Genomic DNA, 40,761 nt, shown 5'->3' with positions numbered 1-40,761 from the left:
CCCCGCGCCGGGGGGGGGCGGCCGGCCCCCCCCGGCCGGCCCCCCGGGGGGGGGGGGCCCCCCCCCCCCCCCCCGCCGCGCTGTTCCTAATGGATTCAGAACCCGGGAGCGTCCCCACGGAGGGCCCGGTCGCTGCGGACCGGCGTGGTCACCCCGGCGGAGTCCCAGGGCTCGGCTTTCGGGGGCTCGTCCGCACTCGTGGTGAAGTTCTCGACGATGTCGCCGAACTTGGTGCCCTTGATCTTGTCCTGCGCCGCGTTCGCGGCCTTGTTCGCCTGCGTGCGCACCGTCGAGGCGACCTGCTGGACCCTGTCGTTCCCGGTCACTTGCCTGGTGTAGTCGACGATCTGGTCGTAGCGTTCCCGCCCGGCCTTCGCCCCCAGGATGTAGCCGACCGCGAACCCTGCCACGAAATACCACTTCCGCATATTTGCCTCCCCGGCCCGCGGGCCGAACGCCGTTCCGGTTTCACTGTGTTCTGGAGTTCACTGTGCGTTGCCGCATATAGCGGCCATTCTGCCCCATGTTGGGGTGCCCAGGCGGCCCATGACGGAAACGCGCCGCGCGCGTCGAGCCCCGATTGGACCCACACCACACCGACCCCGCTGGCATCCGCTCGCGTCGATCCTGTACTGTCATATCCGGTTCGCACGGCGAAAGCCGAGCTTGAACCCCTTCCCCAATAGCTCAATTGGCAGAGCAGCCGACTGTTAATCGGCAGGTTCTTGGTTCGAGTCCAAGTTGGGGAGCAGACACACAGAAAGGCCGGTCGTTTCCGACCGGCCTTTCCTCTTGCTTCAGACTTCCGGGCGTTGAGCGGCGTCGGCGATCTGTCGGCAGATTGCGGCGGCCGCCCAGCCGAGGGCCAGCAGTAGCAGACCGGCCAGGCCGATCGAGGTGCCGAGGAACTGGCCGGCAGGGCTGGAGCCGTCGAAGCCGCCGCCGTAGGAGTTGGGTTCATAGTCGAAGTCGGTATTGGCGAGCCAGATGACCGCGCCCAAGACGAACGCGGCCGTCCCGCAGACGATCATGGCGGTGAGCGGGCCGTTGTCGAGGGGTCGTTTCTTGTCCATCCTCCGACGGTAGGTGCCGCCTATCGCTCGAGGAATCGGCCGAACTGCCAACACCGCCATCGGGCAGGGCGACTGCCTGCGGGGATAGACTCGTTTGCGCCCTTTCGTGTCCCCGCTCCCTGGACGGATCTGCCATGCCCCCAGACACTCCGAAACGACCGCGCAATCCCGCCGCAGAGCTGATCGCCGAGGCGGAGCTGAGCTCGCAGCTCGAGGCGTACCAGGGCTACAGCGACCGAGTGTGGTCGATGGGCAGGGTGGCCGACCTTCTGTGGCGCCACTCCGATGCCGCACGGCCGCTCATCCGCAAAGCGCTGATCGTCGAACTCGATGACGCCATGGAGCGAGCAAGCATGCCGCTCCCCCTGAGCGACGGGGTTCTGCTCCTTGAATACTGCGGCTCCGTACTCCGACCGCTGCTCGACAACTACCCGGAATCAGCTGAAGCACTGCGGCAAGAACTGCAGATCATCCGGTACGTCGCTCCCTACCGCGGCCCCGATAGTGCGGACTACGTCACCGACCTCTTCGACTACTACATCCTCTACTGGCTCAGAACGGACCAGTACCGGCCCATCGTCGAGGACTGCGACCCCGAGGTCGGGATCCTCATCCTCGAGAACACCGACTGAACCAAGTCTCAAGGTGTGCGCGCGATGGAGTCAGGTTCTCGTGTTCGCTGGGCTGCTGGCTGGCTGCGACGCTCCTGATCGGCCTTTCGTCTTCTTGTCGTGTGGCAGTGCTAGTTTCCGAGCGGTTCATGCCCTCCGACCGTTGGATTCCCGATGCCCTTCACCACGCCTGACCGCCCGTTCGATCTCGTCGCCATGTTCCCCGAGCTCACCACGCTGGCCCGCACTGCTGTGCGGCTGCATCCTCGGCATGGCAATCCGACCGCAGAGCACTCCTCGATCGGTGGGCCCTTGCTGTGGCCCGACGACGAGCCCTGGCCGACATGTTCAGGCCCTCACGAGTGGGACTCGCTGGAGACGTTGGACGAAGTCTTCGAAGATCGGCGAATCAAGGACCTGGCATGGAGCACACCTGGCGGAGGAACACCGGACTCGTTCACGACAGAGGAACAAGCTTTCCTGGACAGCCTTGGCGAACCCGGGCGCGGTGATTCCCGGGGAGACGAGTTCCAAACTGCAGAGGCGCCGCTCCTCCCTGTGGCCCAGCTATTCACACGCGATGTACCAGGCTTGCCGTTCCGCGAACGCTTCGACCTTCTTCAGGTCCTGTGGTGCCCGTATGACCATCCCGAGACTGGGCCCTATGGGGCTTACGAGCCCGCAGTACATCTGCGGTTGCGAGACACCTCCCGATCCGTGCTGAGGCCCGTGTACCCGGCGCGGAACACGCTGGTCGGCTTCAAGGACTACGTGCCGAGTCCATGCGTGCTCGCCCCCGAAGAGGTCACTGAGTTTCCCCATACTGATCTGCTCTCCCCGGAGCTTAGGGAGGAAATCAAGGCGACCACTGAACGGCCGGAAGCCTTCGATTACCACGACAACGCACTGGCACCAGGATGGAAAGTGAACGGCCACGGAGCCAGATGGTGGATTATCGATGCCTTCGATGTCCGCTGCGAATGCGGAGCAGAGGCGAAGCCGCTGCTGACCGCCGCCACCGGAGGACTGGACTCTCCGACATCGCACTGGCGGCCCTTGGAGGAACGCGACGGCGCGGCAGAGGCACCGAAAAGATACGGCTCCGTCGACGTCTACCTCGGTCGCGGCTACGACCTCCAGATCTTCCATTGCGGCCTCGACCCAGAGCACCCACCGGTCATGGAGATGGTCTGACCTGATTCAAGCCTCAAGCTTCGGCTATCGCGGAGTCGGGTTGGCCGGATAGACAGGCCGCTAGGCGGGTTCTCAGGGTTGCTACCTGCGGGGATAGGTGCACATTCGCCTTGAGGAGGGGAGCGGTACAAGAAGGCCGGTCGAGAGACCGGCCTTCTTGCTTTGTCATCGCGAGCCAGGTCGAAGCTCGGCGGCTTGGCGCGGCACGAACCAAATGCAAGCGAAGATCCCCGAAATGTAAGCCTGCTCAACTTGCATTTGGCGGATGATCGGAGACCTCATTCCCCGCTGAAGTCAGCCCCATGCGGCCAAGACGTCTTCCGGCCCCCACACGAGGTCGGCGACCACGCCGTCTGCTACACCGGATCGACTGACCACCACCATGCCGCTCTCATCATCCGAAGCCCCGGGAACCGCCCCCGCGGATTTCCTGAGGCTGTTCAGATCATGGCGGTCGAAGGGCGTGCCGAGCCATTTGATCGAGCCCGTATAGAAGACCGTCCTCGCCACGGGTCCGCGGTCTGCCCCGACGAGGTCCACCTCTGGGTCGAAGCTTCGCGGCCACCAGCCACCGACCTCGACCGCCTCCGGCCACGGAAACTCGTCCGAGGCGGACGCGCGAGCGAGCGCTTCGCGAACCACCGGCTCGATCGCCCGGCCGCGCCAGCTTTCCCATCGCCGCTTGATCATCCGCAGCGCCTGCTCATGACGATCGCGCTTCACTTCCTCATAGGCGCCGGCGAGCATCGCCAAGTACAACCGCAGATACGAATCGGCGACGCGGTACAGCTTGCCGCCATTGCCGGGTCGGGTGGCGAGAGGCTGATCGAAGGCGATCGCGTACTTGTCGTGGAGCCGGTTGAGGATAGGGCCGAGCGAGCCTGACTTGATCGGTTCGTCCGGGCCCCGCCCCGCATGGGCTGCGATATTGCCGAAGGTCCGCTCACCGCTCCCGATCGCCGAGAACACCTTGCGGGTCTGATCCGGTTGCGGGAACTCCGAGTCCAACATCTGCTCACCGATGGTGAACAGGGGACTCGTCGCTCTGCGGCACTGCTCGGCGAAGAAGTCCAGGGCATTCGAACCGTCGCCCCACGTTCTGCAGAGCGCAGGGAATCCGCCGGTGATCAGGTAGGCGTCGAGCGCGTCGACTCCGTTCAGGCCGGTGAGCTCCGCAGTATCCGCGGGGTTCAACGGCTTGACCACCATCGGATCCGCTCGCCCGTAGAACGGACGGTCATAGCCGATGAACGCCTCCATCATGTGGATATCGCTGCCCACCAACAGCAGTAGCACTGGCTTCCTCTTGAGCAGCCGGTCCCATGCCGTCTGCAGATAGCCTTCAAGGCGCGAATCCTGCTGGAACAACCATGGGATCTCGTCTATGACCACGACCGAAACGCGGTCCTCGGGCAGAGCGAGCGCGAGCAGTTCGAACGCCTCCAGCCATGTTCGAGGCGCCGCACTCGGCAGAGCAGAGGCCCCCGGGAGGTCCGAGGTCCGAAGCGCGGCCATGAACAGCTCGAGCGATTCGGCGGTTCCGACCCCCCTGCTTGCTTGGAAGTACAGCCTCGGCAGCGCCGCCTCGACGCAATACTGCTCGACCAGCCTCGACTTGCCCGCCTGCCGACGGCCCCGGATGGCGACGGCGACACCCTCGCCATCACGCTCGACCAGTTCCTGTCGCCACCGCAGATCTGCCATCTCCCGTTTGCGCCCTACGAACGGAGCCTTGCGCATGCCACCCCCGACCAGTTCCGCTAACTTAGATTCCTTCTAAGTTAGCACACCTCTAAGTCAGCAGATTAGGGTTGTCAGGGCCTCTAGGCGGGTTCTCAGGGTTGCTACCTGCGGGGATAGATGCGCATAGGCCTTGAGGAGGGGAGCCGCCTTGAGACAGTGGGAACAGCCCGGACGGCGCAAGCCGGTCCGGGCTCTTTCGCTTTTCCTCCGGAAATGCTGTGGCTCAGGGAGACAGCACCTTGTATGTTGAGTGCCGCACCTCCCGGTGCGCAGTCCGCGGATACTTCATTCCAACGAAACCCCGCTGACGCCTTGATCTCGGGAGGGCTTGTAATCGGAAAGCGGCGCTGCCGGTGCGCAGACGGCGGGTTCCTTCGGATCCAGAGGTCGCGGGTTCGAATCCCGTCATCGCGGTTGCCGCGGTGTGGCTCAGTCGGATAGAGCACTGGCAGTGTCCTGCCGTCGACTCATTCCTCGGCTGCGCCGCCCTCCGCTCACAGGTCCCGCCCGATCGTCGGGAGGCCGGACGTGCAAAGCGGGTGCCCGGTGCGATGGCGCGGGCTACTTCTGGTGTGCGAGCAGGGTTCGAATCCCAAGCGGTCTTCGGACTGCCGGCTCGGTCCCGCGCCGGCCTGAACTCGGGCATCCGCGGACCGTCCGGCCTTCCGGTTCGGAAGGAACCCCTTATGGCGAAGTTCAACAAGGCCACCGCGCGACCCGCGCTCGAATCACCCGTTCGTTCCGGCGCCGACGCCAAAGGGCGCACCTATGAAGGCGCTCCCGGATACTCCCGCGACACCCGCTCGGAGCTCTTCCTGCTCGCGGTCACCAACATGGTCGGCGAGCAGACCTTCTATGAGGCCGCGGACGCCCGCGACGACCGATACCGCGCCCTCGTCCGGACCGCGGCGGTCGACGACCCGGCCTGGACCGCGCGGTTCCTGGCCTGGCTCCGCAACGGCGCGAACCTGCGCTCCGCAGCGCTGGTCGGCGCGCTCGAGGCCGCGAAGGCCTTGGCGGAGAAGGGCATCCCCGGCGGCCGTCAGATCGTGGACTCGGTGCTGCAGCGCCCCGACGAGCCGGGGGAAGCCCTTGCCTACTGGGCCTCCGCGTACGGCCGGGCCGTCCCGAAACCGGTCAAGCGGGGCATCGCCGACGCCGCTGCGCGGCTGTACACCGAGCGGGCGGCGCTCAAATACGACACCGCCGCGAAGGGCTACCGTTTCGGCGACGTGCTCAACCTCGTGCATGCCGCACCCCGCGACGAGCGCCAGGGCGACCTGTTCGGGCACCTCCTCGACCGCCGCTACGGACGGGTCGAGACCGTGCCCGAGCGCCTGACGACGATCCGCGCGAACCAGGCGCTCCGGGCCCGTGCGACCGAGGACCCGAGGGTGGTGCTCGATCCCGATCGACTCCGCGAAGCGGGCATGAGCTGGGAGGACGCGCTGTCGCTGGTCGGGTCGAAGGTGCCCAAGGCCCGGCTGTGGGAAGCGCTCATTCCGTCCATGGGATACATGGCGCAGCTGCGGAACCTGCGCAATTTCGACGAGGCCGAGGTCGCGGACTGGGCCGCCGAACTCGTGGCCGCGCGACTCGCCGACCCCGGCGAGGTCGCGAAGTCCCGGCAGCTCCCGATGCGGTTCCTCTCGGCCTACCGGGCCGCGCCCTCGCTGCGGTGGAGCTACGCCCTGGAACAGGCCTTGGACGCTTCACTGGCGAACGTGCCCGGGCTGCCCGGCCGGACGCTGATCCTGGTGGACACCTCGGGCTCGATGCGTTCCGGTTTCTCCCGCGACGGCTCGCTGATGCGATGGGACGCGGCCACCGTGTTCGGTCTCGCCCTCGCACGCCGGTGCGCCGCCGCGGATGTGGTCTCGTTCTCCGACCGCACCAAGACCTTCCGGCAGCGGCCCGGCGAGTCGCTCCTGCGGGCCGTCGAGCGGTGGAAGTCCGACGGATACTTCATCGGGTCGGGCACCAGTACCGAGAGCGCAGTCCGCAAGCACTATCAGGACCACGACCGGGTGGTGATCCTGACCGACGAGCAGGCTCATTTCGGCGGCGGCCGCGACGTGACCGCAGCGGTGCCCGGGGACCGGATGGTCTACACCTGGAATCTGGCCGGATACCGGCACGGACACGCCCCGTCGGGGGCGGGCACCCGCCATACCTTTGGCGGGCTGACCGACGCCGCGTTCGCGATGATCGGACTCCTGGAGTCCGGCCGAAACGCGGACTGGCCCTTCTGAGAAGCGGACCTCGACAGTGGATCGAGCCCGGACGGCGCAAGCCGGTCCGGGCTCTTTCGTTTTCACTTCGCTTCGCGGGTCTGCTCCCAGGCCAGGGGTTCGGCTTCCAGGAGTTCTCGGGCGAGGGAGCGGGCGGTTTCGGTTTGGAGGGCGGCTAGGCTGCTGTCGATCCAGGGCTGCACGGTCGTGACGCCTTGGTGGCGGTATTCGACGGCTTGGATCAGGCATTCGAGCTTGTCGGCGTCCTTGGCGCAGATCGCTTCGGGGGTCTCGCCCGCTTCGAATTCGGCGATGGCGTCATGGACTGTGGCCTTGACCCGGTCGGGGCATGCGGCGGTCTGGTCGGCGACGACCGAGGCGGCGTCGGTGGCGGTGAGGTAGTCGCGGCCGATCTTCGGGATGTCGCCGATGCGGGTCTCGGGCGTGTCGTGGAGGACGAGCAGCATCGCGGTACGGGAGGGGTCGGCGCCTTCGAGGCTGGCGATGACCATGCCGGTCATCGCCGCCCGCCAGCTGTGCTCGGCGATGCTCTCGGGGTCGCGGACCCCGGCGATCCACCAGCCGGAGCGGCGGGCGCGCTTGAGCATGCCGGCTTCGAGGAGGTATCCGGCGGCGCCGGAGAGATCGTTCATTGTCGGTCCTTCAGGAGGCGGCGAGTCGGGTGCGGGCTTCCATGAGGGCGAAGCCGAGGAGGTTGAGGCCCTTCCAGGTCTCCGGGGAGGCCGCGAGGGGGTCGGTCTCGCCGAGGCCGATGCCCCAGATGCGGTCGCGGGGGCTGGCCTCGACGAGGACGCGGTGCTTCGTGCCGAGGAGGTAGGCGAGGAGGTCGCCGTGGCGGCCGAACTTGGCGAGGCTGCCGCGCACGACGATGCCGAAACGCTCTGCCTCCCAGACCTTCTGGTCGAAGCCGCGGACCTTTCGGCCGAGCGCCTGGGCCTCGCCCGGGTGGCCCGCGGCGAGGATCTTCCTGGCGGAGGCGTCGTCGCCGAAGAGCCAGGCCTTGTGCGCCATCATGTAGTGCTCGGCGGAGGCGAAGCGGTGCCCGTCCTCGGTGAAAGCCGCAGGCCACCACTGGCTGAGGCAGCCGCGCCCGGCGCTGCCGTCCGCCTCGGGCGAGTGGCCCCAGAAGTGCACGTACTTGAACGAGTGGCCGGCCGACGTCAGCGATACCGCCTCGTCGACGCTGCTCGGCAGAACGAGAGCTGCAGACATGCCGCTCACCATGCCACACCCATGCTCACTCCGTCCGGCGGTAACACGGCATCTCGATCGACCAGGCGTCCACTCCCGCATTCGGCACGCCTTCGAGGTGGAAGCCGAACCATCCGCCCAGGGTCGCTTCTCCGAGTTCGAGCGGGTGGAACGGGAACGGGTAGTCGGGGGCGAAGTCGTGGATCGAATGGTCGCCGTTCCAGAACGCGGTCTCGAACGGGTAGCGCTCGCCCAGGTCCTCCAAGATGCCCTCGTCGGGCGTGAGGCTGAGCGAGCGGCGGACGTCCCCGTGCTCCCACACCGCCATCGAGAGGTAGTCGTAGACGCTGTACATGAAGACGCCGCAGGCGTTCCCCGCCGGGGACATGGCGCGGATCCACTCGGTCAGGTCGCTCGGGCGGTCCTGCGCGAGCGGTTTGAAGCAGACCAGGTCGAAATCCGGGAAGCTCACGGCGCTGATCTCCGGCGCCTCCGGCCAGGTCGATGCGGCGAGGGGAGCCCGGCCGACCTCGCTCACGGGCGCGCCGAGCACGGCTTCGGCGAGTTCGGCGGAGGCGACCGGGTCGAACGGCGGCGCGTTCCGCAGCGCGTCCCGCGGCAGTCCTTCTCCTATATAGACAATGGCGGCCTTGGCGCCCATCGGCGTGCTCCTCGTGTCGGCTACGGCTCCCATCTATAGCCCACTCGGTCGAAGTAGGGTCGTGTTCATGGGCGATCCTCAGCTCGCTGCGCTGGCGCAGCGGTACTTCGACTTTCATCTGGCCGACAACCCCACATCGGCCAGCGTCTACGGGATTCCGGGATACGACGACAAGCTGCCGGATCCGAGCCGGGAGGGGGACCGCGTCCGGCTCGCGCACCATGCCGAGATCGGCGAGGGCCTCGCCGCGATCGACGCGGGTGCGCTCGAGGGGCAGGACCGGATCACGCGCTCGATGCTCGCGCGGCTCATCGCCGACCAGACGGCGAGCATCGAAGCGGCCCTCGGGGAGGTCGGGCTCTCGAACACCATCACCGGACCCGTGTCCACGATGCTGTCCTCGCTGCCGCGCCTGAGCCTGAACTCCGAGCAGCGGAGCCGGGACTACCTGGTCCGGCTCGGCTCGCTCGGGGACTACTTCGACGCGGTCCTGGAGCGGTACCGGCTCGCCGCTTCCGAAGGGCGGTACCAGACCCGGCGCGGCGTGCTGGGGGTCATCGAGCAGATCGACGACTACCTCGGGACGGCGGTGGCGGACGATCCGCTCGTCTCGCCGACCCCCACAGGGGTCGAAGGATGGAAGGACGAGGCCGCCGCGCTTGTGGCCGAGCGGGTGCGGCCGTCGCTGCTGCGGTGGCGGGAGGCGCTCCAGGAGGAGTTCCTGCCGAACTCGCGTCTCGACGATTACGTCGGGGTCTGCTTCGTCCCCGGCGGGTCGGACGGGTACGCGGCAGCATCGCGGCAGTTCACCACCACCGACCTGAGTCCCGAAGCGGTGCACCGGATCGGGCTCGAGGAGGTCGCCCGACTGCGGGAGGAGTTCGCGGAGATCGGGGCCCGGGCGCTCGGCACGTCCGATGCCGCCGAGCTCATCCACAGGCTCCGGAGCGACCTGACGCTGCGGTACGAGACCCCGGACCAGATCCTCGCCGATGTCACGCTCGCGCTGCGGCGGGCCGAGGAGGCGCTCCCGAAGGCGTTCCTCGACTACGACATCGCCCCGTGCTCAGTGGAGGTGATCCCGGAAGCGGCCGCGAAGGGCGCGACCCTCGCCTACTACACGGTGCCCGCCGCCGACGGGTCCCGGCCGGGCACGCACTGGGTGAACACGTACGAGCCCTCGAGTCGGGCCCGGTTCGAGTACGAGGCGCTCGCCTTCCACGAGTCCGTTCCCGGGCACCACCTCCAGTTCGCGCTCGGGCAGACCTTGGAGGGGCTGCCGCAGTTCCGGCGGTTCGCCTACGTCACCGCGTTCGGCGAGGGCTGGGGCCTGTACACCGAGCGGCTCTGCGACGAGATCGGGCTCTACAGCGGGGACCTGCAGCGGCTCGGGATGGTCTCGTTCGACGCCTGGCGGGCGTGCCGGCTGGTGGTGGACACCGGGATGCACGTGTTCGGGTGGTCTCGCGAGCGCGCGGTCGCGTTCATGCGGGACAACACGGCGCTGTCAGAGGTGAACATCGACAACGAGATCGACCGCTACATCGCCTGGCCGGGCCAGGCGCTGGCGTACATGATCGGGCGTAGGCACATCGGCGCGCTGCGGGACCGGGCCCGGGAGGCGCTCGGGGACGCGTTCGACCTGCGGCACTTCCACGACCGGATCCTCGCCAACGGGTCGATCCCGCTGGCGACCATGACCGGTGTCGTGGAGGACTGGATCGCCGAGGCGGCCTAGGAGTTCGGGGCCTGACGGGCTGTTGTCGGATCGGTGACAGACAGTTCTGTCCTCGTAATGCACGATATGAGTTGCGGCGGTGGCTCCCCCGGGCGCCGCCGCGACTCATGCTTCATTCGCTGGACTTGCTGCTTCTGATTGCGGCGCAGTGGATTCTTACAGTCCACAAGGGACTTCTGGGCGTTGCCGCGCCTCTCGCAAATGCCTTACGCAGGTTGTTCTCGCAGGAATTCGTGGAGAGCGTCACCATTCGGGATCGGCCCTTCTGCGCGGCCGCCATTTAGGTTAGCCTAACCTACACGTTCCCCGGCATTCCGAGAGACCGTCTCTCAGCGCTGTACCGCTTCGAAAGGTGACCCTCCGTGCTGACAAGCGCCGACCTCCGTCCGGCTCCCGCGCCGCTCGCCAGTTCCGACCCGCCGGCCCTCCTGGGCCGCGAGTCGGCCGCAGCCTACCGCGGCATGATCGCCGATGTCGCCGGCCGCCTTGCCGATCGGTTCGCGTCCGTCGACCGGCCGTGGACCGGCGCCGCCCCCGCCGACCTCGGCCCGGCGATCGCGGCGGTCGACCTCGACCGGCCCCTGGAGTCCTTTGAGGACGCGTTCGACGAGATCGGCGAGCTCTACCTCAAGGACGCGGTCTGGTTCCACCACCCGCGCTACCTCGCCCACCTGAACTGCCCGGTCGCCCTCCCGGCCGTAGCAGCCGAGACCGTGCTCGCCGCCGTCAACACCTCGGTCGACACCTGGGACCAGAGCGCCGGCGGCACCTTCATCGAGCAGCGCCTCATCGACTGGACCGCCCGGCGCATCGGCCTCGGCCCGGACGCCGACGGCGTGTTCACCTCCGGTGGGACGCAGTCGAACCTGCAGGCGCTCCTGCTCGCCCGCGACGAGGCCGTCGAACACGCGCTCCTCAAGCACAAGCTCGAGGTCGGGACGCCCATGCGCGGGGTCGAGGTACTCCCCCGCCTGCGGCTCTTCGCCTCCCCGCACTCGCACTTCTCCGTCGTCAAGGCCGCCAGGCTCCTGGGCCTGGGCGAGGACGCCGTGATCACCGTGCCCGCCGACGACTGGTTCCGCATGAACCCCGCCGCCCTCGACGCGGCCATCGAGGCCTGCCGCGAGCAGGGCCTCATCCCCGCCGCGGTCGTCGCCACCGCCGGGACCACCGACTTCGGGTCCGTCGACCCGCTCGGCCCCATCGCCGAGATCACTGCGGCGCACCGGGTCTGGTTCCACGTGGACGCCGCCTACGGCTGCGGCATCCTCGTCTCGCGGAAGCACCGGGCGCTCCTCGGCGGCATCGAGCACGCCGATTCGGTCACTGTGGACTACCACAAGTCGTTCTTCCAGCCCGTGAGCTCCTCCGCGCTCATCGTCCGCGACCGGGCCTCGCTGCGGCACGTCACCCACCACGCCGACTACCTCAACCCGGCCGAGGCCGTCTTCCCCAACCAGGTCGACAAAAGCCTCCAGACGACCCGCCGCTTCGATGCGCTGAAGCTGTGGATGACCCTGCGCACCTTGGGACCCGACGCGCTGGGCGACATGTTCGACCGCGTCTGCGCGCTCGCCGACCAGACCTGGGACTGGATCGCCTCCGACCCGCGCTTCGAGGTCGCGGCACCGCCCTCGCAGCTCTCCACCGTGCTGTTCCGGCTCGCCGGAGCGGACGACGACACGCACCGGATCGCCCGCGAAGCGCTCGCGGCCTCCGGCGAGGGCATGGTCGCGGCCACCAAGGTGGAGGGGCGCACCGCCCTCAAGCTGACGCTGCTGAACCCGGAGACCGGTCTCGCCGACATCGTCCCGGTCCTCGAGGCGCTGGCGCGCCACGGCAAGAAGGCGCAGGAGACCACGTGAACGTCCGCGACTTCATCGGCATCGGCCTCGGGCCGTTCAACCTCGGGCTCGCGGCACTGGCGGCCCCGATCGAGGACCTCGACGGGATCTTCCTGGAGCGCAAGCCGAACGTGGACTGGCACCCGGGGATGCTCATCGACGGCACCACCATGCAGGTGCCGTTCATGGCCGACCTCGTGACCCTCGCGGACCCGACCTCGCCGTACTCGTTCCTCAACTACCTCAAGGAGAGCGGACGGATCTACCCGTTCTACATCCGCGAGTCGTTCTTCCAGCTGCGCACGGAATTCCAGGACTACCTTCGGTGGGCGGCCGAGAAGCTCGACAATCTGCGGTTCGAACGGAACGTCACGTCCGTGACCTGGGAGGACGGCGTCTACGCGGTCCACTCGGAGGGACCCGGCGGGGCGGCCACCGACTACGCCCGGCGGCTCGTGCTCGGGACCGGCACGCCCCCTTGGATCCCTCCCTCGTGCCGGGAGCTCGAGAGCCCGACCGTGTGCCATGCCTCGTCCTATATGGAACACCGGGAGCGGTTGCGCGAGTGCGGTTCGATCACCGTGGTCGGCAGCGGCCAGAGCGCCGCCGAGATCTACCGGGACCTCCTGGGCGACATCGAGGAGGGCGGATACGAGCTGAACTGGGTGACCCGTTCGCCGCGCTTCTTCCCGCTCGAGTACACCAAGCTCACGCTGGAGATGACCAGCCCGGAGTACGTGGACTACTTCCACGGTCTGCCCTCGGCCAAGCGCGACGAACTCAACGCCGCTCACAAGAACCTGTACAAGGGCATCAACGCCGAGCTCATCAACGAGATCTTCGACCTGCTCTATCAGAAGCGCTTCGAGCGCGGGTCCGTGCCGACCAGGCTGCTCACCAACTGCACGGTGGAGAAGGCGGCGGGTTGCGGGAGCGTCAGGCTGAGCGTGCGGCAGCACGAGCAGGACCGGTCCTTCGAGCTCCAGACCGAGGGGCTCGTCCTGGCGACCGGCTACAGTTACCGCGTCCCCGATTTCATGAACGAGGTACGCGACCGGCTCCGCTACGACGCGACCGGGCGCCTGGAGGCCCGCCGCGACTACAGCGTCGACGCCGCCGCCAACCAGGAGATCTTCGTCCAGAACGCCGAACTCGCCACCCACGGCTTCGTCTCGCCCGACCTCGGCATGGCGGCCTACCGCAACTCCTGGATCATCCGGTCCCTGACCGGCCGGGAGGTCTATCCCATCGAGCGCCGCATCGGCTTCCAGGAATTCGGAGCACCGCAGTGATGACCTTGAAGGCCCCGAGCACGTACTACCACCTGCACCCGCAGCTGGGCGACTTCGGCCTGCGCCCGGTCGACCCGCCCACCGACTCGCCGCTGCTGCACGAGTGGGTGACGCACCCGAAGGCGAAGTACTGGATGATGCAGGACGCCTCCGTGGCCGACGTGCTCGCCGAGCACGAGGCCATCGAGGTCGACCCCGGGCACTTCGCGTACATGGGGCTCTACCACTACCGGGCCCGGTTCCTCGTCGAGGTCTACGACCCCGCGCGGTCCGAGCTCGCCAAGGTCTACGACCCGGCCGCGGGCGACATCGGGATGCACGTGCTCACCGCGCCGACCGAGAAGCCGATCCCCGGTTTCACCAAGGGCGTCATGTCGACCGTGATGCACTTGCTGTTCGACGGGTTCGGCGCGCAGCGGGTCGTGGTCGAGCCCGACGCGGGCAACGAGGCCATCCACCGCCTCAACGAGTTCGTCGGCTTCAAGCCCGAGCGAAGCGTGGAGCTCAAGGACAAGCAGGCGCTGCTGAGCTTCTGCACCCGAATCGATTTCGAGCGGTCCGCCGCGAGAGGAGTGCACGCGTGAGCGCGATCGACCACCTCATCCCGGAACTGTGGCAGCGTGCCACGAGGAACCTCCTGGCCAAGGCCATCGGCGAGTTCGCCCACGAGCGGCTGCTCGTTCCGGTGAAGGACGGCGCGGAGTACACCCTCGCGGCGGGGGACGAGCGGTACCGGTTCACGGCGCACCGCTTCAAGCTCGACCACTGGGTGGTCGACCCCGCCTCGATCGAGCGCACCGACGCCGCGGGCGACGAGCTGGAGCTGGACGCGGCCGCGTTCTTCCTGGCGTTCAAGGGCGAGCTCGGCCTGAGCGACACGGTGCTGCCGGTGTACCTCGAAGAGGTGGCCGCGACCATCAACCGCGGGGCGTACCAGCTCGGCGAGGGCCAGCCCAGTGCGTCGGCCCTCGCGAACGCGGGCTTCCAGGCGATCGAGGCGGGCATGACCGGCGGGCACCCCTGCTTCGTGGCCGGGTCGGGGCGGCTCGGGTTCACCTCGGAGGACTACCAGGCTTACGCGCCCGAGGCCGGCGCGGGCGTGCGGCTCATGTGGCTGGCGGCGCGGCGCGAGCACGCGATGTTCGCGGCCTCGCCGGAACTCGACTTCGGATGGCTGCTGGACACGCAGCTCGACGCGGACTCGCGAGAGTACTTCGCGTCGATGCTCACCGACCGTGGACTCTCCTATGAGGACGTCTACCTGATCCCGGTGCACCCGTGGCAGTGGCGCAACAAGATCTCGGTGACCTTCGCGCCCGAGATCGCCGCCGGGCGGCTCATCCCCCTGGGCGAGGGCCACGACGAGTTCCAGGCGCAGCAGTCGATCCGCACCTTCTTCAACCGCAGCAGGCCCGAGGCCGACTACGTGAAGACCGCGCTCTCGGTGCTCAACATGGGCTTCATGCGCGGACTCTCGACCGAGTACATGGAGGTCACGCCCGCGATCAGCGACTACGTGGCCGATCTGGTGCACGGCGACCCGACCCTGAAGCGGCACGGCGTGACGATCCTGCGCGAGCGCGCGGCCGTCGGCTACCGCCACCCGGCCTACACCGCGGGCGCGCCGAAGGGCTCGCCGTACCGGAAGATGCTCGCGGCGCTGTGGCGTGAGAGCCCGGTGCCGAAGCTCGCCAAGGGAGAGCAGGTCGCCACCATGGCCTCACTGCTGCACGTCGACGCCGACGGCAAGCCGCTCGCGTCGGCCCTCATCCGCCGCTCCGGGCTGCGCCCGGTGGACTGGCTGCGCGGCTACCTCGACGCCTACCTGGTGCCCGTGGCGCACTGCCTGTACCGGTACGGGCTGGTCTTCATGCCCCACGGCGAGAACGTGATCCTCGTGCTCAAGGACGGCGCCGTGGAGCGCGCGTTCTTCAAGGACATCGGCGAGGAGTGCGCGGTCCTCGAGGCCGCCACGCCGGTGCCCGAGGCCATCGCGCGCATCCGGGCCGAGGTTCCCGACAACGTGCGGGCCTTGTCGATCCTGACCGACGTCCTCGACTGCTTCCTGCGGTTCCTGGCCGGGCACCTGCATCTGGACGGCGTGCTCAGCGAGGACGAGTTCTGGCGGGTGGCCGCCGAAGCACTGCGGGACTACCAGGCCGCGCACCCGGAGCTGGCCGAGGCGTTCGCGCGCTTCCCGCTGTTCGAGGACGGCTTCACCCTCTCCTGCCTGAACCGCTTGCAGCTCAAGAACAACCAGCAGATGGTCGACCTCGAGAACCAGGAGGAGAGCCTGATCTACGTCGGCAGGCTCGACAACCCCCTGGCAGCATGGCGCTGAGACGCGCGAACGGCGACGCGACGCGGATGGGCTGACTCCTTGGAGTCGGCCCGTCCCCGATCCGGTCAGGCGACGATCATCCGTTCCAGGGGTCGATCAGCTCCAGGCCGAGCCCTTCGAAGTGCTTCGTGTCGCGCGTCGCGAGTGCCGCTCCGCAGCCGAGCAAACTGCGGCGATCTCCACGTCGGCGAGTCCGATGGCGCGGCCGCGCCGCTCGAGACCGGCCTTCAGGCCGCCATCCTCGATGAGACGCGCCGAACGTTCGTCCGCCGCTGCGATCGGTGCCCTTCGCTGGGGTCGTGGGGGATTCCCGCCACCCGGCGGGTGCGGAGGCTTGCCGGGGCAGGTCATTATGAACGTTATGCAACTGAACAGCCCTGTCCTCATCACCGGTGCCAGCCACGGTCTGGGTATGGCCACGGCCTCGGTGCTCGCCGCCGACGGCGTGCCGCTGGCACTCTGCGCGCGGAACGCCGCCCCGCTGAACGAGTTCGCCGAGAAGCTGCGCGCCGACTACGACGTCCCCGTCGCCACCAGGGCGCTCGACGTCAACGACACCGAGCTGATGGTCGAGTTCGTGTACGAGGCCCAGCGGCGGCTCGGCGACCTCAAGGGCCTGGTCGCCAACGTCGGCGGCTCGCGCGGCCGCAGCATCCTCGACACCGAGCCCGACGACTGGGCGTATTCCCTGAGCGTCAACGTGACCAGCGCGATGACCGCCTTGAAGGCCGCCCTGCCGCAGCTGCGGCGCACCCGCGGCTCAGCGGTACTGGTCTCCTCGATCTCCGGGACCAAGCCCTCCCCCGGCCTCGCGTACGGCTCGACCAAGGCCGCGCTCAACCACGCCGCCACGGTGCTCGGCCGCGAACTGGGGCCGAAGGGCGTGCGCGTCAACGCCGTCGCGCCCGGCTCGATGCTCATCCCCGACCGCAACTGGGACCGACTGCGCCTGGCCGACCCGGGGCGCTACGAGGCGTTCCTGGAGGAGTTCCCGAACCGCGAGCTGCTCGACCCGCGCGACGTGGCCGAGGTGATCGCCTTCCTCCTCTCGGACAAGGCGAAGGCGATCAACGGCGCGGTGGTCCCGGTCGACGGCGGTCAGAACGCCCCCAGCGCGTACGGCTACTGAGCCGACTCACGGTCACGCCGAGGGGACCGTCTCCTCGGCAGGGGCCGGGCCGGTGAGCTTGCCCATCAGGAACGGGAAGACCAGCAGCGCGACCACGGCGCAGCTCACGCACAGGATGCCGTAGCTGGCGTACTCGACGATCGGGCCCGAGGCGAGGCCCGCGGCCATGGCGGCCAAACCCATCACGAGGTCGGAGAAGCCCTGCGTGGACGGGCGTTCGGCCGGGGTGATCGCGCCGGTGACGAGCGCGGCCGAGCCGACGGTCATGGCCGACCAGCCGATGCCGAGCAGGACCAGGCCGATGGAGAGCCGCACGTGGTCGTCGGCGGGCGAGGAGCCCGAGACGGTGCACGCGGCGACGAGGATCGCGGTGCCCGCCATCAGGATCGGGCGCGCGCCGAACTTGTCGACGAGGCGGCCGATGATCGGCGCGAACGCGTACATGCCGCCGATGTGCAGGCCGAGGATGACGCCGACGACGCTGAGCGCCTCCTTGGGGTCGGCCATGCCGTGCTTGATGTGCACGGCGGTCATGGCCATGACGCCGACCATCACGAAGTGGCCCAAGGCGGCCGCGACGACGCCCGTGCGCACGGCCGGGTTGGACTTCGCGGTGCGGTAGCCGTCCGCGATGGAGCGCTTCGGCGCGTCGGTCTCGCCGCTGAGTTCGCGGGCGGTGAGCAGCGGGTCGGGCCGCAGGAACACCAGGATGACGGCGGCCGTGAGGAGGCAGAGGACCCCGATGGCGACCATCGAGCCGACGTAGTCGGGCCCGCCGAACCAGCCGGTCCAGACACGCTCGGCGATGCCGGCGAGCGAGGGCCCGGCGACCGAGCCGATCGTGGTGGCCCACACGATGAGCGCGAGGTGTGAGCCGCGGCGGGCGGCCGGGGCGAGGTCCGCTGCGGCGTAACGGGACTGGAGCCCGGCGAACGAGGCCGCGCCGAGCAGGAAGTAGCCGATGACCGCGAGCACCGCGCTGCCGAGGTGGATGGCGGTGGCGACGACGACCGTGCCGACGACCGCGCACCCGTATCCGAAGGCCAGGCCGCCGCGGCGGCCGAAGCGCTCGGTGATGCGCACGGCGGGCACGACGACGAGCGCGGAGCCGCCCACGAAGAGGCTCTGCGCGAGTCCGGTGAAGGTCGCGGAGCCGGTCATCTCCTCGACGAGCAGGGCGCCCACGGCGATGCCGATGCCCACGGCGAGGCCGCCGAGGATCTGGGTGAGGAAGAGCGTGCGCAGGACCCGCTTCTGGAGCGGCGCGGTGCCGTCGAGCGGGTCGGCGGCTTCGGTCGGGGCGAGGGGCGGTTGGTGTGCGGTCACGAGGGTTCCTTTCTGGAGTTGTCGGCCGGATCGGTGGATCCGGCCGGCGTCCGGCCCCGGGGGGGTGCGGGGCGGACCGGCCCTGCCCGGCGCCGGCGGGCGCCGAGCGCGGTCCGTCGGTCAGATCGGCGGCGCCGCCGGTCCGGACGCCTGGGCGACGGCCTCGGCCACCGCGTCGGCGAGTTCGGGGTCGAGCCGGGACGTGCTCACGCGGATGCCCTGGTGTCCGTGGAAGGAGTACGCGCGGCCGGGCGCGACGGCGAACCCCGCGTCGCGCAGGGACACGACCGCGGCGGTCTCGTCGGCCACGGGGACCCACAGGTTCAGCCCGGAGCGGCCCCATGCGCGGATGCCGCGTGCGGCGAGCGCTTCGCGAAGCGCCCCTTGCCGTTCGGCGTAGACGCGGCCCGCGCGGGCCACCTGCTCCTCCACGGCCTCGTCGGTCCAGGCCGCGATCACGAAGTGCTGCAGGATGCACGAGACCCAGCCGTGCCCCATGGCCATGCGCCCCTGGATGCGGGCCTTCGTGTCCGGGTCGGCCGCGACGAGCGCGCAGCGCAGGTTCGGGCCGTAGGGCTTGGAGGTCGAGCGCACGAAGAGCCACCGGTCGGCGGCGTCGGCGACGAGGTGGAGCGGGACCTGCGAGAGCTCGGCCCAGTGGTCGTCCTCGATGACGAACACGTGCGAGTGGCGGGCGATGACCTCGCGGAGCGCCGCGGCGCGTTCGGCGGACACCGCCGCGCCCGTGGGGTTCTGGCCCCTCGAGGTGAGGACGAAGGCCTTCGCGCCCGCGGCGAGGGCGGCCTCGAGCTCGTCGGGCAGGGGGCCTTCGCCGTCGATCGCGACCGGGGTGACCTGGTATCCGGCCGAGAGCAGCAGGTCGCGGCCGTTCGACCAGGTCGGCTCTTCGACGGCGACGGTGTCGCCGGGTTCGAGCCGGGCCGCGAGGCCGCGCTCGAAGGCGTCGAGTGCGCCGGAGGTGACGGTGAGGTCGCCGTGGACGCCGTCCGCGGCGAAGCGGTCGCGGGCGAGGTCGAGCAGGTCGGGGCACGGCCCGCCGTCGCGGTAGTTGCCGGGCGTGACCTCGACGCGCGGTTTGAGGGACGCGAGGTCGGGCAGCAGGCCCGGGTCGGGTTCGCCGGAGATGAGGTCGAGCACTCCCGAAGGGACCGTGAGGGTTCCGGTGGGGGTGAAGGCGGAGCGCTGGCGCACGAGGGTGCCCGCGCGGCCGCCGGTCTCCACGACGCCGCGTTCGCGCAGGCGCCGGTAGGCGGAGGCGACGGTGCCGGGGGCGACGCCGAGGTCGGCGGCGAGTTTGCGGACGGGGGGCAGGGTGCGGCCGGGCGCGAGCTGTCCGGAGCGCACGCCGGACTCGATGCTGGCGGCGATCTCGGTTGCCGCCGATCCGGTGATCTGATACTGTACCGACATAACTCAAGTATTGTATCAGTACAAAAATCGGCGATAGGAGCCACCCCCGATGTCCGCCCTTGAATGCCCCCACAGCGGCCAGTTCACCCAGACCGAGCGCACCACCCCCAAGCGCTCCCGCGAGCGGGTCACCTACGAGCGCGAGGCGGCCTACCAGGTGCTGGACGAGGCGCTGTTCGTCGACCTCGCCTTCGTCGGACCCGACGGCGCGCCCCGCGTGCTACCGACGTTCCATGTGCGCGTTGGGGACACGCTCTTCGTGCACGGCTCCACGGGATCGAGCATGGGCCTGGGCGGGCGCGAGGAGTTCGCGGTGAGCGCCACCGCGACCGTCGTCGACGGGCTCGTCTACTCCAAGAGCTGGTTCCACCACTCCATGAACTACCGGTCGGTGGTCGTGCACGCGAACGCGCGGCTCGTCACCGACGCGGACGAGCGCTGGAACGTGTTCAAAGCCCTCATCGACCGGATGGGCGAAGGGCGCTCGGAGCGCTCGCGGGAGGCCAGCGACAAGGAGAACGCGATGTCCGCGCTCCTGGCCATCCCGCTCGAGGAGGTCTCCATCAAGCAGCGCTCGGGTCCGCCGATCGAGGAGCCCGAGGACGAGGACCTGCCGTTCGAGAACGGCGTCGCCACCGTGACCACGACCGTGGCGGGGCGGCTTTGACGGGTGCGCAGGCACCCCCTAAACTGCGATCCGCGCGGTGCCGGATCGGCCTCGGCCTCCAGACGACATGACCGTCCGGAGCGTGGGTCGTGGGAACTTCCTTTCGAGACCGATCCGGCGCCGTCTGGCGCAGGAGGTGCACCGCGCGCGTCGCTGAAAGGATCGGGCGGGCCGAGGTTCGAGACGGCCCGCCCGATCGCTGCCTGCAGTGCGGCCGCTGAAGCTGACTCTGAGGACTGGCCCTAGGCCTGGAGCGCGGCTTCCTTCTCGGACTCGGCCTTGTCCAAGCGCCACACGGCGATCGAGCCGCCGCCGGCGACCGCGACCACGAAGAGGACGAAGGTCAGCGTGTACGGCCAGGCCGGTGCGGCATCGTCCGAGTTCTGCACCAGGGCGCCCTCTTCCCCCGCGCCCCACCAGATCGCCTGGCGGATCAGCTGCAGGAAGTCCCGGTCGCCCCAGGTCTTCCCCTCGCCGCCGGGCGAGGCGTAGAAGACCGGCAGCTCCTCGTTCACCCAGGACACCGCCTGGCCCGAGCCGAGCTGCGCCAGCACGGTCGAGCCCGGTTGCGCCGGTGCGGGATCGAAGGAGTACCAGCGCTCGGTGAGCTTCAGCTCCTCGTCGAGGCCCTCGGTGACCTGGGAACCGGAGTTGAAGGTGACGGCCTCTTCAGTCGTCGCTTCCAGACGCGGCAGCGCGGTCGCGCCGAGCGTCTCGTGGTACCAGGCCCAGTCGGGTTCGCTCTCGATCGCGGTGTTGGTGGTGACCAGGCCGCCGCCCTGCTCGACGAACGTCTCGACTGCCTCCTGCTGCTCTTCCTCGAGGAAGTCGCCGCTGGTGTTGAGGAACATGATCACGTCGTACGAGCCGAGGCGCCGCACGTCGTCGGCGGTGCCCTCGATGAGCGTGAAGTTCCAGCGCCGCGCCTCCATCTGGAGTCGCTCCAGCGCGTAGTCGGCCACGTCCTGCGCTTCGTTCCCGGTCGTGACGACCAGGACTTGCGGCCCTCCGGCGGCGGAGGCCGCCGAAGGGAGGACGAAGCCGGGCGCGCAAGCCAGCGCGGCGATCATGAGGAGTCGCAGCAGGGTTCTCACGCGCCCAGCCTATCGGCCTTTAGCCGCAGTGCTCGAAGCCGCTCAGGTAGGTACTGGAACCGACCGATCCTCCCCATTTGACGCAGGAATTGGCCGCCGACTTGCGGATCGGGCCCGCGTAGTAGGCGTAGCTCCCGGAGTCGGTGGTCATGGTGCCGCCCTCGACCTGGAGGCTGGCCGAGACGGCGGAGGCGGTCCCGATGCTCGTGCTCTTGATCGTGGTGACGCAGTTGTAGCCGTTGCCGCTGTTGTAGAGCAGGTAGACGCGGCCGCCGGTGACGGCCTGGGAGTCGATCACGGTGTAGCCCGAGCCGCAGACCTCTTGGGGCGTATAGGGGTTGGTGCTGCCGCAGGCGTTGGTCGAGGTGATGGCCTTCTTGCTGCCGTAGGGCACCTGGACGCCCTCGACGACCGGGGTGACGACGGTGCCGGAGGCGTTGCGCTGCTCGTAGTGCAGGTGCGGGGCGGTGGAGCCGCCGGTGGAGCCGACGGTGCCGATGATCGTGCCCTGGGATACGGACCTGGAGGTGCCGACGGAGCCGACCATGGTGTCCAGGTGCGCGTAGCGGGTGCGGGTGCCGTCGGAGTGGATGATCTGGACCCACTTGCCGTAGCTCGTGCTGCCCTCGTTGTAGAAGTAGGCGGTGCCGCCGGCGGTGGCGCGCACGTTCTCGCCGTTGATGGCGTCCGAGCCGTAGGTCTGCCAGTCGATGGTGTTCTGCGGGCTGTGAGCCGGGGAGTCGATCCAGTTGTTGGCCCAGAAGGTCTTGTTGCAGTCGAAGGGGCTCTTGTGGCTCACCGCTTGGATGGTGATCTCGTCGGCGTTCGACGCGAGGGCCGGAGCGAATGCTGCGGCGACTGCGGCGAAGAGCGCGGTGACGAGGAGCGCGACGCGCCGTTGGCGCGGTCGGAGGTGGAGGCGCTGTCTCATAACAGGACGGTATCGAAGAAATTCTTGTGAAGGTCACTTCTGAAGAATTTCTTCTTAAGGGACGGAGACGGCCGCGTCTCCTTCCCAGGAAACGCGGCCTGCTGCTTGACCTTGGTTCTATTTGTACAAGGCTTTCGCCAACCGCTTCTGCGCGATCCACATGCCCGTCACGCACAGCGCCATCAGGTAGGCGACGTGCACCAGCATCATCGGGCCGAGCTGCCCGAGGCTGAGGCCGCGCACCAGCTCGATGCCGTGGTAGAGCGGCATGATGTAGACGATCGGCTGCGCGAACGCCGGGTAGGCCTCCACCGGGGTGAAGGTGCCGCCGAACAGGAACATGGCGAACACGACCGCGTTCATCCAGTCGAAGTCGGGCCAGTCGCGGAAGACCGTGGCGAGGGTCAGGCCGATCCCGGCGAAGGCCAGCGCGATGAACACGCACGCGGGCACCGCGAGCAGCGACCACCAGGAGTCGAGGAGCCCGAAGAGCCCCATGACGACCACGAACGCGCCGATGTAGGTGCCGCCGCGGATGAGCGCCCACCAGACCTCGCCGAGGGCCACGTCCCAGGGCCGCAAGGGGGTCGCGAGGATGCCGTCGTAGACCTTCATCCACTTGAACTTCGCGAACACGTTGATGGAGGTCTCGGCGAGCACGCCCATCATGGCGGCGTTCGCGAGGATCGCGGGCGCGACGTAGGCGGTGTAGGAGACGGTGGTGCCGTCGGGGAGCGTGATGTCCCCGACGAGGGCGCCGACGCCGAATCCGAAGGCGAACAGGAAGAGCAGCGATTCGACCGCGCCCGAGATCACCAGGATCCAGGCGCGGCGCATGGCCACCCAGTTGCGGTTGAGCAGGGCCCCCGAGGACTTCAGGGAGGCGCGGGCGGCGCCGTAGGCGATGACCGACATGCGTTGGGCTCCTAGAAGTTCAGGTGCTTCTGGATCCGCCACCGGGCGGCGAACCACCCGGCGACGGCCAGTGCGGCCAGGTAGGCGATGTGGACGAGCGGGGGCAGCGCGGGCGCGACGTCCGCGGTGGCGGCGCGGGCGAGTTCCGTTCCGTGCCAGAGGGGCGAGGCCCACACGAGCGGCTGGAGGAAGCCGGGCATCTCGCTGGCAGGGAAGAACACTCCGGAGAACAGCGAGATGGGCATGATGGCGAACCTGAAGATCATGTTGAGGTTCGCGTCGTTCTTCAGGCTCGAGGCCCAGAAGTGGAGCCAGGGCGCGAGCGAGGCCGAGACGAGCGCGGCGGCGATGACCGCGAACGCGGCCCACCAGGAGGTGGTGTAGACCCCGAAGAACGCCAGGACGACGGCCACGATCGTGCAGTTCGTGAAGGGCCGGAACACGGCCGCGTAGGCGAGGTGCCCGTTGAGCATGTCGACGGGGCGCAGCGGGGTGGCGCGCTGGGCCAGGTAGTGGCCGCCCCAGTCGGCGTAGCCGCCGAAGACGGGGAAGACCATGTCGTTGCCGAGCATCATGACGGCGACGGAGCAGATCAGGCCGGGGGCGATGAACTCGGCGTAGGTCAGGCCGCCTACCGAGGACGAGTCGATGTACGCGCCGACGCCGATGCCGATCGAGACCATGTAGAGGATCGGCAGGAGCACGGAGGTGAAGACCGTGCCGTGCCAGACGTGCTTGTACAGGGCCAGTTGGAGGTTGAAGGCGCGCCAGGCGGCCTGCGCGGTGGTGGGGGCGGTTCGGTCGATCTGGGGGGCGCTGTCCAGGGAGGCGCTGTCGAGGGCGGTCACGCTTCGTCCTCCACGAGGGCGCGGCCGGTGAGGCGCAGGAAGACGTCTTCGAGGGTGGCGCGGCGGGCGAGGGTCGAGGTGGGGCGGATGTCGCGGGCCTCGAGCGCGGCGTTCGTGTCGTCGGCGTCGTTGGTGTAGACCAGGATCTTGTCGGGCAGGGCCTCGATCTGGGCGCCGATCCCGTTGAGGGTCAAGGCGAGTTCGGCCAGCTCGGTGGTATGGGCGGGGCCGAAGCGCAGCTCGACGACCTCCTTGGTGACGTGGGTGTCGATGAGCTCGCGGGGGGAGCCGGAGGCGATGATGCGGCCCTCGTCCATCACCACGAGGCGGTCGCAGAGCTGCTCGGCCTCGTCCATGTAGTGGGTGGTGAGGAGGATCGAGACGCCGCGCTGCTTGAGCTGGAACAGCCGCTCCCACACCAGGTGGCGGGCCTGCGGGTCGAGGCCGGTGGTGGGCTCGTCGAGGATCACGAGTTCGGGTTCGTTGATGAGCGAGCGGGCGATGGCGAGTCGCCGCTGCATGCCGCCGGAGAGCTCGTTCACCTGGTCTTTGGCGCGGGAGGAGAGCTGCACGAACTCGAGCAGTTCGGCGGCCTTGGCCTTGGCGACCTTCTTCTTGATGCCGAAGTAGCCGGCGTAGACGACGAGGTTCTCGAAGACGGTGAGCATCCCGTCGAGGGTGTTGTCCTGGGGTACGACGCCGAGGCGGGCGCGGATCTCGGCGCCCTGGGTGTGGGGGTCGCGGCCGAAGACCTCCAGCTCGCCGCCGGTGGGCTGGGAGACGCAGCCGATCATCCGCATCGTGGTGGACTTTCCCGCTCCGTTCGCGCCGAGGAAGCCGAAGGCCTCGCCGCGCCGGATCTCGAAGTCCACGCCGCGCACCGCCTCGTGCTCGCCGTAGCTTTTCCGCAGGTCCCCGGCGCGCACCAGGATCTCGTTGTCATTTGGCATGGGGCAACCCTAAGCCCGGGGTCCGACAGATCGCAACGCATTTTGAAGCGATTCTTTCATAAATACCGGCCAGTAGTGGTAGTGCTTGCCCTACCCCCATTGACGGGTAAGCGGTAGTTACAACGCGCGCCGGAACGGGAATTATTGAGGAGTCGACGTTTCCCGACAGAACGGACCTTTCCATGACGCTCATCGCCGACCAGGCACCGCCCGCCGCTGTGCGGCCGAGGACCGGCAGCGACTTCGCCGAACTCGGCCGACGGATCAACGAGGCCGGGCTGATGGCCCGCCGCCCCGCGTACTACGTGATCCGCTTCGCGCTCATGGCGGCGGTCTTCGTCGGCGGTTGGACGGCGTTCGCCCTGATCGGCGACTCGTGGCTCCAGATGTTCACGGCTGTGTTCATGGCCCTCGTGAGCACCCAGGTGGCGTTCCTCGGCCACGACCTCGCGCACCGCCAGGTCATCCGCAGCCGCGCCACCTCCGAGCGTCTGGGCTGGTTCACCGGCAACCTCGCCAACGGCATGGGCTACGGCTGGTGGAACGACAAGCACAACCGCCACCACGCCAACCCCAACCACGAGGAACTCGACCCCGACGTCTCGCCGGGCCTGTTCGTCTGGTCGAAGCGCCAGGCCGGCTTCGCGCAGGGCATCACCACCTGGTTCGGCAAGTACCAGGCGGAGCTGTTCTTCCCCATCCTCACCCTCGAAGGCCTCAACCTGAACTGGTCGGGCGTCAAGTCGGTCCTCAAGCCGGGCCTGAAGAACCGCGGCTGGGAAGCCCTGTTCCTCGCGATCCACTGGGCCGCCTACCTCAGCGCGCTGTTCATCGTGCTCTCCCCCGGCAAGGCCATCGTCTTCATCCTCGTGCACAAGGCCGTGTGGGGCCTGTACATGGGCTCGGTCTTCGCGCCGAACCACAAGGGCATGCCGACCTTCGTCGGCGAGACCGAGCTGGACTTCCTCCGCAAGCAGGTGCTCACCTCCCGCAACGTCAAGGGCGGCTGGTTCACCAACTTCGCCCTCGGCGGCCTGAACTACCAGATCGAGCACCACCTCTTCCCGGCCATGCCCTCGGTGAACCTCGCCAAGGCCCAGCCGATCGTCGAGGAGTTCTGCATGGAGAAGAACATCCCCTACCACGCGACCGGCCTGATCCAGTCCTGGCGCGAGGCCCTCACCGAACTCCACGCCCACGGCGAACCCCTCCGCAACCCGCAGCCCGTCAAGGCCGCGTAGACGAACGAGATCGGGCCCGGATCGCATCGCGATCCGGGCCCCTTTTCGCGCCGCGACTACCGCAGGGGGACTTCGACTCCCCCGTCCCCGCTGCCGTGCAGTTCGAGCGTCGCCAGTTCGGTCCCGACCGGGACGTCGAAGACGATCCAGCCCTCGATCTGGCCGCCGATGGGGATGACGGCGAGGTGGACGTTGTTGCCCAGCACCATCGATGCCGCATCGGAGTCGGCCCCGTATTCATTCCCGTCGGTGTCGAACAGCTTCTGATTGATGTCGCTGAAGACACTGAACACCTGGTCGTCGAGGTTCTTCACCGTCACCTCGATGAACACGTACTCGCCTTCCGCCCTTGTGTTCTCGGCCCCGGACACGATTTGAGTGGATCCCTGCTCGACACTGCCCACCGCGAACTCGAGATCGCCATCGGTCACCGTGAGGTCCAGGACCGTGGTCTCGACGTCTCTGACCTCGGCGGCGTCAGTGTCGGCGTCCTCGTCCGACGAATCGATGAGCTTGAACGACATGACCGCCACGACCGGCACCGCCGCCACCAGCGCGATGCCGATGACCGACATGACCTTCTGCGCCTTGGTGAGACCGGTGCGCGCGTGCGGCCGCTCATCGTCGTCGGGCCGATGCGGGTCCACATGGAACGGAGTGGTCATGTGCACGTCCTTCATGGGGCGTCGGCAGGCGGAGAGCGCCTGGGCACACCCTAATGCAGGACGCCCATTCCGGAGTGAACGCTCGGCACGCGCACGCACGCTGCTTCGGCGCGGTCACTCGACCGCGACGAAGTACCGGGGACCGGACTCGATGTACTCCTCGACGCTGATGACGGCGTCCGCGGCACCGTCGGTCGGTACCGAGACGCACGTATTCCCCGTCACCGTCCCGCCCGCATAAACCTCGGGCAGGTACGCGATGTCGTTGGGGATTTCGGCGCCGCAGTACTCCGTGTACAACGTGTTGTTGAAGTAGACCCCGAAGTAGAGCTCGTCCCATGCGAACCGAGAGCCCTCCCCCTCATAGGTGGCCTCGACCTGGAACATGAAGTACTGGTTCCCCGGCGAGGGAGGCATCGCGTACTCGTCGACGAGGAGCTCTTCCGTGGCGTCCGCGACGACGCTGCTGAACGAGACCGTCCAGTACCCGGTCGCAACCTCGGTTCCCGCGGGGAGCGGGGCGGTCGGGTCGGTCCCGTCCACGACCTGGTCCTGCGGTGCGTCCCCGTGGCCGGAATCGCCAGCGTCCCCGGTCCCGGTCTCGTAGTCCGTGGGCCAGTCCTCGATGATGTCCTCGGCCGTCTTCCCGACGGCGACCGTCACGACCACCGTGACGATCAGGCCCAGCACGGCGAGGCCGATGCCGATGATCGACATCAACCGGTGGGACTTGAAGATCCCGATGATGCCGAGCACGATCCCGGCAACGGCGAAGGGACCGCCGATGAAGATCCCCGCGACGGGTATGAGGCCGAACAGCAGCGCCGCACCGCCGAAGACGACGGCGAGGATCGCGATGGTCTTCGACGGCGTCCCTGGCGCGCCTGCCGGCGGCGCGGAGTAGTAAGGCGGCGGGCCCGGAGGCGGCGAGGCGGGCGGTTGCGACATGGCTCCCCCAAGTGCAGCTGTCGATGACTAGCTGGTGCTTGGATCACAACACGTAAATCAGAGGTTGTCTCGGATACCGCCTGGTTCCCGGCTGCTCGGTCAAGCCGCGTACGCGGTGCGGCCGGTCCCCCGATAGCTCCGGGCCTATTCGACCGCGTTGGCGGCCTGGTCGCGCAGGGACCGCACGTGCTGCTCCAGGCCCATGAGCTGGCCGAAGAGCTTCATGTACTCGTCTTTGTCGGTGCTGGGGTTGATGCGCTGCAGGCGGCGCTTCAGGTCGGCGACCTCGGCCTCGACCACGGGCCGCTGAATGCGGGCGAGGATGGTGCGCACGTAGAGGCCGCCGGGCTCCCCCGCGAGGCGCAGTTCCTCCACCGCGAGCTCGCTCACCAGGGCCCCGGCCGCGATCTCGGTGCAGGCGTTCTGGACCGCGGCGATCCAGTTCGGACCCGCGGCCGCCTTCGCGGCTCCCCCGGCCGCGGCGATCGCCTCGCGGACGGCCCGGTAGTTCGGGTCGGTGTACGGCGTCGCGTCGACCGCGTCGAAGTAGGGACCGGCGATCTGCGGCTGCTGGAGGGCGACCTTGAGGACCTCGCGCTGCGCGCGCAACTGGGTCGAGTCGGCGCGCGGCTCGCGCTTCGGGCCCGCGGGGGCCTCGGGCTGCTGGCCGGCGGCCGCGCCCTGGACGGCGCGGCGCAGCTCGGCCTTCTCCTTGCCGAGGCGCCCGGCGTAGACGCCGATGTACTCCTCGACCAGCCCGCGGTCCTTGACCCGGGCGAGCAGGGGCGCGATGGCGCGGGTGGCGTGCAGGCGGCCCTCGGCGGTGTCCAAGTCGTGCTTGGCGATCGCGCGTTCGAGGGCGAACTGGACGAGGGGCGTGTGCCGCTCGATGAGCTCGCGCACGGCCGCGTCGCCCGCGCTCTGGCGGAGCTCGCACGGGTCCTGCCCGCCGGGCGTGACCGCGATGTACGTCTGCGAGACGAAGCGCTGCTCCTCGTCGAAGGCCTTGAGCGCGGCGCGCTGCCCGGCCTCGTCGCCGTCGAACGTGAAGATGATGCGGCCGTCCGCGGATTCGGAGTCGAACAGGAAGCGCCGCAGGATCCGGATGTGCTCGGGCCCGAACGCGGTGCCGCAGGTGGCGACCGCCATGGGGACGCCCGCGAGATGGCAGGCCATGACGTCGGTGTAGCCCTCGACGATGACGACCCGGCCGGTCTTTGCGATCTCCTTGCGGGCCAGGTCGATCCCGTAGAGGACCTGGGACTTCTTGTACAGGGGCGTCTCGGGGGTGTTGAGGTACTTGGGGCCCTGGTCGTCGTCGAAGAGCTTGCGGGCGCCGAAGCCGATGACCGAACCGGAGGAGTCCCGGATCGGCCAGACGAGGCGGCGGCGGAAGCGGTCGATGAGGTTGCCGGTGCGCGAGGGCTTGGCGAGCCCGGCCGTGTTCAGCTCCTCGGCGGTGAAGCCCTTGGCGCGCAGGTGCTTCGCGAGGGCGTCCCACGAGTCGGGGGCGTAGCCGCAGCCGAAGGTGGCGGCCGCGTCGCGGTCGAAGCCGCGGGCGGTGAGGAACTGGCGGGCGGTCAGGGCATCGGGGCTGAGCAGCTGCTTCGTGTAGAACTCGGCCGCGGCGGTGTGGGCTTCGAGCAGGCGCTGCTTGAGGCCGGGCGCTCCGGACGGGCCGCGCTGGACGCGGCCGTCGACGTCCTCGTAGGTGAGCTTGAGGCCGGCGCGGGCGGCCAGGCGCTCGACCGCCTCGACGAAGGTGAGGCCGTCGAGCTCGGTGAGGAACGTGATGGCGTCACCGCCGACGCCGCAGCCGAAGCAGTGGTAGACGCCGCGCGCGGGCGTGACGTTGAAACTCGGCGAGCGCTCGTCGTGGAACGGGCACAGGCCCTTGAGATTGCCGCCACCGGCGTTGCGCAGGGTGACGCGCTCGCCGATGACATCGGCGATATCCACGCGCTCGCGCACGAGCTGGATATCGGCGTCCCGGATTCGCCCCGCCACTGTTCACCTCTTTTCGCTGCCCCATCATTCTGCCCGGTCCCTCCGACAACCCGCTCGCAGACGCCGCCCGGTGTGAGCCCCGAAGTCGATCGGTCCGCCCGAGCCGCGAGCACTCCGTAGTGCCTTGACCTCGGAAAGAAACCGCAGGTGAGGGATCGGCCACCATGGACGGGTCGCGAAGGTCACGCCGCGAAGCCGCTTCGCGGAAACCGTTGGCGCAGTTCAGGACCCGTACCGCGGCCCGCTGTACCATGGTTCCGGTTAGCACCTTTCCCGACCACGCCTCACGCAAGCGCGGTCCGATCCGCTAGAGTCGCCTATCATGCCGGACCCATCGCCCGAGCAGCCGCCCTCCTGGCCTCCCACCAGTGAACCGGCGGCCACACCCACCAATCCGCCCCGGATCACCGCGCGCGGAGTGGGCCACCTGCCTTCCACCTCGCCGGCCTCCGACACGCCGGACGACGAGCAGTCGGCGGCCGACCGGTTCCTGCGCCCGCCGCAGAGCGGGGGCCTCTTCACCGAGTCGCCGCAGCAGCAGTCCGGAGCGTTCGAAGAGCTCGACCCCGAGGCGCGCCGCAGCGAATGGGGCGCGTTCGACGACGCGACCCCTGAGGTGCCGCAGCAGCCCGGAAACCCCCAGTACGGCGAGACGCCGTTCGGAGGCGCCCAGCGCCAGGCCCAGCAGTACGGTGCTCCCGACCCGGTCTACCCCGAGTCGGACTACCGCGACCAGGGCTATCGAGAGTCGGCGCAGCAGGCTTCGGCCCAGCAAACGCCTGCGCCGCAAGGCGACTGGGGCTCCACCGACGACGCCCCCGACTGGCCGCCGAAATCGAGCCAGGACTGGATGCACCAGCAGTCCCAGACCGGCTGGGGCCTGACCGGCGGCGGCGCCTCCTGGACGGGTGCGGGCGAAGCCCCGCCGCCCGCGGCGGCCCCCGCCCCAGAGCAGCAGTACTTCCCCGAGCAGAGCGCGGCACCGCAGGCCCCCGGGTTCGACCCGCCGACCTACGACGCGCCGCGCCAGCCCTCCCCGGAGGGCGGGAGCCTCGAGTTCCCCGAGCTGCGCTCCGACCCGTACGAGGCGGACGTCTACGGCCACGACCAGTACCGCGGCGAAGCGGGCGGCCAGGACCTCTACCAGTCCGACCCGTACCAGGCCGAGCGGCTCCAAGCCGAGGCACAGCAGGCCCGCGAGGAGTACCAGGCCCAGCAGCAGCGGGCCGATCCGTTCCCGCCCGTGCCGCAGCAGAGCTCCTACGGGGAGCAGCGCAGCGGCGCGCCGTACGGCTCGGGCGCCGACGCCTTCGGTCCCACCGGGTCCGCCGCCGAGCAGCAGCAGGACCCCTTCGCGGCGGCCCAGCAGGATCCGTTCCAGGCCGCGCCGCAGCAGGACCCGTACGCGCAGCAGGACGCCGTCCCGGCCGCGCCGCAGTCCGCGTACGGCGCCCCGGCGGGCTACGGCGACCAGCAGTACCCGGAGTCGGCGTACGCCGACCAAGTGGCACGGCAAGCGGCGCCCGAAACCGTTCCCGCCCAGCGCACCAGCGAAGAGACCGAGAAGCCCGAGGCCCCGGCCGAACCCGCGCCGAGCACCACGCGCGTCGCCCCGCCGACGCACCGCGGCGTCCGCTACGCCATCTACGGCATCGGCGGCCTCATCACCTTGGGCCTCATCATCGGCATCGTCCTCATGCTCGGCGCCGAACCGCCGCGCGAACCGACGGAGCCGGGCCAGGAGGGCGGCGACGCCAGCGAGAGCGGCGGCGCCGACGAGGCCCTCACCCCCGAGCGCTACACCGAACTCGCCTCCGCCGCGGGCACCGCCGAATGGTTCACCTGGCGCTACGGCGAAGCGGGCGAGAACGGGGCCGAGGAGCTCGCGGCCGCGAGCGGCGACGCCCTCGCCGCCGAACCGCTGTTCGACGAAGCCGACCGCAGCATCCAGGGCCAGCTCGGCTACGTCACCGACGAATCCGGCCTCACGGGCATCGACCACGTCACGGTCCTCGAATCGACCGACGACTCGCTCGGCCTCACGCCCCGCGCGGGCGGACGCTTCACCGACGAGGGCCGACCCGAACTCGAACTGCAGGAAGGCGCGACCGCCGACTGCGTCGCCGGACTCGGCGGCGAACTCGGCAAGCCCGTGGCGCTCGCGCGGCCCGAGCGGAGCGCCGAGGTCAACGCCCACTCCGTGATCGCGTTCTCCTCCGGCATCATCGCCACCGCGGGCATCAGCGGCGCGCAGGGCGGCACCTGCCTGCAGCTGCCCGACGGGCAGGTCCCGACGGACGTGGCGCTCACCGACGGCAACGAGCTCGCGCTCGTCACCACGTGGACGCCCGAGTCGCAGACCGGTTCGCTCGTCGTGATCGCCTTGGGCGACAAGAAGGGCTCGTACCAGTCGAGCTGGTCGGAGTCCTACCCCGGCCTGCCGAACCCGGGCCACTTCGGCAGCGCCGCGATCGTCGGCACCGTCGAGCTGCCGTTCACCGCGCCGACCTCGGTCGACGCGTGGTCGAACTCAGGCGGCTCGCTCAACTCCGAACGCAGCGACGTCGCAGGCGGGGCCGGACGCGACCAGGTCGCGACCGCCGGTTACGCGATCGTCGGCGACCTGAGCACGAGCCAGGTCGCGGTCGTCGACCTCGCCTCGACGCTCGAAGGCCTTGCGGCCCAGCACTACGACGGCACCGAGTTCGCGTTCGACGCGACCGCCGGTGAAGCGACCGGCTTCGACGGCGGCGTCGCCGACGTGGCCGCGGCCGAGGGCGCCTCGGCCGTCGCGACCGCCGACGGGACCGTGCACGAACTCGACGGCTCGCTCAAGGAGACCGCCGCGACCGAGGTCGGCGCGAACCCGACCTGCCTGGTCGTGGGCGCCCAGAGCGGCGCGTTCATCGCGACCAGCCGCGGCGAGGCCACCATCAGCTGGGTCTCGGGCGGCGAAGTGCAGAAGGAACTCGCCGACTCTCGCATGACCGACCCGCTGTGCGCCTCCGAGACGCCCGCGCTCAACGCGAAGGGCTACGAAGGAACCGCGGCGGTGGTCCTGGTCTCGGATTACACGGGCAAGATGCTCCACTCGTACCTCGACGGCCAAGCCGCCATCCCCGGCGGCGCCACCGTCGGCGGCGAGGGGTTCTCCTACGCCGGGTCCTACGAAGTCGCGGGCAACCCTTGGGGCGCATCGGTGACGGTGGACCTCTAATAAGACGAACACCCGATGGCGGGCCGCCCGGCGCCCCGCCGGGCGGCCCTCGTCATATCGGTTCCCTGGTGCGGACACGACTCTCGAAGAAGGCAGGTCATGGACTACGGATGGAACCTCGCGCTGGTGGGCGTGCTGGTGCTGCTGAACGCGCTCTTCGCAGGCAGCGAGATGGCGCTGGTGTCGCTGCGGGAGGGCCAGCTGCGCACGCTCGAGCGCGAACCGGGCAAGGGTGCGAGCACGCTCGTGCGCCTCGCCCGCGACCCGAACCGGTTCCTCGCCACGATCCAGATCGGCATCACCCTCGCCGGGTTCCTGGCCTCGGCGACGGCCGCGGTGTCGCTGGCCGAGCCGATCGTGCCCGCGCTGGGCTTCCTCGGCGGGGCGGCCGACGCGGTGGCGGTCGGACTGGTCACGGTGGTGCTCACGTTCTTCACCCTGGTGTTCGGCGAGCTGGCCCCGAAGCGGCTGGCGATGCAGTACGCGCTGCGGTGGTCGCTCATGGCGGCCAAACCGCTCGACTTCCTCTCGACCGCGGCACGCCCGGCGGTGTGGCTGCTGAGCAGGTCGACGAATCTGGTGGTGCGGGTCTTCGGCGGCGGCAACGAGACCGACGGCGAGCAGATGAGCCCCTCCGAACTGCGGGAACTCGTGTCCGGGCAGCGGGCGCTGAACCCCGAGCAGCGCGAGATCATCGTCGGCGCGCTGGAGATCCACGCCAGGCGGCTGCGCGAGGTGCTGATCCCGCGCCGCGCGGTCTTCCTGCTGCCGTCTGATATGGACATAGCGGGAGCACGGGCGGCATTGGCGGCCTCGGGCCATTCGCGGGCGCCGGTGACGGGCGAGGCCGGCCTGGACGACGTGCTCGGCGTGGTGCACCTGCGCGACCTCCTCGACGACTCGACGAGCCTGGTCGCGGCGATGCGCCCGCCCGTGGTGTTCCCCGAATCGCTGCGGGTCTCCGACGCGCTGCGGCGCTTCAAGGCCGACCACGAGCAGTTCGCGGTGGTCGTCGACGAGCACGGCGGCATCGACGGCATCGTGACCCTCGAAGACCTCCTGGAGGAGTTCGTGGGCGAGATCTACGACGAGACCGACCGCGACGTGATGGGCGTGCAGCACCGCGCCGACGGCGTGATGACCGTGCCGGGGACCTTCCCGATGCACGACCTCGAGGACCTCGGCGTCGAACTGGTCGACCCGCCGGAGGGGAGCTTCACCACGGTCGCGGGCCTGCTGCTGGCGCGCCTCGGGCGCCTCCCGGAGGACCCGGGCGACAAGGTGCGCGTCGCGGGCTGGGAGTTCGAGGTCGCCGGGCTCGAGCAGCACGCGATCACGACGGTCCGGATCCGCCGCCTGAAGTCCGAGGACTGAGGTGCGGCGCGTCACCGGGCAGGGCGGCGGGGCCGGTCCGCTGGAATAATGGACCGGTGACAAAGCAGCTCGCGCTCGCAGGCGCCCCGGTCGACCCGCCGGTGGTGCTGGCGCCCATGGCCGGGATCACGAACCTCCCGTTCCGCAAGCTCTGCCGTGAGCAGGGTGCCGGGATCTACGTGTGCGAGATGATCACGACCGTGGCGCTCACCGAGCGCAACCCGAAGACCATGCGGCTGATCGAGTTCGATCCCGACGAGCGGACCCGCAGCCTGCAGCTCTACGGCGTCGACCCGGCCGGGATGCGCAAGGCCGTGCAGATGGTCGCCGACGAGAACCTCGCCGACCACATCGACCTCAACTTCGGCTGCCCCGTGCCGAAGGTGACCCGCCGCGGCGGCGGCTCGGCGCTGCCGTGGAAGCGGCGGCTGTTCCGCGAGATCGTGACCGCGGCGGTCGGCGCCGCCGGGAGCATCCCGGTCACCGTGAAGATGCGCAAGGGCATCGACGACGACCACCTCACCTACCTCGAAGCCGGCAAGATCGCCCAGGACGCGGGCGTCGCGTGGGTGGCGCTGCACGGGCGCACCGCGGCCGAGCGCTACTCGGGCACCGCCGACTGGGACGCGATCTCCCAGCTCAAAGAGCACCTGGACCTGCCGGTGCTGGGCAACGGCGACATCTGGGAGGCCGACGACGCGCTGCGCATGGTCGAGCAGACCGGCTGCGACGGCGTCGTGGTCGGCCGCGGCTGCCTCGGCAGGCCGTGGCTCTTCGGCGACCTCGAAGCGGGCTTCCGGGGCCAGAAGCAGCGCATCATGCCGTCCCTCGGCGAGGTAGCGAAGGTCATGTACCGGCACGCCGAGCTGCTGGTCGAGTGGATCGCGGGCGCCGAATCGTACGAGGCCCGGCGGAACATCGACGCCGAAGAGCACGGCTGCCGCGAGTTCCGCAAGCACGTGGCCTGGTACCTCAAGGGCTTCCCGGTCGGCGGCGAGCTCCGCCGCGAGCTCTCGATGGTCTCGCACCTCAATGAGCTCGAAGACCTCCTCGGCAAGCTCGACGCCGCCGCGCCGTTCCCCGAGTCGACCATCGGCAAGCCGCGCGGCCGCACGAACAGCCCCGGCAAGGTGACACTGCCCGACGGCTGGCTCGACAACCGCGACGACCTCACCGTGCCCGAAGGCGCGGAGATCGACTCCTCGGGCGGCTGACCCGCGGTCGGCGGGAGGGGTCCCGCACCTCTTGTCGGCACAATGGAAACCGGCCCCATCTTGCCTGAGAGGACGGTTTCCGATGACGGAACAGGCTTTCTACCCGCAAGTGCTCCCGCCATGGGTGCGCAGCCTCGCCGCGGGAGTTCCGGAGGCGCCCGAGGGCGAGGATCCGCTGCCGTACCCGCCGCTGGGAACGGTCTTCGCGCTCTCGGCCCACCTCGGCTGGGCGGTACCGCCGCGCCCGTTCGAACTGCTCTTCGGACGCGACGAGAACAACGTGAACATCCCGCTCGGCGTGACCGACGACCGGATCAGTCGCTGCCACGGCCGCCTGATCTGCCACGGCAGCGAGTGGACGATCCGCAACGAGGGCCGGCTGCCGATGCTGTTCCCCGGCGACACCATGCTGCTGCGGGGCCAGGAGCGCCTGGTCCAGGACGCCTACACCCCGGTCTACATCGGCAATCCCCGCGAGGAGGTCCATTTCCTCGAGGTCCGCGTGATCGGCGGGAAGCGCCCCGACGGCGAGGCCACTCCAGAGGACGAGACCGCGGTCCCGGTGGTGCACAAGCTGAGCCGGACGGAACGGCTCGTGATCGCCTCGCTCGCGCAGCGGTACCTGCGCGGCCTCGCACATCCGCAGCCCGTGTCCTGGAAACACGTGGCCGAGGACATGAAAAGCCTGCCCGGTCTGCAGGACCGGGACTGGAACGAGCGGACCGTCGCCCGCGTGGTCGCCTCCGTCCGCGAGCGACTGTCCGCCCCGGGGTACAAGCATCGCGTCTACGGCCTGCGCCGCAGCGAAGTGTTCGGCGAGCCGCTCGGCAACGCCCTCAACGACAACCTGATCCGCGCGCTGCTGCAGAGCACGACGATCACGCCCGGCGACATCGAGCCCTTCGACCGCGTCGAGAAGCGCACCGCCGACGCGGACTAGGGTCCCCGGCGGTGAATCCGGAACGCCGGATTCACCGGTCGGACCCTGGGCGCGACGCTCACAAGTACCGGTAGCACATGATCCAGTAGATCTTGTCGGTCGCGGGGTCCCAGACCGCCGCATCGCCTTCATCAGTGTCCGAGTCGGAGTCCCTCCACCGGTACTCGTAGTCGATCTCCTCGCCGCCGCAGGCGAGCCATGCGGCGTCCTCGTGCTCGGGCTGCGAGGGGTTCGGGTCCTCAGGGCTGTAGACGATCCGGTAGACCAGCTCGGTCGCCCCGGCCGAGTCGCAGTCGACCACGACGTAGTAGTCGGGGTCGTCGTTGAGGCATTCGCCTTCGATCGGGTAGCGCGTGGCCGCCTCGCTGCCGGACACCGGCTCCACCGTGGGCGACGGAGGATCGAGGTTCGCGGTCGGCGACGCTGTCGGGGACGCCGAGCCGGTGCCCGCGCCCTCCCCTGCCTTCCCGGCCTCGGCGCCGTCCTCGGGCTCGAACAGCTGGTACAGCAGCAGTCCTCCGGCCAGCGCGACGGCGAGCACTGCGACCAGGGTGCTGAGCAGCATGTTCCGGGTCTGCGCACTCGAGCCGGTCGGCGGTTCGGTTCCGGGCGGCAGAGGCTGGGGGTAGGCCGTCGTGTGGTCGCGGCCGGCCGATTCGGCGCGGAGCCGGTCCTGGATGTCGCGCAGGATCGGCAGTGCGGCGCCGTCCTTGGCGAGGCCGAGCGCCTGCGTGACCGCGACGGCGAGTTCGCCGCAGCTGCCGTAGCGCTGGTCCGGGTCGAGGTGCGTCGCCTTCGCGATCACGGCGTCGATCTCGGCGGGGGCCTTCTCGCGGATGGCGCTCACCGGTATGAGGTCGCCGCTGCGCTGCGCGTCGAGGGCGGCGTTCTCATCATCAGCCTGGTCGAAGGGCCTGCGGCCGGTGAGGCAGTGGTAGAGCACGGCGCCGAGCGAGTAGACGTCGCCGGAGCGCTCGCGCGCGGTGCACGGCAGCAGGTGCCCGTGGGCGGGCGGATCTGTGGTCGCGGCTTCGCTCGAGCGGGCGTCGAACACCTCGGGGGCGGTGTAGCGGCGGGTGCCGACGGTTTCGCCGGTCGCGGTGAGGTCTTCGCCGAAGCGGTCCTTGGCGACGCCGAAGTCGGTCAGGTAGACGTGTCCGTCGGTTCCGAAGAGGATGTTGCCGGGTTTGACGTCGCGGTGGACCACGCCGCGCTCGTGGGCGTGGTCCAGGGCCCGGGCGGTCTGGGCGATCACGTCGGCGGTCTTCGACAGGTCGAGGCGGCCGTCGCCCAGGAGCGTCTTCAGGTCGTGGTCGGCGCGCGGCATGACCAGGTAGAGCAGGCGGTCGTCTTCGGCGGCGGCGGTGATGACGTACATGATGTTGGGGTGTTCGAGGCTCGCCATGAGCTGGATTTCGCGGAGGAACCGCTTGCGGTAGACGGGGTGCAGTGCCAGGTAGTCCGCCATGATCTTCACGGCCACCTTGCGGTGGTGCAGCCTGGTGTCGGTGGCGAGGTAGATCTGGCTCATGTTGGTGGCGTTGATGGGCTCGGGGTCGAGGAGGTAGCCCGGCAGCTGCTCGGCGAGTTCGTCGCGGGGAGGGAACGGAGAGGCGGTGTCGTCCATCTGGCTGGAACCTTAGCGATCGGGTTACAGAAGGGCATGGAATGCCGAACACGGTCGAAACCGGTTCCCCCCGGAGCAAGGACCATGAAATCAGATGAACGCGAGTGGACGCGAAAAGGGGGACCTCCGGTGCCGGGAGGTCCCCCTTAGCCTGTTCGCCGGTTTACTCGGCGGGCGTCTTGCCGTACTTCTTGTAGAACTTGGCGACACGGCCCTCGTCGTCCAGGACGCGGCTCTTGCCGGTCCAGAACGGGTGCGAGGCCGAGGAGATCTGGACGTCGATCACCGGATAGGTCTTGCCGTCCTCCCACTCGACGGTCTCGGCCGAACTGACCGTGGACCGGGTGAGGAAGGCGAAGTCCGCGGCGCGGTCGCGGAAGACGACATAGTCGTATTTCGGGTGAATACCTTGCTTCATTCCTGGTTCCTCTCCTTGCTATCGAAACAACCTTCGAAGGGGTCGGGGTATTCCCGCCATGCGGCGAAGCCTTCGGCGGCTTCGTCGTCGGTGAGGAGGCACGCGTCGAGCACCGCGGCGATCTCGTCGGCTTCGAAGTGAATACCCACGAACGCCAGTTGAATCTCGCGGTCGCCGAATTCGGCGTCCCAGTACAGGTCGGCGTTGACGCGCCGCTCGGGGCTCGACTCCTCCCACTCCTCGTCCGGGGTGGCCGCGAGCCAGCGCCCCATGTCCCCCATCGAGACGCCGCCGCCGCTGGACTCCCAGGCCACGATCGTGTCGGGCTGCCCGGCGAGCCAGAGGTGGCCGCGGCCGCGCAGGGTGCGGCCGGCGAGGGTCGGGAGGGCCCGGTGGAAGCGCTCGGGGTGGAAGGGGCGGCGGGCGCGGTAGACGGAGGCGACGACGCCGCAGTCGGGTTCGGGCTCATGGCATCCGACGGCGTAGCCCTCGAGGCCGCGGCCGTGCGGTTCGGGCGCGTCGGGGTCGAAGCGGCCGCTGCGGCGGATGCGGGCAGAGAGCCATGAAGGCTCCGGGAGCTCGAGGACGAGGTGGCGGGCCCAGGGGTTGAGGCGCTGGAGCAGGACGGCGAGGCGGGTGCGCTCGTAGCCGTTGAAAGCGCTGTCGTGCTCGGAGTCCGGGGCCCAGAGGAGGACGGTGTCGGCGAATTCGATCTGGCGGGCGGCGACTTCGGAGACGGATCGGGTGTCGTCGTCGGCGGCCTGCAGGCGGCGGTCGGCGAGGTCCTGGTCGGAGTCGAGGGTCTCGAGGAGGCTGCCGGGGTCGCAGACGGCGACGACGGAGTCGATGCGGATGGCGTCGGTGACGGGCGCGCCGTCGACGTGGCACCAGCCGCAGGCGGTGGTGACGGCCTCGGGCTCCATGGAGGGCGGGAGGAGGAGGGCGAGGTCGTTGGCGGGCCGGGAGCGGGCGAGGCGGACGAGGGCCGGGAGGAGGTCTTCCCGGATCGTGCAGCTGATGCAGCCGTGTTCGAGGGTCACGCGTTCGTCTTCGATGACGCCGCGCCCGTCGCGCACGAGGCGGCGGACGGTGCCGGTGTCGAGGAGCTCGGCGAGGTCGTAGGTGACGACGAGGAGGCCCGGGTCGGCGAGGGTCAGGAGGTCGGCGGCCTCGCGGGTCGCTTTGGGGGCGAAGCCGGTCAGGAGTGTCAGCGCCGGCCGGAGGTCGGCTGGTGACACAGAGGAACCGGGTTGGGCGAGCTGGCTCATGAGGCCTCCGATCTATTTGAAAACGATTGTCATTATACTGACCATCGCGAGAGGAGGACCACCGTGTCCAGAACATGCGAGGTGACCGGCGCCGGACCCGGCTTCGGCAACAACGTGCCGTGGTCGAAGCACAAGACCCGGCGCAAGTGGAACGTCAACCTGCAGAACAAGCGCTACTACCTGCCCAGCGAGGGCAGGCACGTGCGGCTTCGGGTGTCCGCCAAGGGCATCAAGGTGATCGACCGCGACGGGATCGAGTCCGTCGTGGCGCGGCTGCGAGCCGAAGGGAAGAAGATCTGATGGCGAGCAAGAGCACCGACATCCGGCCGGTCGTCAAGCTGCGGTCGACCGCGGGGACCGGCTACACGTACGTGACCCGCAAGAACCGCCGCAACGACCCGGACCGCATGGTCCTCAAGAAGTACGACCCGGTCGTCCGCAGGCACGTCGAATTCCGGGAGGAACGCTAGTGACGACCCGGAGCATGAAGCACAACGGGGAGGACCGGTAATGGCCAAGAAGAGCATGATCGCCAAGCAGCGCAAGCGGGAGGTCCTCGTCGAGCGGCACCGCGAGCAGCGCGCCGAGCTCAAGCGGCTCATCGCGCATCC

37 protein-coding genes and 1 tRNA gene (1 of these 38 cut by a window edge) are annotated in these 40,761 nt (G+C 69.3%); 19 read left to right on the top strand and 19 right to left on the bottom strand.

From position 1 onward, the window contains the following. Nucleotides 1–95: 95 nt before the first annotated feature. Complete coding sequence (locus O1R50_RS07005; RefSeq protein ID WP_270109194.1) at nt 96–428, bottom strand: hypothetical protein; 333 nt, start codon at nt 426–428, stop codon at nt 96–98. A gap of 248 nt (nt 429–676) precedes the next feature. Between O1R50_RS07005 and O1R50_RS07000 the strand changes: the two genes are divergently transcribed. Then, nucleotides 677–749: transfer RNA gene (locus tag O1R50_RS07000), tRNA-Asn, on the top strand. 48 nt (nt 750–797) lie between these two features. Here O1R50_RS07000 and O1R50_RS06995 read toward each other — a convergent pair. Then, nucleotides 798–1,073: a hypothetical protein gene (locus O1R50_RS06995; RefSeq protein WP_270109193.1), complete on the bottom strand. Its 276-nt coding sequence runs from the start codon at nt 1,071–1,073 to the stop codon at nt 798–800. A gap of 134 nt (nt 1,074–1,207) precedes the next feature. Between O1R50_RS06995 and O1R50_RS06990 the strand changes: the two genes are divergently transcribed. Continuing rightward, entirely contained in the window at nt 1,208–1,705 is a 498-nt protein-coding gene (locus O1R50_RS06990; protein ID WP_270109192.1) for a hypothetical protein, read from the top strand. Between the two features lie 153 nt (nt 1,706–1,858). Beyond that, nucleotides 1,859–2,878, top strand: coding sequence for a hypothetical protein (locus O1R50_RS06985; protein WP_270109191.1), 1,020 nt, complete (start codon nt 1,859–1,861; stop codon nt 2,876–2,878). A 294-nt stretch (nt 2,879–3,172) separates the two neighbouring features. Here O1R50_RS06985 and O1R50_RS06980 read toward each other — a convergent pair whose 3' ends face one another. Beyond that, nucleotides 3,173–4,618 (bottom strand): AAA family ATPase, encoded by a 1,446-nt coding sequence (locus tag O1R50_RS06980; RefSeq protein ID WP_270109190.1) that lies wholly within the window; start codon nt 4,616–4,618, stop codon nt 3,173–3,175. A 689-nt stretch (nt 4,619–5,307) separates the two neighbouring features. On the opposite strand from O1R50_RS06980, the gene O1R50_RS06975 reads away from it, so the two are divergent. Then, entirely contained in the window at nt 5,308–6,873 is a 1,566-nt protein-coding gene (locus tag O1R50_RS06975) for a TROVE domain-containing protein (protein ID WP_270109189.1), read from the top strand. Between the two features lie 62 nt (nt 6,874–6,935). Here O1R50_RS06975 and O1R50_RS06970 read toward each other — a convergent pair whose 3' ends face one another. From O1R50_RS06970 to O1R50_RS06960, 3 genes are read right to left on the bottom strand one after another with little or no spacing between them, the layout of a single operon-like run. Then, entirely contained in the window at nt 6,936–7,505 is a 570-nt protein-coding gene (locus tag O1R50_RS06970) for an HD domain-containing protein (RefSeq protein WP_270109188.1), read from the bottom strand. 10 nt (nt 7,506–7,515) lie between these two features. Continuing rightward, nucleotides 7,516–8,085, bottom strand: coding sequence for an NADAR family protein (locus O1R50_RS06965; RefSeq protein ID WP_270109187.1), 570 nt, complete (start codon nt 8,083–8,085; stop codon nt 7,516–7,518). Between the two features lie 25 nt (nt 8,086–8,110). After that, a complete protein-coding gene (locus O1R50_RS06960) occupies nt 8,111–8,725 on the bottom strand; it encodes a DUF6928 family protein (RefSeq protein WP_270109186.1) in 615 nt (204 codons plus the stop codon). A gap of 67 nt (nt 8,726–8,792) precedes the next feature. Here O1R50_RS06960 and O1R50_RS06955 point away from each other — a divergent pair, with 67 nt between their 5' ends. The 6 genes from O1R50_RS06955 (at nt 8,793) to O1R50_RS06930 (ending at nt 17,069) form a co-directional block, all read left to right on the top strand. Further along, nucleotides 8,793–10,463, top strand: coding sequence for a DUF885 domain-containing protein (locus O1R50_RS06955; RefSeq protein WP_270109185.1), 1,671 nt, complete (start codon nt 8,793–8,795; stop codon nt 10,461–10,463). Nucleotides 10,464–10,825: 362 nt separating this feature from the next. Further along, complete coding sequence (locus O1R50_RS06950) at nt 10,826–12,328, top strand: pyridoxal phosphate-dependent decarboxylase family protein (RefSeq protein WP_270109184.1); 1,503 nt, start codon at nt 10,826–10,828, stop codon at nt 12,326–12,328. Then, on the top strand, nt 12,325–13,599 hold the full coding sequence (locus O1R50_RS06945) for a lysine N(6)-hydroxylase/L-ornithine N(5)-oxygenase family protein (RefSeq protein WP_270109183.1): 1,275 nt from the start codon (nt 12,325–12,327) through the stop codon (nt 13,597–13,599). Before O1R50_RS06950 ends, O1R50_RS06945 begins: the two co-directional genes overlap by 4 nt. Beyond that, complete coding sequence (locus O1R50_RS06940) at nt 13,599–14,183, top strand: GNAT family N-acetyltransferase (RefSeq protein WP_270109249.1); 585 nt, start codon at nt 13,599–13,601, stop codon at nt 14,181–14,183. The genes O1R50_RS06945 and O1R50_RS06940 overlap by 1 nt, the downstream gene beginning before the upstream one ends. Beyond that, nucleotides 14,180–15,940, top strand: a complete 1,761-nt coding sequence (locus O1R50_RS06935) for an IucA/IucC family protein (RefSeq protein WP_270109182.1) — start codon at nt 14,180–14,182, stop codon at nt 15,938–15,940. The genes O1R50_RS06940 and O1R50_RS06935 overlap by 4 nt, the downstream gene beginning before the upstream one ends. A gap of 361 nt (nt 15,941–16,301) precedes the next feature. Then, complete coding sequence (locus tag O1R50_RS06930; protein WP_270109181.1) at nt 16,302–17,069, top strand: SDR family NAD(P)-dependent oxidoreductase; 768 nt, start codon at nt 16,302–16,304, stop codon at nt 17,067–17,069. A 12-nt stretch (nt 17,070–17,081) separates the two neighbouring features. Here O1R50_RS06930 and O1R50_RS06925 read toward each other — a convergent pair whose 3' ends face one another. Beyond that, a complete protein-coding gene (locus O1R50_RS06925) occupies nt 17,082–18,395 on the bottom strand; it encodes an MFS transporter (RefSeq protein WP_270109180.1) in 1,314 nt (437 codons plus the stop codon). A gap of 120 nt (nt 18,396–18,515) precedes the next feature. Next, nucleotides 18,516–19,826, bottom strand: a complete 1,311-nt coding sequence (locus tag O1R50_RS06920) for an aminotransferase class I/II-fold pyridoxal phosphate-dependent enzyme (protein WP_270109179.1) — start codon at nt 19,824–19,826, stop codon at nt 18,516–18,518. 49 nt (nt 19,827–19,875) lie between these two features. On the opposite strand from O1R50_RS06920, the gene O1R50_RS06915 reads away from it, so the two are divergent. Next, nucleotides 19,876–20,493, top strand: a complete 618-nt coding sequence (locus tag O1R50_RS06915; protein ID WP_270109178.1) for a pyridoxamine 5'-phosphate oxidase family protein — start codon at nt 19,876–19,878, stop codon at nt 20,491–20,493. A gap of 242 nt (nt 20,494–20,735) precedes the next feature. On the opposite strand, the gene O1R50_RS06910 is transcribed toward O1R50_RS06915, so the two are convergent. The 5 genes from O1R50_RS06910 to O1R50_RS06890 all read right to left on the bottom strand — a co-directional run bounded on the left by O1R50_RS06910 (nt 20,736) and on the right by O1R50_RS06890 (nt 25,231). Beyond that, on the bottom strand, nt 20,736–21,587 hold the full coding sequence (locus tag O1R50_RS06910; protein WP_270109177.1) for a ThuA domain-containing protein: 852 nt from the start codon (nt 21,585–21,587) through the stop codon (nt 20,736–20,738). A gap of 19 nt (nt 21,588–21,606) precedes the next feature. Further along, a complete protein-coding gene (locus tag O1R50_RS06905; RefSeq protein ID WP_270109176.1) occupies nt 21,607–22,518 on the bottom strand; it encodes a M23 family metallopeptidase in 912 nt (303 codons plus the stop codon). Nucleotides 22,519–22,635: 117 nt separating this feature from the next. Beyond that, the gene (locus O1R50_RS06900; protein WP_270109175.1) at nt 22,636–23,433 is read right to left on the bottom strand and encodes an ABC transporter permease; all 798 of its coding nucleotides are present in this window, start codon (nt 23,431–23,433) and stop codon (nt 22,636–22,638) included. Nucleotides 23,434–23,444: 11 nt separating this feature from the next. Beyond that, a complete protein-coding gene (locus tag O1R50_RS06895; protein ID WP_270109174.1) occupies nt 23,445–24,281 on the bottom strand; it encodes an ABC transporter permease in 837 nt (278 codons plus the stop codon). Next, entirely contained in the window at nt 24,278–25,231 is a 954-nt protein-coding gene (locus O1R50_RS06890; RefSeq protein ID WP_270109173.1) for an ABC transporter ATP-binding protein, read from the bottom strand. The genes O1R50_RS06895 and O1R50_RS06890 overlap by 4 nt, the downstream gene beginning before the upstream one ends. 182 nt (nt 25,232–25,413) lie before the next feature. Here O1R50_RS06890 and O1R50_RS06885 point away from each other — a divergent pair, with 182 nt between their 5' ends. Continuing rightward, on the top strand, nt 25,414–26,472 hold the full coding sequence (locus O1R50_RS06885) for a fatty acid desaturase family protein (protein WP_270109172.1): 1,059 nt from the start codon (nt 25,414–25,416) through the stop codon (nt 26,470–26,472). Nucleotides 26,473–26,528: 56 nt separating this feature from the next. Here the strand turns inward: O1R50_RS06885 and O1R50_RS06880 are convergent, their stop codons facing one another. The 3 genes from O1R50_RS06880 to dnaG form a co-directional block, all read right to left on the bottom strand. Then, nucleotides 26,529–27,137 (bottom strand): DUF4352 domain-containing protein, encoded by a 609-nt coding sequence (locus tag O1R50_RS06880; RefSeq protein ID WP_270109171.1) that lies wholly within the window; start codon nt 27,135–27,137, stop codon nt 26,529–26,531. Between the two features lie 114 nt (nt 27,138–27,251). Beyond that, nucleotides 27,252–28,085 (bottom strand): hypothetical protein, encoded by an 834-nt coding sequence (locus O1R50_RS06875; protein ID WP_270109170.1) that lies wholly within the window; start codon nt 28,083–28,085, stop codon nt 27,252–27,254. Nucleotides 28,086–28,229: 144 nt separating this feature from the next. Next, on the bottom strand, nt 28,230–30,092 hold the full coding sequence (gene dnaG, locus O1R50_RS06870) for a DNA primase (RefSeq protein WP_270109169.1): 1,863 nt from the start codon (nt 30,090–30,092) through the stop codon (nt 28,230–28,232). Nucleotides 30,093–30,414: 322 nt separating this feature from the next. Here dnaG and O1R50_RS06865 point away from each other — a divergent pair, with 322 nt between their 5' ends. The 4 genes from O1R50_RS06865 (at nt 30,415) to O1R50_RS06850 (ending at nt 36,837) form a co-directional block, all read left to right on the top strand. Then, a complete protein-coding gene (locus O1R50_RS06865) occupies nt 30,415–33,309 on the top strand; it encodes a hypothetical protein (protein ID WP_270109168.1) in 2,895 nt (964 codons plus the stop codon). 99 nt (nt 33,310–33,408) lie between these two features. After that, a complete protein-coding gene (locus O1R50_RS06860) occupies nt 33,409–34,683 on the top strand; it encodes a hemolysin family protein (RefSeq protein ID WP_270109167.1) in 1,275 nt (424 codons plus the stop codon). Between the two features lie 56 nt (nt 34,684–34,739). Continuing rightward, nucleotides 34,740–35,897 (top strand): tRNA dihydrouridine synthase DusB, encoded by a 1,158-nt coding sequence (gene dusB / locus O1R50_RS06855; RefSeq protein ID WP_270109166.1) that lies wholly within the window; start codon nt 34,740–34,742, stop codon nt 35,895–35,897. An 82-nt stretch (nt 35,898–35,979) separates the two neighbouring features. Next, nucleotides 35,980–36,837 carry an FHA domain-containing protein gene (locus O1R50_RS06850; protein WP_270109165.1) on the top strand — a complete coding sequence of 286 codons (858 nt, stop codon included), beginning with the start codon at nt 35,980–35,982 and terminating at the stop codon, nt 36,835–36,837. 58 nt (nt 36,838–36,895) lie between these two features. On the opposite strand, the gene O1R50_RS06845 is transcribed toward O1R50_RS06850, so the two are convergent. From O1R50_RS06845 to O1R50_RS06835, 3 genes are all read right to left on the bottom strand, one after another. Beyond that, on the bottom strand, nt 36,896–38,464 hold the full coding sequence (locus O1R50_RS06845; RefSeq protein ID WP_270109164.1) for a serine/threonine-protein kinase: 1,569 nt from the start codon (nt 38,462–38,464) through the stop codon (nt 36,896–36,898). A 163-nt stretch (nt 38,465–38,627) separates the two neighbouring features. Beyond that, nucleotides 38,628–38,882 carry a type B 50S ribosomal protein L31 gene (locus tag O1R50_RS06840; protein ID WP_270109163.1) on the bottom strand — a complete coding sequence of 85 codons (255 nt, stop codon included), beginning with the start codon at nt 38,880–38,882 and terminating at the stop codon, nt 38,628–38,630. Continuing rightward, nucleotides 38,879–40,150, bottom strand: coding sequence for a CobW family GTP-binding protein (locus O1R50_RS06835; protein ID WP_270109162.1), 1,272 nt, complete (start codon nt 40,148–40,150; stop codon nt 38,879–38,881). Before O1R50_RS06835 ends, O1R50_RS06840 begins: the two co-directional genes overlap by 4 nt. Nucleotides 40,151–40,213: 63 nt before the next feature. Here O1R50_RS06835 and rpmB point away from each other — a divergent pair, with 63 nt between their 5' ends. The 3 genes in view from rpmB to rpsN are tightly spaced (at most 40 nt apart) and all read left to right on the top strand, a layout consistent with a single transcriptional unit that may run on beyond the window. Continuing rightward, nucleotides 40,214–40,450 (top strand): 50S ribosomal protein L28, encoded by a 237-nt coding sequence (gene rpmB, locus O1R50_RS06830; protein WP_270109161.1) that lies wholly within the window; start codon nt 40,214–40,216, stop codon nt 40,448–40,450. Then, nucleotides 40,450–40,620, top strand: a complete 171-nt coding sequence (gene rpmG / locus O1R50_RS06825; protein ID WP_270109160.1) for a 50S ribosomal protein L33 — start codon at nt 40,450–40,452, stop codon at nt 40,618–40,620. Before rpmB ends, rpmG begins: the two co-directional genes overlap by 1 nt. A gap of 40 nt (nt 40,621–40,660) precedes the next feature. Continuing rightward, nucleotides 40,661–40,761, top strand: partial view of a 30S ribosomal protein S14 gene (rpsN, locus tag O1R50_RS06820; protein ID WP_270109157.1) — the 5' end (the start) only. The gene runs 205 nt beyond the window's last position; 101 of the gene's 306 nt are visible here — the first part of the coding sequence; the start codon lies at nt 40,661–40,663; the stop codon falls past the right edge of the window.

Origin of the sequence: Glycomyces luteolus (assembly GCF_027622875.1) — a bacterium.
GTDB lineage: Bacteria > Actinomycetota > Actinomycetes > Mycobacteriales > Micromonosporaceae > Glycomyces > Glycomyces luteolus.
The sequence above is the reverse complement of the archived record's forward strand: the minus strand, read 5'-3'. Positions and strand labels throughout refer to the sequence as shown.

Coding starts and splice junctions, on each gene's coding strand:
- O1R50_RS06885 (WP_270109172.1), top strand. CDS start 25,414: ATGACGCTCATCGCCGACCAGGCACCGCCCGCCGCTGTGCGGCCGAGG.
- O1R50_RS06965 (WP_270109187.1), bottom strand. CDS start 8,085: ATGTCTGCAGCTCTCGTTCTGCCGAGCAGCGTCGACGAGGCGGTATCG.
- O1R50_RS06915 (WP_270109178.1), top strand. CDS start 19,876: ATGTCCGCCCTTGAATGCCCCCACAGCGGCCAGTTCACCCAGACCGAG.
- O1R50_RS06845 (WP_270109164.1), bottom strand. CDS start 38,464: ATGGACGACACCGCCTCTCCGTTCCCTCCCCGCGACGAACTCGCCGAG.
- O1R50_RS06960 (WP_270109186.1), bottom strand. CDS start 8,725: ATGGGCGCCAAGGCCGCCATTGTCTATATAGGAGAAGGACTGCCGCGG.
- O1R50_RS06970 (WP_270109188.1), bottom strand. CDS start 7,505: ATGAACGATCTCTCCGGCGCCGCCGGATACCTCCTCGAAGCCGGCATG.
- O1R50_RS06835 (WP_270109162.1), bottom strand. CDS start 40,150: ATGAGCCAGCTCGCCCAACCCGGTTCCTCTGTGTCACCAGCCGACCTC.
- O1R50_RS06920 (WP_270109179.1), bottom strand. CDS start 19,826: ATGTCGGTACAGTATCAGATCACCGGATCGGCGGCAACCGAGATCGCC.
- O1R50_RS06930 (WP_270109181.1), top strand. CDS start 16,302: ATGCAACTGAACAGCCCTGTCCTCATCACCGGTGCCAGCCACGGTCTG.
- O1R50_RS06875 (WP_270109170.1), bottom strand. CDS start 28,085: ATGTCGCAACCGCCCGCCTCGCCGCCTCCGGGCCCGCCGCCTTACTAC.
- O1R50_RS06990 (WP_270109192.1), top strand. CDS start 1,208: ATGCCCCCAGACACTCCGAAACGACCGCGCAATCCCGCCGCAGAGCTG.
- O1R50_RS06860 (WP_270109167.1), top strand. CDS start 33,409: ATGGACTACGGATGGAACCTCGCGCTGGTGGGCGTGCTGGTGCTGCTG.
- O1R50_RS06985 (WP_270109191.1), top strand. CDS start 1,859: ATGCCCTTCACCACGCCTGACCGCCCGTTCGATCTCGTCGCCATGTTC.
- O1R50_RS06890 (WP_270109173.1), bottom strand. CDS start 25,231: ATGCCAAATGACAACGAGATCCTGGTGCGCGCCGGGGACCTGCGGAAA.
- O1R50_RS07005 (WP_270109194.1), bottom strand. CDS start 428: ATGCGGAAGTGGTATTTCGTGGCAGGGTTCGCGGTCGGCTACATCCTG.
- O1R50_RS06980 (WP_270109190.1), bottom strand. CDS start 4,618: ATGCGCAAGGCTCCGTTCGTAGGGCGCAAACGGGAGATGGCAGATCTG.
- O1R50_RS06975 (WP_270109189.1), top strand. CDS start 5,308: ATGGCGAAGTTCAACAAGGCCACCGCGCGACCCGCGCTCGAATCACCC.
- O1R50_RS06880 (WP_270109171.1), bottom strand. CDS start 27,137: ATGACCACTCCGTTCCATGTGGACCCGCATCGGCCCGACGACGATGAG.
- O1R50_RS06850 (WP_270109165.1), top strand. CDS start 35,980: ATGACGGAACAGGCTTTCTACCCGCAAGTGCTCCCGCCATGGGTGCGC.
- rpmG (WP_270109160.1), top strand. CDS start 40,450: ATGGCGAGCAAGAGCACCGACATCCGGCCGGTCGTCAAGCTGCGGTCG.
- O1R50_RS06900 (WP_270109175.1), bottom strand. CDS start 23,433: ATGTCGGTCATCGCCTACGGCGCCGCCCGCGCCTCCCTGAAGTCCTCG.
- O1R50_RS06955 (WP_270109185.1), top strand. CDS start 8,793: ATGGGCGATCCTCAGCTCGCTGCGCTGGCGCAGCGGTACTTCGACTTT.
- O1R50_RS06995 (WP_270109193.1), bottom strand. CDS start 1,073: ATGGACAAGAAACGACCCCTCGACAACGGCCCGCTCACCGCCATGATC.
- O1R50_RS06865 (WP_270109168.1), top strand. CDS start 30,415: ATGCCGGACCCATCGCCCGAGCAGCCGCCCTCCTGGCCTCCCACCAGT.
- O1R50_RS06840 (WP_270109163.1), bottom strand. CDS start 38,882: ATGAAGCAAGGTATTCACCCGAAATACGACTATGTCGTCTTCCGCGAC.
- O1R50_RS06905 (WP_270109176.1), bottom strand. CDS start 22,518: ATGAGACAGCGCCTCCACCTCCGACCGCGCCAACGGCGCGTCGCGCTC.
- O1R50_RS06940 (WP_270109249.1), top strand. CDS start 13,599: ATGACCTTGAAGGCCCCGAGCACGTACTACCACCTGCACCCGCAGCTG.